The sequence below is a fragment of the Arsenicibacter sp. R0_47 genome (genome assembly GCF_057652235.1).
In genome coordinates, this window is the sequence record NZ_JBYFCJ010000001.1 from 1 (window position 1) to 57,671 (window position 57,671).

Here is a 57,671-nt window from a genome sequence, read left to right on the forward strand (position 1 = left end):
AAAAGCCCTGAACAGTTTGAGCAGGAGTATTATACTAAACTTGCAAGTTCAGTGTGCCGCTAAACCGGACCACCTCAGAGCTACGGATAAGTAACAAAGGCAATACAATTGGTAAGGTAGTCATCAAAGGTGGTGACATAAAAAAACTTACGCTGGAAGGAACGTTCAAGGAGTGCATTATTGAAGGTGTAAATGTTGCGGTATGCATAGACATCAAGGCCCAATACGAGCAGATGATTGTAAAAGGTAAAAGCGAAGACGCTGTTGCAGGAGACAAGAGTAAAGAGGTATATATTACTTCCTTGGCCGTAAATGCGTACAATCAAACCAATAAAGGTTCTTTGGTGATAAGCCAGGCAAATATTGGCACGTTAAAGTTCAGCGGAGTCCATAATGGTAACACAACCATTCGACATACAACGACAGCCACAGGCTGCTTTTCAGACTTTACGAATAGCGGCGAAATTAGATTGCATAACGTCCGAATTGAAAAGAACTTCTTGATTCGTGAAACAGTATTGGGCAAGACAGACCTCACTAGCGTATATATGGATCGCGCTAAAGCAGAGATTACTCTAAGTAATATCTCTGAAATTACCCTGATCAATACAAAATTCCCAGATGACATAAGTAGCTTTATGTCTGATACTTACGATTTAAGAGGCGTCCAGGAAGCATATAGGCAGTTAAAAATGGCTGCCAACAAGCAGTCTAATAAGATTGACGAGCTTAGGTATGAAGCCTTAGAGATGGATGCCTACAAAGCCGATAATAACCAAAAGAAAAGCATCTCTGAAAGATTCATTCTTTATACAAATGCATGGTCAAATCAGCATGGTCAAGACTGGCTTCTTGCCTTATTGTGGCTTGGATTAACAACAAGAGTCAGCTATCTGCTGATTAAATTATTGTTGGGATGGAGCATCAAATTCCATCTTCCACATGTCGATGACTTTATTACATACTTGGAGTTTACATTTAATCCATTACATGAATTCAAAGGCATATTTGGTGAAAATAATATAAGTCCGAATGTTCCTTGGGCGCGCCTGATAGACCTTATTTCTAAATCACTAGCCGCCTACTTGTTGTTTCAGTTAGTAAAGGCATTCAGAAAATATGTTAAGGAAGCATAAGTAATATTGTGAGTGGCTCCACAAAAAAACGGTGCTGATTGCTCTGCCCCGCAATTGTAACCAGCGAATGAAATACTTACGCTGCCCGGCTGGTAAAATAATCCATCACTTCATTCGGGTGAACTTCCAGCACGTTGGCCAGCACCAGTAGCACCAGGGTCCGGGAGGCTATCTTGCGCGAAATACCGGCAACGGAAGCAAACAGGTCCACCGTTATCCGGTCGTGCTCCCCCAGATGCTTCATCAGCATGCGCTCCTTGTCGCCGTAACTGAACCGGATATTACGGGCGTCCCGTTCACCTTTCAGAATTTCGCGTACTTCTTTACTGGCCTGCACTGATTTATCATCGACGCGTACATAGGCTTTTTTTTCTTCGGGTTTCTGAGGGTCAGGCACAATGTAGTGAGGCCGTGACGGGCTGCGCGGCACCCGGAACATCAGCACCTCCCGTTCGCCGGGAATACTGATGCGCTCCAGCGTATAGGCGATCGCCGGGAAGCAAAATTTTTCGAGAGCCCGTACCAGCAGGTACTCATCCTCATCAGCATATTTAAGGCCTTGCACTGACTTATCATCGCCTACGCCAATGAGCAGAATGCCACCTTCCGTATTGGCAAAGGCCACCATTTCACGAATAATCTTCTCGGGGTGGTTGGATTTGAGCTTAAACTCCAGCTGGCTGCCCTCCCCATGTCTAACCAAATCCTTGAGTGCCCGGTAGTCCATAGATGGCTTACAAAATAGTGTGAGCACTGATTAAAGATAAATAAGCTATAGCCTATTAACGCAATAGCCAAATAAAGGTTGTATGCCGTAATTGTCAAAGCATCAAAACCAGAAAAAGGAGCATTTGCTAACTTTTCCCTAACACAATTAGTTATTAGTTTGTCGGCTGCTGCTATTTCTGTTGCTGCCCGAATCAGTATCAACCCAAATCATTGTACTTTTATACAATAATAACACAAAAATGCTGCTAAACGTTGCTCTCGTTATTGGTACATTTCTGTTCATGGAAGGCGTAGCCTGGTTTACGCATAAGTACATTATGCACGGCTGGCTCTGGAGCTGGCACCGGGATCACCATAATCATCATAAAGGATTCTTTGAGTGGAACGACTTATTTGCTGTCGTTTTCAGTGCGGTTGCCATCACACTGATTGTTGTCGGTATCGAAGTACCCTCGCTGAATTACCTGACCTGGCTTGGTGCCGGTGTGACGCTTTACGGGGCATTTTATTTCATTTTCCACGATGTTATTGTCCACCAACGCGTTAAATTAAAGCACAAATTCCAAAGCCGGTATATGAAGCGGATTATCCGGGCACACTACATCCATCATAAAGTGCATACAAAAGAAGGCGCTCAGGCGTTCGGCTTTTTATATGCGCCTAAGCGGTATGATGTGCCGGTGAAAACCGCCAAGGCCGATCAATCCTTATCATGAATCGCGTAAAGCACCTTAACCGTCTTCGTTCAGAATCATTTGACATTTGTATAATCGGTGCGGGTGCAACCGGTGCGGGCTGTGCGCTCGATGCGGCTTCGCGCGGCCTGAAAACGGCCCTGATTGATCAGGGGGATTTTTGTTCTGTAACGTCGGGGACCTCCACCAAGTTGGTTCATGGCGGGGTGCGCTACCTGGAACAAGCCTTTAAAAAGCTGGACCCTAAACAGCTTTCGCTGGTCCGGAAGGCCCTTCATGAGCGTATGACGCTGCTGAAGATTGCCCCGCATCTGGCCCACCCCCTGGCACTGCTTACCCCCTGCAAAACCTGGTTCGATGGCATGTATTATTCCATCGGCCTGAAACTTTATGATTTACTGGCAGGAAACCGCCAGCTGAAGTCCAGCCGCTGGTTATCCAAACAGGAAGCAATTGCCCACTTTCCGGCATTTAATCCATCCAGACTGCATAGTGCAGTACTGTATTACGACGGTCAGTTTGATGATACACGACTGAATCTCGCGCTTGTGCAGACAGCCGCGCAACAGGGCGCTGCCGTCGCCAATTACCTGAAAGCGGTCCGTTTCCGGAAAGATGATGCCGGTAAACTAACGGCTGTTGAGGTGCTGGATACGCTGACCGGCGAAACCTTTACGATCCGTGCATCCGTTTTTGTCAATGCGACCGGTACAAGGGCGGATGAACTGCGCAAGGATGCCACTCCGTCAAAGGGACTGCGCATGCGTGCCAGTAAAGGTGCACACGTAGTCATGCCGATGTCGGCCGTTGGCAAGGCGCAGGCCGCCTTACTGGTGCCGTCGACATCTGACGGGCGGGTGCTGTTTGCCATCCCGTGGCGCGGACACTACCTTATCGGTACCACCGACACGGAAGCGGCTCCGGAAGACAACCCGCATCTGGTGCCGGAAGAAGCGGCTTACCTGACTGAGCACGTGAACCAGTACCTGATCAGCCCGCTCTCGACGAATCAGATTACCGGCGGCTTTGCCGGCCTTCGTCCGTTGCTGCAACCAGACCATGATAATGCCTCGACCGAAAGCCGGAGTGTTGTGCGTGATCATGAGGTTGAAGTAGACCAAACCTCCGGTCTGATCAGTATCATGGGCGGCAAGTGGACCACCTACCGGCTTATGGCCGAAGAAACCATAGATACCTGCTGCCGGCATCTGGAACGTCCGCTGACCGGTAAAACCGAAACGCTGGCGGTTACTGGCGGCGAAGGATTTACCCCGGAATTTCAGGCAGCTTTCCGCCGTGAATTTGCGGAGCTGCCCGCCGACACGATAGAACATCTCCTGTTTACTTACGGTACCAACGCGCCCGTGATCGCCCGGCTCGCCGGAACGCAGCCCGGCTATGCTCAACCGCTTGCCGAAGGGCATCCGTTTATCAAAGCAGAAGTAATGTATGCACTGGAGGAGGAAATGGCCCAAACGCCGGCGGATGTGCTGATGCGGCGGATCAGGCTAGGGCTTGTCGACTGGCAGGCGACACTGACGGCTATTCAACCGGTGAGCGAACTGATGGGAGCTTATCTGAACTGGACAACAGAAGACCGGCAAACGGCCGCAGAAGCCTTCAGAAACGACATTCTCGCACTTGCCGGACAGGCCGGTGTTCAACTGCGTACAAAAGAAAAGGCATAGCCGGTTAAGCTATGCCTTTTGCTGTGACTTTGGCTGGACTAGTACTCATCTTCATTGAAGAAGAAGTCGTCTTTTGTCGGATAATCAGGCCAAATTTCTTCAATGCTTTCGTAAGGTTGTCCGTCGTCTTCGAGTTCCTGCAGGTTTTCAACAACTTCGAGTGGGGCCCCTGAGCGGATTGAATAATCGATCAGTTCATCTTTTGTTGCCGGCCACGGCGCGTCTTCCAAGTACGATGCTAGTTCAAGAGTCCAGTACATAGTAATTGTTCGTTTAGTCTCTAAATTTATAAGGCTGCAAAAGTAAAAAAAATTACATATCCAAGTTCTTTTTTTAAAAAATCTTGCATGATGCAATCAAACTATTTTTAACGCCATTAACAAGGCTATACCTGAATTGTTTAGCCACTTTTTATGAGATGTTATTTTATTGTCCTTTTACTTTTATAGCAGACACAGATAACCGGCTGAAAATGGTTTTGTTATTGCAATTTCGGGTTGTCCAGATGGCGGGTTTTGTCCCGGATGTTTTTCTTTTCCAGATTTTTCGCAAAGGCGTCCGTTAAATCGACGCCGGTCTGGTTGGCCAGACAAATCAGCACCCACAGCACATCGGCCATTTCGTCGCCCAGATCGCGGTTTTTATCTGATTCCTTCTCTGACTGCTCGCCATAGCGACGGGCTATTATGCGCGCTAATTCACCAACTTCCTCCGTCAGGATAGCCATATTGGTAAGCTCATTAAAATAGCGGACGCCAACCGTTTTTATCCAGTGGTCAACAATCTCCTGTGATTCGCGAATTGTCATGCGTAAATGATGATCTTGCTGAAAAAAAACAGGCGGCTTTTCCGGAGAAAGAGCCGCCTGATGCTTTAAGAAAAACGGCTAATTAATAGCCCATATCGGTTAATTCCTTCTGAAATTCCACCAGAATGGTTTCTTTCATAGCAATTTTACGTTTCTGCGTATTTATTTTATTCAGAATCTGTTTGTCTTCCAGCTTATTCGGATCAAGATGTTCGGCATCCTGAAGGGCAAACTGCAGATCGCTTTTTTCACGGCGGACGAGGTATTCCATTTCGCGGATTTTGGTCCGGAGCTGTTCAGCCACACTTTTCAGCTGGAAAGCAGGATACTTCCGTGACAGAACACGGCCCAGGTAGCTTAGCTCGAAAATCTTATCACAAGACGACCGGAAACGCTCGTTCAGCTGACGATCCTGATTCTTTGGCGGAATCTTGATTTCTTTCCAGCTATTGAGCAGCACTTTCGCGCGTTCGGCAGCGGCAAAGATGTCGGTTGCTTTTGCGAGACGCTCCGCTTCTTCCACCATGCGCGTCTGTGCTTCGATACGCGGATCAACCCGTTTCTGAATAACAATGCCCTTAGCATCATTGTAGCGGGTATACACCATCGTTGTAGCTTTCTTAAACTGCTTGTACAGCTTACCGCTTTTCTTGATAGGTACTTCGCCAATCAGCTTCCAGGCATTCTGCAATTGCCGGACTTCCCGATAGGCAGCATCGATATCCTGATTCCGGTTTGCCCGGAAAGCCAGCCGGATCAGATGGTCATACTGATCCAGACGTTCCTGAATAATCTTGTTCTGCTCATTGAAGAATTCACGGCGACGCTGGAAGAAGTTATCGAGCAACTCCTGGAAACGGCCTTCCACCTCAGCATCCAGTTCTTTATCGACCGGGCCGGTTTTGATCCATTTCTGTTTAATGTCCTGCAACTTATCAGCCGTATCTTTCCAGTCGTCGCTGGCTGCTAATGGCTCGGTTTCGCCGAGCAGAGCCCGCTTGATCTCAAGATTCTTGAGCTGATTCGTCCGGATGAGTTCCGTCAGATACGTCTCCTGCGCATCGAGCCGCTCAAGCAGCGGCACAAAGTCACCGATGGCATCAAAGCCGATCAGTTTTTTCCGAAGTTGCACCAACTTAGTCAGGTAAGAGCCTTTGTTCTGAGCCTCATCAATCTCCTGCTCTAATTGGTTAACCTTGTTTTGAGCAATAATGAAGCGGTTCTTAAAATAGTCGAGCGCTTCCTGCTCAGTTCGTTTCACTTCGCCAATCTGGCGGTCTGGATAGTCGAGGTAGCCCTTTAAAAATACCTTTCCGTCTTTGACGTAACCGTATTCGTCTACCAATGAAGCGGTTTCCATTATTTAACCTCAGTTAAGGCTGAGCATTGGGTTTATTTATAGATATTTGCCACCACAAAATTACGTACAAATAATGAGCCAAGAAACCATTATATTTTCGATGGCGGGTGTCAGTAAAATTATTCCGCCCAACCGACAAATCCTAAAGAATATATACCTTTCCTTCTTTTACGGCGCAAAAATCGGCGTTTTGGGCCTGAATGGCTCCGGAAAGTCCACGTTGCTGCGCATTATCGCCGGTGTCGACAAAAATTACAACGGAGAGGTCGTTTTCTCTCCGGGATACTCTGTCGGTTTGCTGGAACAGGAGCCACAGCTGGATCCGGCCAAAACGGTAAAGGAAGTAGTTGAAGAAGGGGTACAGCAAATCGTTGACTTATTAAAAGAATTCGATCAGATCAACGAGGCATTCGGCGATCCTGACGCGGACTTTGACAAGCTGATTGCCCGTCAGTCGGAGGTACAGGAGAAACTGGACCACTACAACGCCTGGGAACTGGACACACGCCTGGAGCGCGCCATGGATGCCCTGCGGACGCCGCCGTCGGACGCCCTCATCGCGAACCTCTCGGGAGGTGAAAAACGCCGGGTAGCGCTGTGCCGCCTGCTGTTGCAGGAACCGGACGTACTGCTGCTCGATGAACCAACCAACCACCTCGATGCCGAATCGGTATTGTGGCTGGAAGAACACCTGCGCCAGTATAAAGGAACGGTTATCGCCGTTACCCACGACCGGTATTTCCTGGACAACGTAGCCGGCTGGATTCTGGAACTTGACCGGGGCGAAGGTATCCCGTGGAAAGGTAACTACTCGTCGTGGCTGGAGCAGAAGCAAAACCGGCTGGCCAAAGAAGAGAAATCGGAATCGAAGCGTCAGAAAACCTTACAGCGCGAGCTGGAATGGGTTCGCATGGCTCCGAAAGCGCGTCAGGCTAAATCGAAGGCCCGTCTGGGTGCCTACGAAAAACTGATGAGTGAAGAAACGCGTCAGAAGGAAGAAAAACTCGAAATCTTTATTCCGGCGGGGCCGCGTCTGGGCACTAAGGTCATCGAAGCCCACGGCGTGTCGAAAGCCTTCGGCGACCGGATCCTGTTCGAAAACCTTGACTTCGCACTGCCTCAGGGCGGAATCGTCGGGATTATCGGGCCAAACGGGGCTGGTAAAACAACGTTGTTCCGCCTCATTACCGGTCAGGAAAAACCGGATACCGGCACCTTCGACGTTGGTGAAACCGTACAGTGGGCCTACGTTGACCAGAGCCACGACAACCTTGATGGGGTTAAATCTGTTTATGAGACCATCTCAGGCGGTAATGACTGGATTATGCTCGGCGGCAAGCAGGCCAATGCCCGGGCTTATGTCAGCCGGTTTAACTTTGCCGGTGCCGATCAGGAAAAGAAAATCGGTACACTGTCGGGCGGGGAGCGCAACCGCGTACACCTGGCCATGACGCTGAAAGAAGGCGCTAACCTGCTGCTGCTTGATGAACCAACCAACGACCTTGACGTAAACACCCTGCGGGCCCTTGAAGAAGGTCTGGAAAACTTTGCGGGCTGTGCGGTAGTTATCTCTCACGACCGTTGGTTCCTCGACCGGATTGCTACACACATCCTGGCATTCGAAGGTGATTCGCAGGTATACTGGTTTGAAGGAAACTTCTCGGAATACGAAGAAAACCGCCGGAAACGACTCGGTTCAGATGCAACCCCGAAACGCATCAAATACAAAAAACTCGGTTAATCAGACAGTACCATGTTTATGAACGACGTCGACTTCCAGCTGTTGATTGCCAGTGTAAAGGATTACGGCATTTTTATGCTGGATCCGACAGGGCTCATTTCCAGCTGGAACGAAGGCGCGCGGCGGATCAATGGGTATGAAGAAGCAGAAATTCTGGGAAAACATTTTTCTGTTTTCTATACGCAGGAAGACCTTGATTCCGGAAAACCACCCTTTGAACTGGAACATGCGATCCGGACCGGAAAGTATGAAGAAGAAGGGTGGCGGGTTCGTAAAGATGGTACACATTTCTGGGCAAACGTGGTCATCACGGCGCTGTTTGACCAGCATAACCGGCATGTAGGCTTTGCCAAAGTCACCCGCGATCTGACGGAACGCAGGCTGGCCGAGCAAGCCCTCCGGGAAAGTGAGGAACGATATCGGCAGCAGTCAATCGAATTGAGTGCTGCCAATATCGAACTCAAAAAAACGAATCAGGAACTGGAATCGTTTGCCTACGTTGCCTCTCACGATCTGCAGGAACCTCTTCGTAAAATTCAGGCTTTTGGTGATTTACTAAAAACACAACAGGCCGCCTATCTCACCGAATCAGGTAAGGATTTGCTTGACCGGATGCAGACCTCTACAGGGCGGATGCAGGCACTGATCAGAGATTTACTGACGTATTCACAGGTGAATAACGCCCGTCAGCCCTTTGAGCCGGTCAGCCTCAGCGATATCATCAATGACGTTATCAACGATCTTGATGATATCATTCAGGAAAAACAGGCACAGGTGGTTTCAGACCCGTTGCCGGATATCACGGGCAGCCGCTTTCAGTTGCAGCAGCTTTTCCAGAATCTGTTGTCAAATGCCCTCAAGTTTCAGCCTGCCGGCAACCAGCCTGTCATCCGGATTACAGCCGTATCGTCGGAATCAGGCCTTACAATCCAGGTTATTGATAACGGCATTGGCTTCGATAGCCGGTTTAAAGACCAGATCTTTAAAATGTTCCAGCGGCTAAATGCCACAAACCAGTTTAAGGGTACCGGTATCGGACTGGCCATCTGCAAGCGGGTTGTTGAGAACCACGGCGGCACGATCACGGTCGACAGTATTTTAGACCAGGGCACCACATTTACCATCTTTCTGCCATCCTCCCGCGAATAGTTCTGCCAGATTACCCGTTAAAATCAGTCCGTCTGTCCTTGTAAGGCATTATCTTTGCCCCGATAACCTGACGATCTGACTAATGACGCATTTTGGGTATTTCAATGGCACTGTGCTCCCCGCCGATCAAATTGGTGTCGGGGTAACGGATCTGAGCCTGCTTCGCGGCTACGGCCTATTCGACTATTTTCTGACGTACAACGGCCGCCCGTTTCAGTGGGACTGGTACTGGGAACGCTTTGCCAACTCTGCCATGCGCATGCACCTGCCTTTGCCTGTTACGAAGGAAGAAGGCTATCAGATTGTCATGGACCTGATCGAACGCAGCGGTCAGCCGGATGTGGCGCTCCGGTTTGTGATGACCGGCGGCTATACACCCGATAGTATCACGATCCGCAAGCCGAACCTGCTCATTATGTCGGAGGACATTCACCCGACGGCTCCGCAGCAGTATGCAGATGGTGTCCGGGTGATTCTGGACGAGTATGTCCGCGAAATGGCCGAGGTGAAAAGCACTGATTACAAGCGGCTGATTCTGCTGGCCGACGAAATCCGGGCGGCTGGTGCGCAGGATGTGTTGTTCTGCAAGGATGGTGAGATCAGTGAGCTGAGCCGTAGCAACTTTTTTATTGTAAAAGGCGAAAAGCTCATTACACCCGACCGCCATATTCTGCGGGGAATTACCCGCCGGACGGTATTGCAGCTGGCCCGTACTGCTTTTCAGATTGAAGAGCGCCCCGTACTGCTATCGGAATTATATGATGCTGACGAGGCCTTTACCACCAGTTCGACCAAGAAGGTGCTGCCGATTGTTCAGGTGGGTGACCTGACAATAGCCGACGGCAAGCCCGGCCCGAAATCGGCCTGGCTGCTGAGCCAGTTCAACGAGCTGGTGGCCAAGTGGTAATTTGGCTTTTTAATTCGTTCTCTATACTTTTGCGCTATGTTTATCTCCAAAAAAATCCGTCATCATCGTCATCTTGCATGCTAATGCAGGCAGGACGGATTGTTTTTGTCGTTAACCGAAGATTTAACTACGAACACGATATAACACGACGCCCGATTCTGCCGAAGAGTCGGGCGTTTGCTTTTTCATGAAAACCGTTATCATTAAATACAATGCGGGTAATGTGCAGTCGGTGATGTATGCCCTCGACCGGATCGGGGCCAGCTACCTGCTCACCGACGATGAGGCAGACATCCGCTCGGCCGATAAAGTCATCTTTCCCGGTGTCGGGGAGGCCAGTACGGCCATGGCCTATCTGCGGGCACGGGGCCTCGACCAGCTCATTCCGTCGCTGAAACAACCGGTGCTTGGTACCTGTGTGGGCATGCAGCTGCTGTGTCGCTATTCGGAAGAAAACGACACGACCTGCATGGGGGTGTTCGACGTAGATGTACGCCGATTTCCGGGCAATCTGGGTCTGAAAGTGCCGCATGTCGGCTGGAACAACATCAACGATCTGAAAGGACCGCTTACCGAAGGCCTGCCCGAAAGCGCCTTTATGTATTTCGTCCACAGCTACTGCGCCGATGTCTGTGACGATACCGTGGCTACCTGCGATTATGGCCGGCCGTTCAGCGCTATGCTGCAGAAGGATAATTTTTACGCCGCCCAGTTTCACGCCGAAATCAGCGGCAACGTCGGCCAGCGCATTTTAGAGAACTTCCTGAAATTATAACCCTGTCCGGAACACCGTTCCGGCCTACCGATTATGTACATTATTCCGGCTATCGACCTGATCGAAGGCAAAGCCGTCCGGCTGACGCAGGGCGACTACAACCAGAAAAAAGAATACAATGCCCGCCCCCTCGAAGTGGCCCAACAGTTTGAAGACGCCGGTCTGACCCGCCTGCACCTGGTCGACCTCGACGGGGCAAAGGAAAAGCGGGTTATCAACTGGAAAGTGCTCGAAACCATCGCTACCAAAACAAAGCTCCATATCGATTTCGGCGGCGGCGTTCAGTCTGAGGACGACCTGCGGATTGTGTTCAACAGCGGCGCGAAACAGGTTACCGGTGGCAGCATCGCCGTTAAAAAGCCCGACCTGTTTGAACAGTGGCTGAAAGAATACGGTGCCGAAGCCATCATTCTGGGTGCCGATGCCCGTAACGAAAAAATTGCTGTCAGCGGCTGGGAAGAGGCCACCGAAGTCTGGGTGTACGACTTTGTGGAGCAGTGGATGGAAAAAGGCGCCCGCTACGTGATCAGTACCGATGTCGCCAAAGACGGGTTGTTGCAGGGACCGTCGTTCGATCTGTACAAAAACCTACAAGAACGGGGCAAAGCCCTGCAAATTATTGCGAGCGGTGGCGTCAGCAATATGGACGACATCGAAAAGCTGGCGGAAATGAACCTGTTCGGGGTTATCGTTGGCAAAGCCATTTACGAAGGCCGGGTTACGTTGAAACAACTGATGCAGTTCACTAACCCTTAATCTGGCAGGCGATGGACAATGCGTATACAATCAGTACCGATAAATCACGGCTGAACCGCCCGCTGATTCACCGGTTTCTGAGTCAGGATTCATATTGGGCGCAGAATATTCCGATGGATATTGTCGAACGGGCTATTCAGGGTGCCTTGTGCTTCGGCATCTATCATGGTGATGAGCAGGTTGGTTACGCCCGGGTGATTACCGACGAGGCTACGTTTGCGTACCTGTCTGACGTCTTCGTCGTTCCAGAACACCGCGGTAAAGGCCTCTCAAAATACCTGATGGAAACCATTTCCAGCTGGCCGACCCTACAGGGGCTGCGCCGGTGGGTACTGGCCACGCGCGATGCCCACACACTATATGCGCAGTTCGGCTTTACTGAATTAGATCACCCCGAATGGTTTATGCAACGTAAACTGATCGAGAAATATTAACCCCATGCTGACGAAACGAATCATTCCCTGTCTGGATATAAAGGACGGACGAACCGTTAAAGGTACCAATTTCGTAAACCTGCGTGACGCCGGTGACCCCGTCGAACTGGGAGCCATCTACGCGCAGCAAGGGGCCGATGAGCTGGTTTTTCTGGACATTACCGCTACCGTCGACGAGCGGAAGACGCTGATTGATCTGGTCCGGAAAGTGGCCCACGCGGTGAATATTCCGTTTACGGTCGGCGGCGGCATTTCGTCGGTAGCCGACGTATCGGCGCTGCTGAATGCCGGTGCCGATAAGGTATCGATCAACTCCTCGGCCGTCCGCAATCCTGATCTCATCAACGAACTGGCGCTCGAATTCGGCAGTCAGTGTATTGTTGTCGCTATTGATACCCGGTATATCCGTGTAGAGCTGGGAGCAGAGGGCTTAGGGCAAGGTGAAACTGCTCCCGGCTCCGCGCTCTCAGCTCTTAACGCTACGCCCTCAGCCCTCAGCCCTCAGCTCTTCGACCACATCGTGCACACGCACGGCGGACGGAAGCCCACCGCTTTGCGCACCATTGCGTGGGCCAAAGAAGTAGAAGACCGCGGAGCCGGTGAAATCCTGCTGACGTCGATGGATACCGACGGAACCAAGGCCGGTTTCGCCCTTGACCTGACGGCCCGCATCTCGGCAGCGGCCAATATTCCGGTTATTGCTTCGGGCGGTGCCGGCTCGATGGACCACTTTGTGGATGTCTTTACAACCGGCAAAGCCGATGCCGGACTGGCAGCCAGCATTTTCCACTTTAAGGAAATTGATATTCCGGAGCTGAAAGGGTATCTGGACCGGCAGGGTATCCCGATGCGGCTGACGCTGTAACGCCTTTTGTGCCGTCCGACCTGTCGGGCGGCACAAAGATTTCCCATTTTTATCCTACCAAACAGCGATTAATTTCTATATTGAGCCAGTTTTAGCATTAACCCTTTTCCGGTAAACATGGCTTCTTATATCGCTGCGATTGACCAGGGAACAACCAGTACCCGCTGCATTATTTTTGACCGGCAGGGTAACATTGTTTCGGTCGGCCAAAAAGAGCATAAACAAATTTATCCGCAGCCAGGCTGGGTTGAACACGACCCCGACGAAATCTGGCAGAATACCCTTGAAGTTGTTGCGCTTTCCCGCATTAACGCCCGCATTCAAACCAGTGACATTGCTGCCATCGGTATTACCAACCAGCGCGAAACAACCGTTGTCTGGAACCGGCGGACGGGCAAACCCTATTACAATGCCCTTGTCTGGCAGGATACCCGCACCGGCGATCTGGTGAATCAGTTTGCGCAGCATGAACTGGGTCAGGATCGTTTCCGCGAAAAAACCGGTCTTCCGCTGGCAACGTATTTCAGCAGCCTGAAACTGAAATGGTTGCTGGACAATGTGCCGGAACTACGCGAAGATGCCGAACGCGGTTATGCCCTTTTCGGCACCATGGACACCTTTGTGATGTGGCACCTCACCGGTGGCCGCTACAACGGCCAGCACATTACCGATGTGACCAATGCGAGCCGTACACAGCTGATGAACCTGAAAACCCTTGACTGGGATGAGGAACTGCTTGAAGCGTTTGACATTCCCCGTGCGATGCTGCCGAAAATCCGGCCCAGCAGTGAGGTCTATGGTACGGTGGCCTCAGAGGTAATGCCGGGCGTACCGGTGGCCGGTATTCTGGGCGATCAGCAGGCGGCGCTCGTCGGGCAGACCTGTTTTGAACCGGGACAGGCCAAGAATACGTACGGTACCGGCTGCTTTCTGCTCATGAACACCGGTACGACGCTCCGTAAATCCACCTGCGGTCTGCTGACCACGGTGGCCTATCAGTTTGGCAATCAGCCGGTCAACTATGCATTGGAAGGCAGCGTGGCCATTACCGGTGCACTGGTTCAGTGGCTCCGCGACAACCTCGGCATTATTGAAAAGAGTTCGGATATTGAATCGCTGGCGCTGACGGTGGAGGACAACGGCGGTGCCTACTTCGTACCGGCGTTCTCAGGCCTGTATGCTCCGTACTGGAAAGCCGATGCCCGCGGGGTTGTGGCCGGTCTAACGCGTTTTGTCAACAAAGGGCATATTGCCCGTGCCGTACTGGAAGCAACTGCTTATCAGACCCTGGACGTGGTGAAAGCGATGGAGAAAGATGCTGATATTGAGCTGAGTTCACTGCGTGTTGACGGCGGCATGACGATTAATGAGCTCTTGATGCAGTTCCAGGCCAATATGCTCAACACCCCCGTCGTACGCCCGAAAGTAACCGAAACAACGGCCCTTGGTGCTGCCTATGCGGCTGGTTTAGCGGTCGGTTACTGGAGCAATTTTGACGATTTACGCCAGAACTGGGGAATCGACCATACCTTCGAACCGCAACTGAGCGAAGACGACCGCAACCGGCTGTATCGTGGCTGGCAGAAAGCCGTTGAGCGCTCTTTTGGCTGGGAGTCATAGAATCCATTCAGTGGTGGCACGACTGAGAGTCGTGCCACCACTAATCAATAATCAGCCTAGCTTCGGCTCCAGCCATAGCGCCGTCAGACATCCCAAAAACAGGACCAGCCATACCCACGTTGGCACACGGACTTCGCGCCAGTGCGTATGATCACCCACAGCGGTCGTCAGCTGATTTGCCGTCTGCGCCAGCGCGTAGGCCTGTACCTGCTGCGTTTGCTGCCATGCGCCTTTGCCTTCCACGTACACATCAACCGAATCCTGCACCGAAGTCCAGCCTGCTTTGCTGAACACATACGTCGCCTCGCCCGACAGCGGGTTAATCGGCGAATACCGGACCCGTGCAGTGTCTCCGGCAACCCGCAGCGCAGCAGGTTTCACGGTCCAGTTATTGAGCTGAATCCGGTTTCCGAGGCCGCTGATCACCGGCCCGTCTACCAGAATACTGTTTTTATCGGCAGGCTGCAGCGGGGCCAGTATCGCGGTCCAGAGCTTGCTGTAGGCCAGGCTATCACCACTTAGCTTTAGCGGAAACGTTTCGGCCAGCAGGCTAACGGCCACATTGGTCTGCCCATACTGCACAGCTACCGGAACGCCCGTCACCGGCTGCTGGTGCAACGCATCGGCAAACGAAAACGGCAGCGCATTAAGCCCCGACGCCACCACGACATGATCTTCGTTGGAAATCCGGCGCAGTGCCCAGTTGCTGCCCGTCGCCTGATTAATGGCCCGGATATCGGTATCGGGGTTTGCCAGATTCAGGAACAGGACCGGCTTTCCCTGACTGACGGCTTTTTTAACCACGGCATTCTGCCCGTTATCGGCGTCGGTAATGATGATATCCGGTATGGCACCACTTTTTTTGTTGATGGCTATGCTGGTTTGCAAATCCTTAGACACTGTACTGGTCAGTAATACTGAATTCCCTTGCTGTCCCAGCCAGTCGGCGAGGGTTTTGGTTTCGAAATCAGGGCTTCCGAGCACAAACTGATACGTCAGTTTTTTAGCTGGCCGGGTAAAATAACGGAGCGTATCCAGCGCCTCACCGTTCAGCACCAGCACCGCTTCTGAGCGACCGGCCGCAAACGCCGGAAACCGGAGCCGGAAGGCATTCGTACCCGCCGTTACCGCTACGCTATCCAGTACCTGCGCCCCAAATACCAGTTTCAGCCAGCCTTTTTCAGCGGCCTGCAAACGGCCGGTTACCTGCTGTAACTCACCGCGCCGGACAATTTCTTTCCACTGAAGGGCCTGAATCGCATCCGGCTGAAAGTACGGTATCCACTGCACAAACGTAGCGCTCAGCTGGCTCAGCAAACTGGCCGGTACCTGCTGACCCACCAGCGTAACGGTTTCAAACTGGCCTTTAAAATCGTCGGCGTGAAAGCTTTCTGCTATTTTCAGACTGTCTTTCAACCGGTTAATGTAGTCGCGGGGGACGTTTCCGGCGGCAACAATGGCTTGCTTACTATCAACGGTCACCCGCCAGCGGGGTTGCCAGATATACCCTGCGACAATAAGCCAGAGCAGGACGTTCAGGGACAGCCGGAGCAGTTTCCGGCCGGTCGTCAGGGTGGTATTACGAAGGAGTAAACCAACCTGTATGCCCAATAGGATCAGCAGCAAACCGCCAATTATCCATGAGGTTGGTTCTGACCAGTTAAGGTTCATGACAAAGCGTTATTTGAGGGCCGGACTGGTAGCAGCACCGGCCCCCGACAGAGATTTCTTAGCGGAGTCGTTTCCGGAATGCCTGTTGTAGCCGGCGTTCACTGGTATACGACGTGGTGGTTTGTACGGAGGCGCCCGTAAGCTTATAGAGCTTTGTTTGCAGTTGAGCCTTTTCGGTATCCGACAGCCCTTTGCCGCTTGCCAGTTTCTGGAGCGATGTCAGGACCGACCAGTTCGACAGGCCACTGTTGACAACCTGTAGTGACAAGGCTGAACCCAATTGCTGCACCGTGCCCCGTTGCCCGGCCGACAGCGCCGGCAGGTCAAGGTAGCCCAGCACAGCCGAAACCAGCTGTTCAATCCGCTGCTGACTGAACGAGCGCTCCTGCGACGGTGTCGTATTCACGTTCTTAAGCTCGCCTGTCAGCCGCATTTCCTTTTCCTTGATCGGCGGCGGGTCATAGCCGCTTTTTTTAACGAACGTACGGGCTTTCTGTTGAGCTGCTTTCAGGTATTCAAGGGCTTTCTGCTCAAAGGGAATGGCTTTTTCCGGCTCATACATCCGCAGATGCAGTTCCGACTGCCACATTTGTTCCAGCGCCATTTTCAGCAGGCTCCGCGTCGATTGTTCGTAAAACGTATTGGCCTCGCCATCGTCGTGGGAGTGTACATACTGCTCCATGAGCGCAGCCAGCGGATCGCTGTTTTCAGTCGCGGCCCCGTGGCCATGATCGTGTCCGTGCTCATGTTCGTGTTCATGCTCTTCGTGTTCCTTGCCGTGCGTTTCGTGCTCGCCCTCGCCGGAGTCGTGTTTGTGCATAAAGCCATCCAGTACGTTGCCGCCTTCGGCATCATCCGGAATCCCGCCACCGGCACCGATATTGGTTTCAAACTCTTCGCCCAGATACTGGCCGTAGCGTAACCGCAGCAGCTTCTGGTCGTAGCCGATTTCATTCGACTGGCTGTTAAACGCTTTCTTATCCAGCTTTTTACGTTTCGCCAGCAGTTTTTCGGTATCAATAATAATCTGTCGTTGACTCCGGAAATACTCCGGCATGATGTTCACTGCCATCGTCGCCAGCTCCGACTCTTCAACCCTGGTCGTGTCTTTGTAGACCAGAAAATACGTATCAGACTTCGAGAAGTTCGGTTCGGGCTGTTTGTTGTCGAAGGCCGCCCAGTAATAGTATAGTTCGTCACCCGGTGCGAAGTTCAGGCCTTTGAGGTCGATCACTCTCGACAGGTGAGATTCCTTGAAATTGCTTTGCCCCAGCGGTATTTTAACTTCCCGGAACTTCACGTTTTCACCCGCTCCTCTGGCCACAGTGGCGACAATAAATGCCTGACTTACGCTGAAATCGTCGGCGATTTTTGCCGAAACGGTCAGTTTTTTCGGGTCTTTCAGGTAATGAAACCGATAGAGCTCTTTAGAGTCAGGCTGGATTTTCGGCGCCATATCCGGCTTTGCTTCCAGCCGGTAAAAATCAGACTGGTAGATCAGGGAATCTTTACTGCCCAGCTTCCAGTAGGCCTTGATCGCATAGAGGCCGGAGCTCATCAGCTTATCGGTGTGGACAAAACCGCCTTTCTCCCGCGTAAATGCCAGTTCATTGCCCCGGCTGTTGACCAACCGCACCGACACGTTCTGCTGATCCGACAGGCTCACTGTCCAGCGCAGGGTTGACCCGCTCACCGCTACGGCATTCAGGTCCGTGGTTTCGGTGACCGGCAGCCGTGTATAGGCCGGTGGCTGAATGGTCAGTTCCGCCGACTCAAATTCGGGTGCAATGATTTTATCACCGGTAACGGCGGCAATGTAGCGGGCGGCTTTGTGGTGCTCCGGCGAATCAGGCTGGAGCATCGGATAGGTGTAGGCAAACCCCAGCGCAACGGCCAGCACACTGATGTACAGACCGATATTGGTAAACGCTACAACCGGCACCCGCACGCCCTGAATCCGTTCATTAAGGCGGTCGATCTGTAATTGCTCTGCGATGTTTAAGGCAGGCTTATCGAACAGGTCCAGGCTATACTCGGTATCGCCCACGGCCTGATGCAGCAAGTGAATGGCCTGCATTTTTTTGGGCTCATACAACCGGTTAATCCATGCGCCTACCCCGAAACCGACCAATGCAATCACTGACATCACCAGGGTAGAGGCATCAGCCGCACGCGCAAAAATGCCGCAGGAAACGCCCAGCAACAGGCTGTTTACCCACGCATTGGCATGCAGCTGGTAAATAACAGACGATATGGTTCGTTTTAGTTCGTTCATGCGTTTTTCGTTAAAGCCACCCAACGTTCAAGACCAACCAGTACCACAAAACCGATCAGGAGCCAGGGTGAGGTACGCGCCTCATGATGGCCGTCGCCCGGCATCGCCGGTTTAAACAGGGCATTCAGCTCGGTCTTGCTCAGCGGCAACGCGGCCGGATTCAGGTTATAGTGCGCGATCAGTTGCTCCCCCAGCCATTCGGGCAACCGGCCCGTCTGAATAAGGTCATCCGGCTCCGGCATATAGATTACATTTGGTGTCGTGGCAGGTGCTATGGTGCCGGACACGATATATACCGTTTGTGGCGATAGGATGGCCGGCTTCTGATCGGTTAATACCCAGTCAACGGCCGTATTCGTGTTTTCGTTTTCATTTACCGAAACCTTAATGTCGTATATATCCGACAAAGCCTGCACGGCGGCAATCATCGTTTTTTGCCGTGCTTTGTCCCGATAAGCGACTGACACCGTCAGCGGCCGGTCAACAACAGGCGCCTGTTTAAATGGCTTGCCGGCTTCGAGCGCGGGTTGCGACACCAAGGTATTTGCCTGATTAACAAACAGTTTTTTGCCCTCAGCGGCCAGATAAGCGGCCGCCGTTTTCTGATCCGGGTTTACCGGCGCATGCAGGCTGAATGCGGTTGGCGTATAAATATGCGGAATGGCCGCCAGCTGCCGGTCGTTCACCACATAGACATGCAGTTCGGTTTGCTGCGGATCACCGGCATTCTGCATTACCCGGTTGATGGCTGCCTGCACCTGCAACGGGCTCGTTACCGTCACCGGCGGCAGGTCGCTCACCGACTCCACGGCATCGGTTTGGGGCGACATCCAGTATACCCGTTCGCCTTTTTTCTGCGCCTCTTCCAGTTCAAACCGGAAATTCTGCGTCAGAAAGGCGTCCGGCTGAATCAGGTGAATCCGCTGCCGGGTTTCGGTTCCGGTCATGTGTTTCCAGACCGGCTGACTCAGCAGAAAGGCGAGCAGCAGCAGCAGCAGACAGCGGATGATCAGCAACGGAATGTTATCGAGCTGGATGCCCCGGTTTTGTTGCTGATTTTTTTCGCTGAGCCACTGCATGGCCGCCCAGACCATTACCTTTCCCTTTTTCTGATGCCAGAAATGGATCAGAACCGGGATGGCAACCGCCAGCACGCTCCATAAAAAATAAGGTTTTAGTAACTCCATTTATGTAATCGGGTGAGGCTAATCACCCATATCCATGAGGCTTCGGTACGTAACTAGTATACAAAAACGGAACAGCATCACTGTGTGATCCGGTCCGCCTTACATCAGAAATGATTTCAGAACCATGGCAATGGGATCGCTGAGCCGGACCTTGATCAGGCGAACGTGCGGAATACGCAGCGCTTCTTCCAGCCGGGCCATGTACTGCGCCGACGCCTGCCGGACGGTTTCGCGGATCGCATCAGCATCCAGCTCCACCTCCCGACCCGATTCAAGGTCCTTGAACCGGTAAAAGCCCCGCAGGTCGAAATTCAGCTCCTGATCGCCCAGAATCTGAAAAATGACAATTTCCCTGCGCGGATTGGCGGCGTGTTTGATCAGCGTCAGCCACTCGTCGCCAACCTGCAGAAAATCGGACGCCATAATCAGCATCTCTTTCTGTTTCTGCATAAACTCCGGAAACCGGGGATCACTGTTCGACCAGTCGCCTTTCGCTTCGGCGATCTGGAGTGCAGCCAGAATTTTCTGAAACGATTGTTTTCCGGAGGGAGCCAGTGTCTGGAGCGAACCCGCCTGCAACCCGTACAGGCTCATTTGGTCGCCCTGCCGATAGCCCAGATAAGCCAGTGATGCCAGCAGGATTTTCGCATAATCCAGCCGCCGGACGGCTCCTTCGCCGTAGTTCATCGAACCCGACAGATCAATCAGGAAACGGACGTGCAGGTTGCTTTCCGTCGCCGACTCACGGACGAGGTGCTTACCGGTCCGTGCAAACAGTTTCCAGTCGATGCGTTTGGGATCATCGCCCGGCTCGTAATGCCGGTATTGTTCAAACTCCGTTCCGATGCCTGACCGTTTACTGCCGTGAATACCCAGCAACAGCTCATCGCTTACCAGCTTGCCGGCCAGTTGCAGGTTATTGAGTTTGATAAGGTCGGTTGCTAATTGCGCCATTGATTTTCTCCGCTATGCCTGCCCGCCGGACCAAGATTACCGGCCACGGGCCGGCAATTATTTTGCCTTCAACAGCTCTGCAATCACCTTATCGGTTGTAATGCCTTCGGCCTCTGCCCTGAAGTTGAGCGCCATCCGGTGACGCAGAATCGGAAAGGCCAGTGCCTGGATATCGTCCGGAATGACCGAGAAACGTCCGTTCAGCACGGCGCGGCCTTTGGTACACAGCACCAATGCCTGACCAGCCCGCGGCCCCGCGCCCCAGTCGCACCACTGTTTGACATACTCAGACGATGTACTGTCCGGCCGCGTCGACCGCACCAGCTTGTTGATGTAGCTGATCAGTTCGTCGCTGATGTGCACCTGACGGGTTAGCTTCTGGAGTTCAATAATGTCCTGATCGCTCAGAATAGCGTTCAGCTCCGGACGGCTCGTTCCGGTTGTGCTTTTCAGAACGTTCAGTTCTTCCTGTTCCGACGGATAGCTAAGTTTGATATACAGCAAAAAGCGGTCGAGCTGCGCTTCGGGCAGGGGATAGGTACCAGCCTGTTCAATCGGGTTTTGCGTGGCAATGATCAGAAACGGCTTCGGCAGGGGGTAATCGTTACCGGCATAGGTCACTTTGTACTCCTGCATGGCCTCTAGCAGGGCCGCCTGCGTTTTAGGCGGTGTCCGGTTGATCTCATCGGCCAGCACGACGTTGGCGAAAATGGGGCCACGGTTAAATTTAAAGAACTTTTTACCGGTCTCGTGGTCTTCTTCCAGAATTTCGGTTCCGACAATATCGCCCGGCATCAGGTCAGGCGTGAACTGCACCCGCTTAAAGCTCATGTCCAGCGCTTCCGACATGGTTTTGACCATCAGTGTTTTCGCCAGTCCCGGAACGCCTTCCAGCAGACAATGGCCACCGGCCAGCAGCGAAATCAGGATTTCGTCGATGGCTTCCTGCTGTCCGACAATGATTTTACCAATCTCCTTTTTCAGATCCGGGAGCTTGGCCACTAACGCTTTATAGTGTGTTAATGATTGTGTTTCCAAGTTGTAATAGTTGTCAATGTCCGTTTATCGAATGTGTCGGGTCAGGCGGTCAGGGCATACATGACGATGTTGACGCCAAACTTCGTATTGTCTTCGGCCAGAAAACGCTTGTTCCGGAAGTCGTAATCCCATTCGCAGCCGTAATCCTTGTTACTGTAGAGTACGCCGATGCGGCCGTTTACCATAACGGCCTTGAGGTAATCGTGTACCAGGTCGTCGCCCCAGCCGTTGAGCTCGAAGGAGGTCGTTGGCGGCCCTTCCTCAAATTTAAAAAACGAGGTGTAGAGCGAGTGGTTGTTCGGGATTTTCTGCAAGGCTTTCGGGCCGAACGTCCGGCCCATTTCCTGCTCAAACGATTTGGCAAACAGCCCGTCGATATCATGGTTGCAGTCATCGACAAACACAAAGCCGCCGTTATCCACATAGCGCCGGAACACATCGCGCTCCTGACTCGAAAATTCGACCAGTTTATGCCCGCTCAGGTAGCAGAACGGGCTTCTGAAAATATCGTTACTTCCCAGCTTGACCACTTTTTCCTTCTCATCAACCGGCACAGTCGTATACTCAACCAGCGAGTGAAGCAGATTAGAAGGCATCCGCTGGTCAGTATCCCAGTCGCCGGAAGCGTATTGTAATCGGGTAAAAAAAAATGGTTTCATCATAAAATATCCCCGTATGGGCGACCCCACGTGGTCGCCCAACATATAAAGCGGTCGCCCAACATAAACCCGAAAACGGTATTACACCGCGTCGGATAAGGAGGTAAAGGTGAAATCCCGGATTTTCATCGGCGGAATCAGGTGGCCGCTCACGCGCATGGGTTTGCCCATAGCCTCCAGATTATTCAGCATGATTACCGGGCTTTCATTAAAACGAAAATTCTTAACCGGGAATTTGATCTGACCGTTTTCGATGTAGAACGTCCCGTCTCGGGTCAGGCCGGTATAAAGCTGCGTTTGCGGGTCAACGGCCCGGATGTACCAGAACCGCGTTACCAGAATGCCTTTTTCCGTGCTTTTGATCAGGTCGGCCAGCGACTGCGAACCGCCCTGGATGATAATGCCCGACGGCGGCGGAATGGCATTTACGCCTTTTTTCTCCGCCCAATAACGCGAATAACTCAGGTTTTTAACCACGCCGTTTTCTACCCAAACCGTCTTTTCCTGCGGACGACCATCGGGGCCGCCGCCACCACCGCCCGGGCCACCGCCGCCAAAACGACCGCCACCACCCGCAAACGGCGAGCCTGGTATTTCGGCATTCATCGGGTCGGAAATGATATTGACGCGCTCATCAAAGAACTTTTCGCCGATACGGGTTCCGCCGCCTTTTTTGCTCATAAACGAGCGTCCTTCGTCGGCCGAGCGGGCGTCGAGGTTGAACAGCATGGGCTGAATCAGGTTGCCGGCCGCGGTCGGTTCCAGAATCACGGTGTATTTGCCGGGTTCCAGCGCGCGGGCATTGGTCGAGGCCAGGGCTTTCTGAATCGCGATGTTCGTGGCGTCTTTGGTACTCAGCTTCGCGGTATCCGTAAAGTCCCGCGCTACGTATCCCGAGCCGGTACCGTCGGCTGTACGGGCCGTAATGGAGAAATCAACGCTTGTCGAACGGTTATAGCCGAACAGGCCTTTGCTGTTACCAATGGCCGAAAATCCGGTTGTGTCTTCCAGATAGCCGGCAGAGGTCAGCCCTTTTTTCTCACAGGGATCGATGCTGTCAAAAGCCGCCTGCGCGCGGTAAAGCGGGTCGATTTTAGCCGTGCTTTCGGCGAAGGTCGGTGTATCGAGGTATTTCTGCGGACCGAGCATCGGCACATACTCCGGACTCTCCGGCGCTAACCGTGCCAGCTCTTCGGCCCGGCGTACTGCCTTTTCCAGCGAGGCGTTATCGAATTCGTTAATGGTAGTCGTGCCGGTGCGTTTACCCATGACGGCAGTCACGATGAGCGACTGATTTTCGGCCTCGCCACTGGTCGAAACCGTATTGCGGGCATACCGGATGTTGCCTGTCCGTTCGCCGGTGAGGTTTACACTCAGTTCATCGGCTTTCGAATAGCTCAACACCTTATCAATGATCTTTTTTGCTTCTTCTTTGGTTAAGATGGCCATGTTTATTTACTATCTTGATGATGAAGTGCTCTGTCAAATCTTCCGTGCGGTATTGATTACGTTGACACCGTTGAAACGGGCGGTTGAACTGCCGTGCGATACGGCGCTTGACTGCGAAGGCTGGCCTTTGCCGTCAAAGAACGAGCCGCCCATCCGGTAATCATTCTGGTCGCAGACCTGCACGCATGAGTTCCAGAACTCCTGGGTATTCGACTGATAAGCCACATCTTTCAGCATACCGGCAATCTGACCATCTTTAATTTCGTAGAACAGCTGACCGCCAAACTGGAAATTATAGCGCTGCTGGTCAATCGAGAACGAGCCGTCACCGATGATGTAAATCCCTTTTTTCACATCTTTGATCATCTCCTGCACCGACAGCGGCGTTTTGCCCGCCAGCAGGGATACATTGGCCATGCGCTGGAACTGCACCGAATCCCAGCTATCGGCGTAGCAGCAGCCTTGCGACTCTTTTTCGCCGATGATGTGTACCTGATCGCGGATCGCCTGATAGTTCACCAGCGTTCCGTCTTTGACCAGATCCCATTGTTTGGTTTTCACCCCTTCATCGTCCCAGCCGACAGCCCCCAATGAGCCCACCTGCGTTTTATCAGCGATGAAGTTTACCTTATTGCTGCCGTAATTAAAGTTTTTAGACTGCCATTTGTCCAGTGTTGCAAAGCTGGTACCAGCATAGTTGGCTTCGTAGCCCAGCACGCGGTCAAGCTCCAGCGGGTGACCCACCGACTCGTGGATGGTCAGCCACAGGTGCGAGGGGTCGAGCACCAGATCGTATTTACCGGCCTCAACCGATTTAGCCGTAATTTTCTGTTTTGCCTGCTTCGCTGCCGCCACAACATCTTCGAGCATGTCATAGCCCATTTTGTAGCGTGTCGTCACGCCGTCTACCTTGTCAGACGGGTTGGTTTGCAGGTATTCGTAACTCATGCCCACCGGTGCGCTCAACGAGTTGCGGGTCTGGAATTTACCGGACGCCGGATCAACGGCGGTAACGGTAAAGTTCGGCCAGATCCGGTGTACATCCTGATCGATGTATGAACCGTCGGTGGAGGCGAAGTACTTCTGCTCGTTCACCATGAACAGGACCGAATTCACAAAGTTGGCCCCGTTTTTCATGGCCGCGTCGTTGACCGACAGCAGCAGATCGACCTTCTCCTTGATGGGTACTTCGAAGGCGTTTTTCGTAATCGGTGCTTTCCAGCTTACCTCGCCAAAGCCCTTTTGCGGTGCCAGCTGAACAGGTTCTTTCACAAGCCGCGCATTGGCCTTGGCAATCGCAACAGCTTTATCGGCCGCTTTAGCAATGTCGGCTTCACTCTGCGTATCGCCAATGGCCGCAAAGCCCCAGCAACCGTTAACAATCACCCGGATACCGACACCATAGGATTCTGTATTGACAATGTTCTGAACCCTGTTTTCGCGGGTGATGACAAACTGGTTGAGGTAACGCCCGATCCGGACGTCGGCGTAACTCGCGCCTTTCGACTTCGCGGTATTCAGGGCGGCGTCGGCCAGCCGTTTTTTGAGGGCAACGTCCATACCGGACGACAAAAAGGCTTCGGGCGGTACAGCATGGCCCTGAACGGGAATTCCCGCGGCAGACAGATGGGGCAGCATCAGCCCTCCCATCCCCATACCTGTTAACTGAAGAAAATCACGACGATTCACTGTATATGCGTATGTTTAGGTTAAAAGCTAACAGATACAAAGGGCACAAACACCTCTGTTAACACCGGCTCAGGCGTCTGACAATGGGGCGTTCATACATAAGATCAGATCGTTCGCAGGCTTCCGGTGATATGGGGGATATGCTAATTTTCAGAATAATCGACTAATAAACAAATCGTTTCTGTGCTATTATTCTGGTGTATTGGCAAAAACTAACTCTTTGTTTGTTAAGTGCTACTCTGAGTTCTTAACCACGAAGAAAGCAGCATGGCGACCACGTGGCCAAATAGTAGGGCGACCACGTGGGGTCGCCCGTACATGTGCCATGCCGGATAATTAAACTGCGTCGGACAATGACGAGAAGGTGAATTCCCGGATTTTCATTGGCGGCAACAGGTAATTCTGGTTTGATTCGGTGCTGACCACCCGTTCCGGTTTGCCGAGTGCATCGAGGTTATTGAGCATGATGACCGGACTTTCGTTGAAGCGGAAGTTTTTGATCGGATGCTTGATTTTGCCGTTTTCAATGTAGAACGTTCCGTCGCGGGTCAGGCCGGTAAGGAGCAGCGTCTGCGGATCAACGTCGCGGATATACCACAGCTTGGTTACCAGAATACCGCGCTGCGTGCTTTTGATCATGTCTTCAAGCGACATGGTGCCGCCGTTCATGATCACGTTGTTCGGGCCTGGCAGGGGCTTTTTGCCTTGCTTCTGCGCCCAGTACCGCGAATACGACAGGTTTTTCACCACGCCTTTTTCGATCCAGTTGACCTTGCCCTGCGGCTGCCCATCGCCCGACCACGGCGAGGCCGGCAGTTCAGGGTGCGTCGGATCGGAGTAGATCGTAACGCGCTCATCCACAATCTTCTCGCCCAGCTTGGTTTTACCGCCCGGCTTACTCATAAATGACCGTCCTTCATCGGCCGAACGCGCATCCATGTCAAAGAAAACGCGTTCCAGCAACACCGCCACCGCCGTCGGTTCCAGAATAACGGTGTATTTCCCCGGTTCGAGCGCCTTAGCCCCCACCGAACCAATGCACTTCTGAATCGCAATGCGGGTCGAGGCCGCCGGATCAAACTTAGCGAAGTCGCTATAGCCGCGGATCACATAGCCAGAGCCCTTGCCGTCTTCAGTCCGGACGGTCAGGGAAAAATTAATATTTGTGCTCGGGTAGTAAGCAAACAACCCCTTCGAGTTCATCATGGCCGAGTAGCCTTTGTAGTCCTCTTCGAAGCCTGCCGCTGTCAGTTTTGCCTGGCTGATACCACGGCACATTTCGAGGCTTTTGCCCACCGCCTCAGCGCGTTTGGCCGGTGTAATGCTGGCCGTTGATTCAAAATAGCCGTTTGCTTTCAGATAGGTCTGCGGACCCAGTAAGCCCACGTATTCCGGGTTTTCGGGGGCCAGCCGCGCCAGTTCCTCCGACCGCCGCACTACCTTTTCCAGTGAAGCCTCGTCGAACTCGTCAATGGTGGCAATACCGACTTTCTTACCAAAGGCCGACTGTACCTGTAAGTTCTGGTTAATCAATGAGCCGCTGGTCGATACTTCGTTCCGGGCATACCGGATGTTTCCGCGTTCATCGCCCGACAGGTTTGCCTCGCACTCGTCGGCTTTTGAATAGCTTAATACCTTTTTCAGCAAGGCTTTCGCTTCTGCTTCTGTTAGTATGGTTGACATGATCGGTTCAGGATTAGATTTTACGGGCTGTGTTAATGACGTTGACACCATTGAAACGGGCCGTGGCACTACCGTGCGATACAGCACTAACCTGCATCGGCTGGCCTTTGCCGTCAAAGAACGAGCCACCAAGGCGGTAATCGCGCTGGTCGCAGACCTGTGCGCACGAATTCCAGAACTCCTGCGTGTTTGACTGGTAGGCCACGTCTTTCAGCATACCGGCAATTTTGCCGTCCTTAATCTCGTAGTATAGCTGACCGCCAAACTGGAAGTTGTAGCGCTGCTGATCAATTGAGAACGAGCCGTCACCGATGATGTAAATCCCTTTTTTCACATCCTTAATCATCTCCTCAACCGAGAGCGGTGTTTTGCCGGCCGCCAGCGACACATTGGCCATGCGCTGGAACTGCACTGAACTCCAGCTATCGGCATAGCAGCAGCCCTGCGATTCTTTTTCGCCGATGATGTGCACCTGATCGCGGATCGCCTGGTAGTTCACCAGCGTGCCGTCTTTGACCAGATCCCACTGTTTGGTTTGCACCCCTTCATCGTCCCAGCCCACGGCACCCAGTGAGCCATTCTGCGTCTTATCGGCAAACAGGTTCACCTGCTTGCTGCCGTAATTAAAGGTCTTCGATTGCCACTTGTCCAGAGTAGCGAAGCTGGTACCGGCAAAGTTGGCTTCGTAGCCCAGCACGCGGTCAAGCTCCAACGGGTGACCCACCGACTCGTGGATGGTCAGCCACAGGTGCGACGGATCGAGTACCAGATCGTACTTACCGGCTTCAACCGATTTGGCCGTCAGTTTTTCTTTGGCCTGCTTTGCCCCGGCAATGGCGTCTTCGAGCATGTCGTAGCCTTTATTGTAGCGCGTCGTCACGCCCGTAACCTTGTCCGACGGATTGGCCTGGAGGTATTCATAGCCCATGCCCATCGGTGCGCTCAGCGCCTGCCGCGTTTCAAATTTGCCCGATTTCGGATCAATGCACGTAACGCCGAATGTCGGCCAGATCCGGTGGATATCCTGATCGATGTACGAACCGTCGGTGGAGGCGAAATACTTCTGTTCGTTCACCATGAACAGGACCGAGTTCACGTAATTTGCTCCGTTTTTCATCGCTGCGTCGTTGACCGACAACAGCAGATCGACCTTCTCCTTGATGGGTACCTCAAAGGCGTTTTTGGTGATCGGTGCCTTCCAGCTTACCTCACCAAAGCCTTTTTGTGGTGCCAGCTGCACCGGCTGCGTCATCAGTTTGGCGTTGGCCTTTGCGATGGCCACCGCTTCTTCGGCGGCGCGGGCGGTCTGTGTTTCGTTTTTGGCGTCCACCACAGCGGCAAAACCCCAGCACCCGTTGACAATTACCCGCACGCCCACACCATAGGATTCCGTGTTGACGATGTTCTGAACTTTGTCTTCGCGGGTAACCACGTACTGGTTCAGGTAGCGGCCGATGCGGATATCGGCATACGTTGCGCCTTTTGCTTTGGCCGCATTCAGGGCAGCATCCGCCAGCCGCTTCTTCACAGCGACATCAAGGCCGGTTTCCAGCAGCGCTTCAGGCGCCACAGGCCGGCCGGAAACAGGAATACCCGGCAGCATAATGCCCCCGATCCCCATCCCCGACAATTGGATGAAATTACGACGGTTCATAAGTAGGGGCGACCCCATGTGGTCGCCCATTTTGTTGGTTTGAAAAATGATACAGGAATGGTCGCCTGTTTTGTTGGTTTAATGATTTGAATGAAGGGAAACGGATTCGAAAGAAGGGCGACCACGTGGGGTCGCCCGTACGGGCAATTGATCCCGGCCCGAATTATTTATCCGGTAGGGGCGACCCCACGTGGTCGCCCAAAATGTGTGCAAACGCCCCAAGCCATATTATCGCCCAAAACATTTGCAAACGCCCCAAGCCATATTATCGCCCAAAACATCTGCAAACGCCCCAAGCCATATTATCGCCCAAAACATCTGCAAACCCCCAAGCCATATTATCGCCCAAAACATCTGCACCCACCCCAAGCCATATTATTGCCCAAAACATGCGCAATCGCCCCGCAGATTACACCGCGTCCGAAAGCGACGTAAACGTAAAGTCGCGGATTTTCATCGGCGGAATCAGGTTGCCGTCGGCGCGGACAGGCTTGCCCATCGCCTCGACATTGTTCAGCATAATGACCGGACTCTCGTTGAAGCGGAAGTTTTTAACCGGATATTTAATCTGGCCGTTTTCGATGTAGAACGTCCCGTCGCGGGTCAGGCCGGTGTAGAGCAAGGTTTGCGGATCAACGGCGCGGATGTACCAGAACCGCGTCACCAGAATGCCCTTCTCTGTGCTCTTGATCAGGTCAGCGAGCGATTGGGTGCCGCCTTCCAGGATAAACCGTGAGGGAGGCGGGGTAGCGGCTACGCCTTTTTTCTCCGCCCAATAGCGCGAGTACCCCATGTTTTTAACGATCCCTTTTTCAATCCAGGTCGTTTTTTGCTGCGGACGGCCATCACCGGTATAGGGCGACCCCGGAATTTCAGGATTCCACGGATCGGAGTAGATGGTAATGCGCTCGTCGAACAGTTTTTCGCCCAGGCGCGTACCACCGCCTTTTTTGCTCAGGAAGCTGCGGCCTTCATCGGCATTACGGGCATCGAAGCTGCGCATCATGTTCTGCAGCAGCTCAGCCGACGCCGTTGGCTCCAGAATAACGGTATATTTCCCCGGTTCCAGGGCCCGTGCGTTGCTTGAAGCAAGTGCCTTTTGTACCGCGATGTTGGTGGCTTCGCGGGCGTTCAGCTTGGTCGTATCGTTGTAGTCGCGGGTAACGTAGCCGGAGCCGGTGCCATCGGCTGTGCGGACCGTTACGGAAAAGTCAACGCTGGTAGCGCGGTTATACCCGAACAGCCCCTTGCTGTTGCCAATGGCCGAGAACCCGGCTGAATCTTCCAGATAACCGGCCGCGGTCAGGTTTTTCTTCGCGCAGGCATCAATGCTGTCGAAGGCAACTTTCGCGCGGTACTCGGGATCGATTTTCGCGGTTGAATCGGAAAAGCCTTTGGTCTCCTGATAGTTCTGCGGGCCCAGGGCCGGTACGAATTCAGGGTTTTCCGGTGCCAGCCGCGCAATTTCTTCGGCCCGGCGAACGGTTTTCTCCAGCGACTTATCGTCGAATTCGTTGATGGTTGCGGTGCCTGAACGCTTGCCGAATACCGCCGTAACGGCCAATGACAGGTTATTTGACTCTCCGCTGGTTGATACGGTATTCCGTGCATACCGAATGTTGCCTGTCCGGTCACCATTCAGCCCCACGGTCATTTCATCGGCCTTCGAATAGGCCAGGACCTTATCTATAATCTTTTTTGCTTCTTCTCTGCTTAGAATTGCCATGTTCGTTTGATGAGTTTGGGTTTGATCCAGCCCCTGAATAGTTCAGAATGATCAAATCTTCCGTCCGGTGTTGATTACGTTAACGCCGTTGAAACGCGTTGTCGGGCAACCGTGCGAAACGGCACTAACCTGCGAAGGCTGGCCTTTGCCGTCGAAGAACGACCCAAACGTCCGGTAATCGTCCTTGTCGCAGAGCTGGGCACACGAGTTCCAGAACTCCTGCGTGTTCGACTGGTAAGCCACATCTTCGAGCATACCGGCGATCTCACCGTTTTTGATTTCGTAGAACAACTGACCGCCAAACTGGAAGTTATAGCGCTGCTGATCAATTGAATAGGAGCCACGACCAATGATATAGATACCTTTTTCAACACCTTTGATCATGTCGGTTACGCTGCGTTTTTCCGTACCCGGCTGTAGCGAGACGTTCGGCATCCGCTGGAACTGCACCGAATTCCAGTTGTCGGCGTAGCAGCAGCCGTGCGATTCTTTTTCGCCCAGGATGCTCACCTGATCACGGATCGCCTGATAGTTTACCAGCACGCCGTCTTTAATCAGATCCCATTTTTTACAAGGCACACCTTCATCATCATACCCAACCGTACCGAGCGTATAAGGCTGCGTTTTGTCGGCTACGATATTGACCAGTTTACTGCCGTAGTTGAAGCTTTTGGTTTTCCACTTATCGAGAGTCGCGAAGCTTGTACCGGCGTAATTGGCCTCGTAGCCCAGTACACGGTCAAGTTCCAGCGGGTGACCAACCGACTCGTGGATGGTCAGGCCAAGGTGGTTGGGGTCAAGTACCAGATCGTACTTACCGGCCTGCACACTTTTGGCATTCATTTTTTCCTTTGCCTGCTTAGCAGCCAGAATGGCGTCCTCGACCATGTCGTAGGAATTCCGGTAGCCGACCAGACCGTTCGGTGCCGGAATCTTTTCCGAAGCCAGGCCATCCAGATACTCGTAGCCCATGCCCATCGGTGAGCTCAGGGCGTCGCGGGTTTTGAATTTACCGGCCTGCCGGTCAACGGCCGTCACGGTAAACGTCGGCCAGATCCGGTGGATATCCTGATCGATATAGGACCCGTCGGTGGAGGCAAAATATTTCTGCTCGTTAACAAAGAAGAGGTTCGAGGTCACGAAGCCCGCCCCGTTTTTCATGGCCTCACCGTTGACGTTCATCAACAGGTTAATTTTTTCCTGAATCGGGATTTCGAAGGCGTTCTTTTTAATCGGTGTTTTCCAGCTTACCTCGCCAACGCCCTTTTGCGGGGCCAGCTGAACCGGTTCTTTCTGGATTTTAGCGTTAGCCTTGGCAATGGCTACGGCCGTTTCGGCGGCTTTGGCGATGCCTTCTGTGGTCACATCGCTCGTTGACGCAAATCCCCAGGTCCCGTTGGCAATTACCCGGATACCGACACCATACGATTCGGCATTTACGATATTCTGCACGCGTGTTTCGCGGGTAAACAGGTATTGCTGCAAATAGCGGCCAATCCGGACGTCGGTATAGGTAGCGCCTTTGCTTTTTGCGGCGTTCAGGGCGATGTCGGCCATCTTCTTTTTAAAAGCCACATCCGCACCCGGTTCCAGCAGTTTTTCCAGCGAAACAGCATTGCCCAGCACAGGAACCGATGACGCCATCAGGGCGCCAAAACCCATACCCGACAAGTGCATAAAGTCTCTTCTCTTCATTGACTGTTGACGATTTGGTAAACTCAGTTAGTTTATTCAGTAGAAAATTTGGCAAAAAACGTCTTGAAATTGGCTCTTTTTGCACATATTCTCAATGAAATCGTCAAAAATGTTTAGAATAACAACAAATAGCAAAACATTTGTGATGAACGGAGAACTCCCGTTAACGTTACTATTGCGCTGATAATGTATCCATAAAGTCTATTTTCCCTTTCAGTTCAGCTGCTTTCAGCTGGTTGTACCGATCAATAATCATGAGCTGTGCCATGGGCTCGCGCAGATTCAGCTGGTGGGCCCGCGCAAATTCGTCAAGCGTCGGCTGATAGTCGGCCAGGAGCGGTTCAATGTCGCGGTAATAATTGAACAGGTTACGGAATACCTTGCCGTCGTACACAAAATAATCGAAGTGATCGCGGTCGCCGGCAAAATCCTGCTGGTTTGCGACATTGCCCGGCCGATTCGGACGGATGTACAAAAGGCCGTGCTTTTTCTGCAAACGCCGGAATACCGGATAATGACCCGTCAGGTGGTTTTCCAGAAAAACCAGCCGGTCCGGATGGCGTGATTTATGGCCCAGCGCCTTTGCCGGTACCGGAAACGCGCCAAACACCCGTGCCGATTTCGTTGACGTTGCCCAGGTAAAGGTCTGTACCTGCGCCGGTGAAAAGGCGCGGATGCGGTCGTCATTCATCCGTACCTGCACAACATCTCCGTCCCAGTTAAAACTGATCAGGCCAGCCAGCGTCTGATTCGATGCCAGCGTAATTTTTCCCTCGTACCATCCTTTGTCCTGCGCTCCGGTGATTGTTGCCAGTAAACACAGGCCTAATAAGATTCCATAAGTAAAGACATTTTTCATACGCTTCAGGTTGTTGATTTTTGTGTTTTACCGGTATTTTATTGCCACTAACCCATTGGTCAAAATAGTATGATCAGGGTTAGAACCGATAGTCAACAACCAAGATACTCTAAAGTCAATCACTTGGTTTGCAGTGCATTAACAGCTAACTTTTCAGTACAATTTTTATTTTGTAGGCATTCAATGAGTTTGTATAACTTTTACGGTAATGCCTTTTATTTTCTGGTACAAAATCTATATCAAACGGGCAAAATGCCAGGTCTGGACGGGTACTTATTTTTTTTATCGTTTTTGCAGATTCTTTGGATAATACAAAACGCCACAGGATATCCTGTGGCGTTTTGCGCATTGAACGATATAAATTAAATGGCTATAGACGTTTGATCCCTACGGGATCTTGTCTGTGGTCTCGTTTTGTGACGAGATGTGGGCTTACCGGACTTTTACGCGGCTGCCGGTTGAATGGGCCGTGAATTCAGGGGCGTAAAAGCATTGTACGGTGGCTACACCCGCCGAGAAATCACCGGTGATCGATACCCGCAGTTCGTACTCGAATACGTGTGTACCTTTGTTGAGGTACGAGATAAAGAAATCGGTGCTGGCATCGCGCGGCGCTTCGTAATAGCCTAGTCCGTTCTGAAATTTGTAGCCCGATAAGGCCGATACCGGCTCAAAACCGGCCGCACGGCTGTCTTTCAGGTGAACATACTCCATATCGCGGTCGGTAGCCAGTACCACCCGGACCTTAATCAGGTCGCCGGGCTTCAGGCTGGTGTTCGGATCGACCGGTGAAATAACCGGACCGGCCGGCGAATCGCGCTGGATGTACAGTGTTTTCTGCACACTCAGGCCGGTGCTGCCGGCTACTACCTTGTCGAGCGGCTCGAAGTGCTGCCAGTACATGGCGCCGAATGCCGGGCCGTTGCCTTTTTTCTGCACCTCAATCCGACCCATTGCCGGTTGAATCTCGCCCGGGCCGAACGTGGCTTTCTGGTAACCGGTCAGTGCTTCTGTTTTATCCACCCGACTGGCCAGTGCAATGCCGCCGACGTTTACAACGACCGTGTTCGACGGATTTGTCCAGTCGTTGGTACGCAGCAGCAGGGCATAAACCGCCTCAGTCGTGGCCTTTGTTGATGGCCAGGCCTGGGTCTGTTTCTGGCGCAGTAACCATTTGCACAGGTTGTCGAGCTGCTTTTTATCCGCGCCCATATCGTCGAAGGCTTCGATCAGCAGTGCCTGCGTTTCGATAGGAGCCTGATACCAGCGGAGGCCGGATGTATTTTCGGCCCAGTACATGCCCATCTCCGGATCATTTGTCGCCCGCTCACGCAGCGACGCCATGATTGTTGCGGCCGTTTTTTTATCGCCCAGACGGTTGAGCGTAATCATCGACATGGCCTGACCTTGCAGGCTTTCGTTCAGCCATTTCTCGACCACTTTCGGTTTGAAATACGTCAACAGCTCGGCCGGAATCGGGCGTTGCAGGTAAAAACTGCGGGCATAGAGGTACTGCAGCGCCGAATAGCCAATCCAGGCATTTTTTGCCTTCTCCCGGCTGACCCAGTCCTTCATCTGGGTATCGACATACTTAATGGCATTGTCCATCATGTTGTCTACCTCCGGCTGAAGGTCGCCCGGGAAACGGACACCCAGTTTGGCCAGATGACCGAAACCTGCCACAATGTGCATGGTGATAGTCGGATTGGCTTCCATACCACCAAACCAGCGGAAGCCTCCTTCGGCCGTTTGCAGCGCACTGAGTTTTTCAAGCGCCTGTTGCTGTTCGTTGGCCAGGCGGTTAACGTCGAAGAACTGGGCCAGACGTGCCTGCCGGTCTTTCTGGCTTTTGGCATCCCGCAACCAGGGCGTATTTTCCAGTAACAGCGCTTTCAGTTCGGCATTGGCTTCGAGCGGATTGTTGACCGGATCCGTTTTCCAGCGCTCAATGGCCTGCCGGAATACCGGTTTCTGGTCCAGAATATACGCCGCCAGACTGTTGGCATACAACCGGCTGAACAACTGCTCCGAGCATTCATACGGGTACTCCATCAGGTACGGAATGCTTTGCAGCGCCGACCAGACCGGATTTGCCGAGACCTCGACTGTCAGACGTTCGTGCCGCACGGGCATTTCAGGATTCAGTTTGGCCAGGGCATCCAGCGTAAAGGTCCGTTTCTCATTACCATCCACCCAGAACGGCAGCGCATCGGTCACCAGCATCCGGTTCGGCAGTACCGGAATTGTCTGCTCTTCGCCGTCGCTGAATGAGCCCGACTGCGCCGTCAGGCGGTACGTAACGGCCTCAATGCCCGAAGGCACCACCAGTACCCAACCCAGTGCCGTACTTTGCTGCGGCGCGGTGGTGAAGGTCTGCGTGGTTTGTTTCAGTAGCTTATCAGTAATGATGTCGCCGGTCAGGGCATTGATCAGATCAAGGCGCGCCGTCCCCGACAGACCTTTTTCGGTCAGGTTATTAATCCGCGCGGCCAGCCGCAAGGTATCGCCTTCGCGCAGGAAACGGGGCGAGTTGGCGATGATCATCAGCTCCTTCTGCGTGACTACTTCTTTCTCCAGCGTCCCGACCAACATGTCTTTTGTATGCGCAAACGCCAGTAACCGCCAGCGCGTCAGGGCTTCCGGCATCGTAAACTTCAGCAGAATCCGGCCTTCCTTGTCGGTCTGAAGCTGTGGGAAGAAAAACGCCGTTTCGGAGAAATTGCGGCGGATCGACGGCGTAGCTGGCTTAGCAGCACCGGTTCCTTCACTCGTCTCTTCCAGAGAAGATTTTCCCCGAATCCGGATAGGGGTCCCATCACTTACATCAGCACTCATAGCAGCTTCCGCAGCCGGGGCAGCGGCCATCCGTACAGCGGCACCGGTCATTTCTGATTTTCGCTGTGCACCGTAACTAACTACCACGACTTCATTAAGTGCCTTACCATCAGGCTTTAATGTTATTGTTTGCGGTGCCTTACTTACAGTAGTCCTCACTGGAATGAAACCAATCATCCGGACCATCAACGCAGGCTTTTTATCTTTTGACGTAAGGCTGAACCGGCCATCTGCTCCGGTAACGGTCCCGTGGTTTGTTCCTTCCAACGTAATGGTAACACCTGGCACCGGCTGCCCGTCACTGTCAAGCGCCAGGCCGCTAATCGTGTTCTTTTTACGGTTAATGGTTAACTGTATGTCGCCGTCAGCAATGGCCATTCTATTATTGGATGGACGATATTGGAACGGACGGGAGAAATTACCGGTAAATGCAAAGTTGCCCCAGGTCAGGAACGGGTAGTAATGCTGCGCGGTCGGAGGCAGGCTCTGGTTTCTCCAGAAGGGTACCCAGGCCATGTGTGTACCGAACGACTGCGAGTGCCAGCCCTGGCTGAAGTCATCGGTACTGGCATAAAAAGACGTCGGCCAGTTCAAGGGCGCAAAGGCATCCAGTGACGCATCGTAGAGAGTAGCCACCATTTCGGCAGCAATGCGGTCTTTCTGCGTGCCACTCACCCGCAGTGTCCACTCTTCCGGCTGTCCCGGTTTCAGCTTATCGCGGAAGGTCAGCGTTTCGATTTTCAGCTCTTTGTTATCGGCCGGTATCCGGATATTCTGCGTCTGGGTATATAACCGGCCGAAACGGACGGTAGCAAAATGTACAACAAAACCGCGGCGGTATTTGGCAGTCTGATGGCGCGGCAGCACCGGCAGCTCAATCCGCTTCGGACTGTCGCCGATCTGTATCCATTCTTCCCGCGCTGTTTTACCCTGCTCTTCAACCGTCATCAGCACCCAGCCGTTAGCGGGCTGACTGCCTATCCAGAACACGGCGTTTTGCCCAACCGGCACTTCGGCTTTCTCAACCCGCACAAAATTTTCGGTCCGGACCGACAAATCCGGTTTTTCCGGATTCAGTACCGAGAAATAAGCCGTCTTCGTGGCTTTCGCGCCCGTTTTAGCATCGGTAGCCAGCAGTTCGGCCATGTATTCGCCTGAGGCGTAGCCTTTGGCCAGCGTAACTGACCCCGGATTGCTGATGCGGGCGACTTCCTGCTTCGGCCAGTTTACGATGTCGTCTTCGTCGTCATAGATGTCGTGCGGAAACTGTTGCTCGTATTCGGCACGGCTCAGCAGCTGGTAGTCCGGTTTTTCCCAAAGCCGCTTACGCAGTGCGCGCGCCGGCGGGGTTAGCCGGTAAATGACGAGCTCACTTTGTACCTGCACCGGCTTGTTAGCCGTGTTGGTAATCTTTACCTCAACCGGCTGTCCCGACCGGTTATCGATCTGGGCCGGTATCGGCAGCGTCAGTTCCAGACCCGAATAGCTGACCCGTACCGTTTGCGAGGTGCTGCGGGTTTCGCCGTTCCGGTCGGTCACGTCGAAGGTCACGTCAAATTCAAACACCGGATTGCTTTTCACGTCGACCGACAAGTCGGGGGCGGCCGTGAAGGTAATGCTGGTTTCACCTTTGGCATTCGTAGTCGCAACGCCGCTGGCAATCTCGGCCGCATTAGCGTTTACCGGCCGTGGCCGCCACCAGCCCCATTCCCACCACGGCTGATACAGCTTACGGGTCACCCGATACCGCACCGATGCTCCGTCGAGAACGGCTCCGGCAAAGGTTTTGGCATTGGCACTGACCGAAACAGGTTGCCCCAGCCGGAATGTACCTTCCACCGGCGGCGAGGTCACCTCAAAGGTCGGGCGTTTGTATTCTTCGACCCGGATCTGGGTTGAGCCAATTTCAGCCTCAATGGTCATCAAACCGGTCAGCTTACCGGCTGTAGCGATAAAACTGCCCTGGAAAGTCCCGAAGTCATTCGTTTTGAGCGTCGTTTTAGACACCTGCTCGCCGTTAGCATCCAGTAGCACCACCTCAACAGCCTCATTCGGTACTACTTTGTAGTTGTTATTAGCCCCATTGAAAAACAGGCCCTTAAAATAGATTGTTTGCCCGGGCCGGTAAATAGCCCGATCGGTAAACAGGCGGATTTCTTTGAGTTCGATATCGCCCTGATTTTCAGTAGGTTGGTGGTTATTGCTATAAAACTGTTCGGTATTGAGGGTATCATTGCCCTGAATCAGCCGGAAATAGTATTGGCCCACCGGCAGCGTTTTGCGAATGGCAATCCGGCCGCCGGCCTGATTCAGGCTGGCCGTATTGGCCTTATCAACCGCCCACATACCCTGCTGTACTTGATGATACAACACCGCCGTCACATCCTTTTGCGGTTCACCCGTTTGCCGGTTCACCACGTATAGCTGGTAGTCCTGTCGGTCATATTCGTTATCGGTCAGATAACTCAGATTAGAGACCACAAGGTCAGCAAACCGGATTTCGTCGGTTTCGGCCGAGAACTTGTCCGAAGAGCTTGCCACCATCCTGTAATGCCCGACCGGCAGCGCTCCCAGCGGAATTTCGATGGTATGCCGCTGCAAATCGCCGTCGTCGGTCAGATTGGCCTGCCCCACAGCAACCGCTTTGGTTTTGGCCAGTGTGGCAATACGTTTTGCCAGGTCGGCTTCCGTCGAAGACTGCTGATTGTAGACCGGCGACAGAACCGGTACACGGTAAATCCGGTAATAAAGCTTATTTACATTCTGATAGCCAATCAGCGCACGGAACGGCTTCAGGGGTTCTACAACGCCCTCGATCGTTATATCCAGCTGCTTGCTGCTCAGACGGGCCAGCAGGTTGCGGGCATTCTGACCGGGTACCGTTTCCGGATACTGCCGGATCAGCTCCCGGCAGATCTCAGCGGCCTGTTTTTTATCCCACTTGTCTGATTTGTCGCCCGGGGCAGTACTATTCTCAACGCCGCGCCGGAGCGGGCGTACCGGCGGATTGGCGTCGGCCAGCAGTTCGGCCAATGCAAACAGGTAGTCGCCTTCGGCGGGTTTACCGGCATGCCGCTTGCCTTCTGCCTGCAATACCTGCTTGTAGCGCTCTTCTTTATCCGGCAGCACGCTGTACTGCTGGACAAATTTCAGCCGCAAGACATCAACATCCGACAGCGCCGACGGATCGGTATCGTTCAGATGGAAGCGGATTAGTTTCTGATACGTTTCCAGCGCCAGAAAACGCCCCGACAGCGAATCCTGGCTTTGCAGGTTCAGCCGCGCAAACGTCTGCGGATTGCTCAGGTAGTTTGCCTGATCCAGTTCAAACCGGAACACCGGCCGCTGGATATCAGCTTCGGTATTCTGAAAAAAGGAGATCGCCCGGTGCGCCATTACATCAAACAGCGTCGGCCGGAGCGGGGTAGAGGCCTTGTAGGGTTCCGCTTTTTCGTACGATAAAATCACTGCGCTGTAGGAGGTTACCGGCGTTTGCTGCAACAAGCTTGCGTTCCGGATCGACGCCAGATAGGCCTGTGTGGTCGCCGCCACCAGTTGTTTGGCATCCCAGGTATCTACCGCCAGCTCAACAGACTTGCCCGGCGCCACTGCCGTGCGGTTCATCAGTTTCCAGCGGTTCTGCTGATAGTACTGCCAATAAATTTCGCCCAGCACTGACGACAGTACCGACCGTGCCGGTTCAGGTACCTCCTTTACATCGGTCTGTAACGAACTGATGAGGGAGAGATACGCTTTATTGCTGTCCAGAAACGAGTTGTATATGCCCCGCTGCATGGCGGCTTTGATCAGCTCCGGATAATTGGCATCGGCTTTTGCCTGTGCATAAATCCGGTTCGCAACGTCAAATGCCGAGCGGTATAAGCCCTTGACTGCCAGCGAGTCGGCCTGCTTCCAGCCGGCCTGATAAGGCGTTGTCATGTTCTTTTTTTGAGCCTGTGCGGACATGCCGATCAACACAAGCCAACAGATGGTGAGTAGTTTATGCATAGTCTTAAGACGCGGTTTGCGTGCCGATGGTTGTAACAGAGATGCTTTTTCCGGTTTGATTCCTCAGCCCTGTCGTATCAACCTGGTAAGATTTGACTAAATTGACTACAAAACAGACAATTTTCCGCCGGAAACGTTTAATAGGTTATTTTACGTAAGCATTAATTTTATGAAATACATCCTGGTAGCCTCTGCATTGCTGGCTGGGTGGTTTACAGCTAATGCCCAGACCGCCCGGGAAGATCTGTTATCGGTCAGCAGCCAGAACCCTCACTACTTCACCTACAAAGGAAAACCCACGCTGATCATCGGCTCCGGTGAACACTACGGCGCGGTCATCAACGCCGATTTCGACTATAAGACCTACCTCCGGACCCTCAGCCAGGACGGCCTGAACGTTACCCGGTTATTTCCCGGCGCCTATTTTGAAGTGCCCGGGGCGTTTGGTATTGAAAAAAATACACTGGCTCCGAAACCGGAAAAACTCATGTTGCCCTGGGCCCGCTCCGATCAGCCGGGCTATGTGCTGGGTGGCATGAACGGGGCCGACCGCAAATTTGACCTGAGTAAGTGGAACGATGCCTATTTCGAGCGCCTGACCGATTTTATGCGGGAGGCTGAAAAAAATAACGTCATCGTAGAAATCACGCTTTTCTCGTCGTACTACGGTGCAGGATGGGCACACGCTCCGTTCAACCGGCAAAACAACATCAACGGTACCGAAAGTATAGAAGCGTTTAACGCCAACACACCGTTCAACGGCAACATCCTTACATTTCAGGAGCAGTATGTCCGCAAGCTGGTGCGTGAACTGAACCGTTTTCCGAACCTGTATTTCGAAATTCAGAACGAGCCGTGGGCCGATCAGAAAGATACGGTGCTGGTCCTGAACGAATATTTCCCGAAAAGTGAAGTAAAGGACAATGCCTGGAAAGCCACCCTCGAAGTCGTAGCCGAACGGGCTAACGACTGGCAGCGGCGCGTGGCCGGATGGGTTAAGGACGAGGAATCGACACTGCCGAATCAGCATATTATTTCGCAGAATATCAGCAACTTCCATTATCCGGTTTCGGATCCGGATCCGACCGTTTCGCTGTTTACCTTTCACTATGCGTTTCCGCAGGCGGTGACGGAAAACTATCACCTGGGCAAACCCGTCGGCTTCAACGAAACCGGTTTTGCCGGCAGCCGCGATAATACCTATCGCCGGCAGGCATGGCGGTTTATACTGGCAGGCGGTGCGCTGTTCAACCACCTCGACTATTCGTTTTCGGTGGGGGCCGAAACCGGTACCGATACGACCTATAAAGCACCCGGCGGCGGCAGTGTGGGCCTGCGCAAACAACTTGGCCTGCTGAAACAATACATGGAACAGCTCGATCTGGTCCGGCTGCGGCCGACGCCTGCATGTGTGGTGGCCTCGCCGGGCGCACAGGCATGGGGTATGCACAACGGCCGCTCGCAGTGGGTGATTTACACCGAACCCCTTGCTGTCCGGAAATCCGAGCTGATCCTGGAATTACCGCGTGGCAGTTACCGCGCCGACTGGACCGATGTCGAAACCGGCGAGCTGGTGAAAAGTGAGACGTTTTCCGTAGCGGGACGCCAAAAGAAACTACAGAATGACGTCATGCGTGACCTGGTTATCAAGATCATCCGCCAATAACGAAGAAAGCCACTCCTCATGCCGGGAGTGGCTTTAAAAAATCATTTTCTTAACCTAAACTAAAACCCTACTACATAAGAGCTCTATTGTCTTGCCTGCACCCGCAGGCCTATAGCTTAGAGCATCGAGATTTTGCGGGCAGGTTGCTGCGTCGCTGTTTTCAGCTCAACCTGTTTTTTAATGCTGCCGTCTTTCGATGCTACTTCCAGTTCGTATTTGCCGTCGGTCAGTTCGCTCATGTCGAACTGTACGGAAACCTTCATATCTTTTTTGCTGATTTGCTTCGAGTATACTATCTGCTGCGTGTTATCACGCACAGTCATAGTCAGTACTTCCGGCGTTGTTTTCTCAACCGCCATCCGTACTTTGTTTTGTGTTGTTACGTAAACGCTGGCGTCAAATGACAGGGTTTTGGCAGGAATTGTTGCTCCGCCTTCGCCCATCAGGCTGGCAGCGCTTAACATGATGCCTGTTACGATACCTTTTGATTTTGCAGCTAATCCGATTTGTGAGATGAAAGTTAACATGGTCGTTCGTCGTTTATTGTTGTTGTTTACTTGTTTCTTACGTTGTTCAGTATTTGTTGTTATTCACTGTTGCTAATAGATATGCCAACAACGTGCCAACAATATGGCACACCATGCCATATACTGATAATCAATACGTTAAGAAACAACGACGTAAAACTACCTGTACGAAGCCGGACATTTTCTGTTCGGAAACGAACAAACCGTACACATATCCGCACTAACTCCGGACAGTCAGCCGCAGGCCGGTTGCCAGAAATACGGCATTCGGGATCGCAGGAAATAGCGCAGGAAGGATCGCCGCCAGCCAGTCGGGTTCGGCCGGTAAGTGGACCATAACCGTTTTCCGGCGGATACCGGCAAAGGGCATCAGCAGCATAGCCGCCGGTGTAACGGGCTGAAGGATGCGGCGTATTTGTTCGCCAAAACCCGGCATCGGCTTCGGACATAAGCTTTGTATACACGACGAAACTGCATTTCCGCTCCCGGCCAGCGTTTGGCCGACGCAGATGACTAACGGGCAGGGCTCCTCATCGGCAAGGAGCAAAAGCAGGTTCTCGAGACCCGTAACATTGTCCTGCCGGATGGTGTATTCACTTATCCGGCAACCCTCAGCGAGCTTTGGCGCTACAAACCCGGTCAGCACAGCGGCGGCGGTTGTATTATCTATGTAAATAAGGGCAATCTGTAAAGGCGATTCCATGCTTCTTGTTTACTGAGTCACAGGTTATAAATGACTAGTTTAGTCGCCAAATCTAAAACTTTCCGGGGCACGGGGAGTTATTACTTTATTAATCTATTTGATCTATCGTTATGAAGAACATACTCATTATTGCCGCTCTTGTGCTGGCATTTACGGCTTGCGCGCCAAAGGTGGCAGTCGATAAGGCAAACGTCAATTTCAGTAAGTACCGCACCTTTGCCTGGATGGATTCGGATGTAAAAGCCGGTCAGAATCCGCTTTACTATAACGATCTGGCCAGTCAGAACGTTGAAAATGCGGTTAATAAGGTATTGAATGATAAAGGCCTGGCTAAGGCTAACCGCCGGCCTGATTTATTGATCGGCTATCACTTCTTTGTGGAGGAGAAGACCCGCACTGTAGCCAATAATACCGGCGCGCTGTACGGACCTTACTATGGCTGGGGGCGTTGGGGCTGGTCCGGCTGGGGTCCGTCGTGGTGGGGCTGGGGTGGTCCGCAATACACCCAGGAGCAATATCAGGCCGGTACCTTGGTCGTTGATATGGTCGATGCCCGAACCAAACAACTGGTTTGGCGGGGTTCTATTCAGGATGCCGTCAGCAATCCGGCACGGATCGGTGAACAGCTGACCCGCCAGGTCAAAGACATTGTCGAGAAATTTCCTGACCGCAGCAACAGTTAATGAAAAAGGGAGCGTCTGCTCCCTTTTTTTAGGCTAGTTGGCCGTTACAAAGCCGTACATCAAATCGGCGACAAACTGGTTACCGGTGTCGTTGAGGTGCACGCGGTCAGTGGTCAGGATACCTTGTTCCTTATTGCCTGGGTTGTTTTTCAGGTTATAGTCCAGAAACGCTTTCCGCAGATCGCAAAGGGGCAGATCGCGGCGTTTGGCCAGATCACGGATCAGCTGGCTGTACTGGTTCAGGTCGCCGTCCTGCTCGTTGGAGAAATCCGTTTTTTCGCCGATCACGGCCGGTGTACACAAAATTACTTTTGCATTTGCCGCCTGTAGTTTGGTAATCAGGGCTTCGTAGAACCCGACAAACTTATTCGCATCCGTGCCGGTTCCCGATGTGCGTTTGTGCCAGACATCGTTTACACCAATGTAGACAAAGACCACATCCGGCTGTTTCGCCAGTACGTCGCTTTCCATCCGCAGGTACAGGTCATATATTTTATTGCCGCCGATACCGGCGCCGATCAGCTCATAATCAGACCCTTTGCCTTTCTGAGTCAGCATGTCTGTCAGGCGGGTAATATACCCACCGGGCTTAACGGCTGCCTGCGTGATGGAGTCCCCGAAGAAAACGACCCGTTTCGGGCGATTAATAAAGGCAGCTGACATCATAACCAGCGCGACAAGCAAAGTGGCCAAACGCATTGGGCCGGTAAAACGATTCGTCGTCATTCGTGAAAAATAGGTATACGAGTTAGTTTTCTTCACAAAAGTAACCGGGTTAGTAAATACTACCGATTAGGGAAAGGTATTTGGCTCTTTCAGGGTTTGGGTGTAAATTAGGAACGTATTGAATAACAACCGTTTTAGACCTGAAATCCAATCATCAACTACCTTACGGCATGAACACAAATTCTCCTGTTTCCCGTCGTGACTGGCTGCGTTCGAGCGGCCTGCTGGCGGCCAGCCTTCCCCTGCTTACCAACCTGACGCCTGCGATGGCCAATGCCCTGCCTTCGACCGAAGCCCCAAGTATGCCAATGGTCGATGAGTTTGCTCCGTTGCAGACCGGCGCTATGCCCAAGCTGAAAGCGAGGCTGTTTGCCAACGAGAACCCGCTCGGTATCTCCCAAAAAGCCCGCGAGGCCCTGATTAAAGCCATTGATATCGGCAACCGCTATGCCTGGGAAGAATTTGATGAAATGAAAAAGCTGATCGCCGACCAAGAAGGTGTGAAGCCCGAAAACATCATGCTGACCCCCGGTTCGTCGGAAGTACTGCTGATCACAGCCATGCACTTTGCGGCTAACAGCGGTACTGTGGTAACCAGCCGCCCGACCTACGATGACCTGCTTGATAAAACGGAGACGTTTAAAGGCAAAATCGTCAGTGTGCCGCTGACCAAAACGTATCAGTATGATCTGGCCGCGATGAAAGCCAAAATCAATGCCGATACGAAACTGGCCTATATCTGCAATCCGAATAACCCGACCGGTACCATCGTACCACCGGCCGAACTGGCGGCGTTCGCGCAGGAGGTTTCGCCGACCGTTCCGGTATTTATTGACGAAGCCTACATTGATTTCCTTGAACCGGGCGACCGCCCGCAGCTCGGCAAGCTGGTGGCCGAAGGTAAAAATGTGATTCTGGCCCGGACATTCTCTAAAATTCACGGGTTTGCCGGTATTCGTCTGGGCTATGTAATTGCTCAGCCGGATATGCTGAAAACACTTGAAAAATACACAACCGGTGAGTTTGGCATCAGCATTGCCACCCTGATGGCCGGTATTGCCAGCTTTAAAGACCTTGACTGGCAGAACCACTGCCGGACCGAAAACGCCAAAGCGCGTGAGTACACGACAAAGGAACTGACCGCGATGGGCTATGAAGTAGTTCCGTCGTACACCAACTTTATGCTGTTCCCGATCCGCATGAAACCAAAGACATTTGAAAACCAGATGTTTGCCAACGGCGTTGGTATTCAGACCAGAACCTTCGGCGGCCAGTCGTGGTGCCGGGTCAGTATCGGGACAATGGACGAAATGAAAACGTTTGTTGATGCCTTTAAGAAAGTAACCTCATAGCCTTATGTATTCCGGCAGGGATCCGCGGGGAGACCTGCCGGAATCTTTACCTAAGGTCTCTCGATAATTCTGCACCTTTATCATTCTGGCGCTCAAGGCTCCATCGCCTGGTATAGGCGGTTTCAAGCCATGTATATCCGGATCGACGTAATACTCTGCACGGCAGTCCCATTTCATACTGAAATGCCATCTCCAGTTCGTCAACGGTCATATCCGGAACAATGTCAAAACTACTGGGCACGGTTAACCGGCTGAGCGCAGAAAGCGGCCGGTCAATGAATAATTTATTTCCGGATTCTACTTCAAGCCGCAGATAGGGAAATAAATCGTTAAACACCTGTTGCAGGTCGCGCCATTTCATGTCTGGATATACTCGTATTGGCTGCATACACTCCTCGTTTTTCCCTCCCTTTGACTTATCAGGGATACGCCTGATCGTTGATTCAAACTTCGTTTTTTTCCGAACCCCGAAATATGAGTTTTATCAGTCCTTTCTCTGATTTTATGGGTCTGGAGTCGTAATTTTGGCTTTCTCAGAACGTATTTCTGCTGTTTATGACGCTTGTCATACCGTCTGAACCTCAAACCCTGTAAGTTGCCATGCTCCAGAACGAACCAAATTCATCCGGCTTTTCCAGCGAAATGGACATACTAAATCAGGCCGAAGCGGTATTTCAATTTGCCACTGAGGGAATGTTGATTACCGATAACAAAGGTCAAATTGTTAAAATCAATCCGAGCGCTGAGCAATTATTCGGGTACGGGCCCGGCGAGTTACTGGGTCAGGAGGTTGAAGTTTTAATACCAAACACGCATCAGGGACTGCACCGGAATCACCGTACTGAATTTTTCGCCCACGCTTCACCCCGCCGCATGGGTAAGGGCCGTGATTTGTTCGGGCAGCGGAAAGACGGCTCGGCGTTTCCGATTGAAATCAGCCTGAGTCCTTTTCAGAATTCACAGGGCAGCTTTGTCATTGCGTTTATCATCGACATTACCGTCCGGAAACAGGCCGAAACGCATCTGCGCGAATACAACAACCGGCTCGAACAGGAAGTCGAAGACCGTACACTGATCCTGAAAGAAGCGATTCAGAAGCTCGAACATACCAAGGAGGAACTGCACCATGCGCTTCAGCGGGAAATGGATCTGAACCGCATGAAGTCCAACTTTATTTCGCTGGCGTCGCATGAATTCCGGACGCCGCTCGCTACAGTGCTTTCGTCGCTTTCGCTGGTCCAGAAATACGCAGACATGCAGGAAACCGTCAAGCGCGATAAACACATTACCCGCATTCAATCGTCGGTCAAACACCTCAACGATATTCTGAACGATTTTCTGTCGGTCAGTAAGCTGGAAGAAGGAAAGGTGGTTTGCCAGCCGGTATGGACCAGCCTGTCGGCGGTGATTCAGCAGGTAATTCCGCAAATGCAGGAAATTGCCAGGCCGGGGCAGACCTTTGACGTTACGTACAGCATCCGGCGGCCGGTCAGCACCGACCAGGTATACATTGATTCGGCGCTGGTCCGGAATATTCTGTTCAACCTGTTGTCGAATGCCATTAAGTATTCACCGCCGCAGTCAGCCATAACCCTGCGGGCCGACATTAACGCACAGGCTCTGCGGATTGCGATCCGGGATCAGGGTATCGGCATTCCTCCCGAAGACCAGGGGCATTTGTTTGAGCGGTTCTTCCGCGCCAGCAACGCGGGCAATATTGCCGGTACCGGCCTTGGCCTGCACATTGTCGGCAGTTATGTCCGGCTGATGAACGGAGGCGTTTCGTTTAACAGCCAGGTCAATGAGGGCACTGAGTTTATTGTCGATATTCCCCAGCCGGTTTCCGTACCGAATGCCGTGGCTGAACAGATTGCCTGAACAGACAAAAAAGGGTAGCAGCCAATCGCTGTCTACCCTTTTCATCTCCTGTTTATCTATAGTTTCCTATACAGTCTGGCTGAATAGTGTCGTTTCCGGCAGGTTTTCCCACAACCGGGCATCGAAGGCCATGCAAACATTCCGGACAAACGACCGGCCTTTCGGCGTCACCCGCAGGCGATACGGTTCTACCTCAATCAGGCCGTCAGCTTCCAGTTCCTCAATCCGGTGCAGGCCTTCGTAAAGCCCTTCCGACTGCATCTCTTTGTCCATCCAGCTGGTTTCAAAACGGCACATCAGGTTCAGAATATGTTTCCGGATTACCAGATCGTCTTCTGTCAGCAAATGGCCTTTAAAGAACGGGAACTGCCCGTCGCGCAGGCGCTCGTAATAGGCTTCGACCGATTTGGCATTCTGTACGTAAGCCCCCCAGCTATCGCTGATTGATGAGGCCCCGAGCCCGATCAGCAGTTTTGTCGGTGTGTCGGTATAGCCCATGAAATTCCGGTGCAGCTTACCGCTTTTTTCCGCCTCAGACAGACTGTCTGTTGCCAGTGCAAAGTGGTCCATACCGATTTCCTGATACCCTGACAATTCCAGCCAGTTGCGGCAAGTCTCGTAGATCGCCAGTTTTTTCGACGCGTCCGGCAGATCCTGTTCCGAAAAACGGCGCTGCCCCGGTTTTACCCACGGCACGTGTGCATAACTGTACAGGGCCAGCCGGTCTGGTTTCAGGTTGGTGATATGCATAATGGTCTGGGTCATGGAGCAGACGCGCTGCTGCGGCAACCCATACACCATGTCGATATTAACGGATGTATAGCCGATTTCCCGCGCTTTCAGCATCAAGTGTTCGACCTGTTCATAGGTCTGGTGGCGGTTGATCAATTCAAGAACAAGCGGATTGGTATCCTGCACTCCCACACTGACCCGGCGAAAGCCAAGTTCATAAAGCGTTTGCAGGTGTTCGTCGGTCGTATTGCCGGGGTGCGCTTCAAAACTAAAGCAGGCCTTTTCGTGGATTTCGGATCCGGCCAGCAGCCCTTCAATTAACCGGCGCAGGTTTTCTGCACTGAAAAATGTCGGTGTTCCGCCGCCCAGATGCAGCTCCCGTATTTTAGGCGTTTCGCTGAAATGCGACCGGTACATGGCCCATTCCGTCAGCACGGCATAGATATACGGCTCTTCGACGCGGTGATTTACCGTAATCCGTGTGTTACAGCCGCAATACGTACACAGGCTTTCGCAAAAAGGAAGGTGAACATACAGGCTGATGCCATCCGTGCTGTTCGTCGCCGCAAACGTATCCGATACGGTTTGCAGCCATTCCGATGCCGTCGGGGCGGTTTTATTCCAGTAGGGGACCGTCGGGTAGCTGGTATAGCGGGGTCCGGGAACGTTGTATTTTTGCAGTAGGGCGGTATCCATAACTATTGATGCTCAATGAAGATTATCAAAAGTAACGTACCCGCCATAGGAGAACTATGACTACAATCAGGCAGCGGGCTGGCAAATGTCAGCGACAAGATCACCTCAACACCCGCCAGCCAGCCGTTGTCTATTGTTTTTTGAGCCGCTCCCGAAGCTGGAACAGTTCGTCGCGCAGACGGGCGGCCTCCATGAAATCGAGTTCTTTGGCGGCCTTTTCCATTTTTGTCTGGGTCTCCTTAATCAGCAGTTCCAGATCATTTTTACCCATGTACTGCACAACCGGATCGGCCGCAATCCGGATTTCTTCCGGTTCAACGTAATAGTGTTTATTCAACGGTTTCACATCGGCCACTTTCGTTTGGCCCATAATCGCCTCCCGCGACTTCAGTACGGTAGTCGGTGTGATACCATGTTCCTCGTTGTAGGCCATCTGAATCGCACGGCGGCGATTGGTTTCGTCAATGGCTTTCTGCATGGATTTGGTAATCGTATCGGCATACATCAGTACCCGGCCGTTGGCATTCCGTGCGGCCCGGCCAATGGTCTGAATCAGCGACCGGATGTCGCGCAGAAAGCCCTCCTTATCGGCGTCCATAATGGCGACCAGCGACACTTCCGGTAAGTCGAGGCCTTCGCGCAGCAGGTTTACGCCGACCAGTACGTCGAAATTGCCCAGCCGCAAATCACGGAGGATTTCGACCCGCTCAAGCGTTTTGACTTCTGAGTGAATATACCGCGTTTTGATGCCTACCCGATCCAGGTATTTGCTGAGTTCTTCGGCCATCCGTTTGGTCAGGGTCGTCACCAATACGCGCTCCGACCGTTTTATCCGCGCATCAATTTCTTCGAGCAGGTCGTCGATCTGGTTCAGGCTCGGCCGCACCTGAATTTCGGGGTCTAACAGGCCAGTCGGCCGGATTAACTGCTCAACAACCACGCCTTCGCTGCGGCGCAGCTCGTAATCCGCCGGTGTTGCCGAGACAAAAATGGTTTGTCCGGCCAGCTCTTCAAACTCCTGAAACGTCAGCGGCCGGTTATCCAGCGCCGACGGCAACCGGAAGCCGTAATCGACCAGCGACTCCTTGCGGGAGCGGTCACCGCCCCACATGGCCCGAATCTGCGGCATCGTTACGTGGCTTTCGTCAACAACGAGCAGGTAGTCGTCCGGAAAATAATCGAGCAGGCAGAACGGGCGTTGTCCGGGTTTGCGCTGATCGAAGTACCGTGAATAGTTCTCGATACCCGAGCAGTAGCCCAGCTCCCGCATCATTTCCAGATCAAACTCCGTCCGTTCCTTGATGCGTTCGGCTTCCATTTCGCGGAAGTCCTTTTCGAAATAGCGGATTTGGGCTACCAGATCGTCCTGAATCTCGTAAATGGCGCGGTTCAGGGTCTCGCGGCCGGTTACGAACAGGTTGGCGGGAAAAATAGCGACCATCCGTTCTTCGGAGATTTTCTTGCCCGTCGCCGGATCAATCCGCTGGATGGTTTCAATCTCATCGCCGAAGAAAATAATACGGTACGCAAAATCGGCGTAGGCTACGTAGACATCGACCGTATCGCCTTTAACCCGGAAGTTTCCGCGCTGAAATTCGGCTTCAGTCCGGCTATACAGGATTTCGACAAGCCGGTGCAGGAAGTGGTTACGGCTCATGATTTCGCCGACACCGATGCGCACCACATTGCTTTTGAACTCCTCCGGATTACCCATACCATAGATGCAGGACACCGATGCAATCACGATCACATCGCGGCGGCCGCTCATGAGGGCCGACGTGGCGGCGAGCCGCAGTTTGTCAATCTCCTCATTGATGGCTAAGTCCTTTTCGATGTAGGTATTCGTGGTGGCGATGTAGGCCTCCGGCTGGTAATAATCGTAGTAGCTGATGAAGTATTCGACCGCGTTATCGGGAAAAAACTGCTTAAACTCGCCGTAAAGCTGGGCGGCCAGTGTTTTGTTATGACTCAGAATAAGCGTGGGCCGGTTAGTCTGAGCGATAACATTGGCCACGGAAAACGTTTTACCGGATCCTGTAACGCCCAGTAAGACCTGTGCCGGTTCCCGTTCATTTATGCCTTTTACCAACTCCGCAATCGCCTTGGGCTGATCGCCGGTTGGTTCAAATTCTGATGTGAGTCTGAAGTTCATTAGTCGCGTTTGTAATCTGGCTAATTTACAGAAAAACGCCCTGAACGGCAAACGTGTTTCAGAAAATACAACAGTGCGTAAACGGGTTCGTTTAAGCCAAAAAAAAGCGGGGCTGATTGCTCAGCCCCGCCGGGTATATGATGACGCTGTCGTCAATTACTTGCCTGTCGAGAGCAGGTTGAAGAACTGATCCAGTTTCGGCGTCAGGATGATTTCTGTACGACGGTTTGTCTTACGGCCATCCGCTGTTGTGTTGTCAGACTTAGGAACGAACTCGCCACGGCCACCGGCAGTCAGACGCTCAGGCGCTACACCGAATTTGCCTTGCAGCATACGCACTACGGATGTTGCACGCAGTACGCTCAGATCCCAGTTGTCTTTCAGGTTGTCTGATGAGAACGGAACCGGATCCGTGTGGCCTTCTACCAGGATGTCCAGCTCTTTGTGGTCATTTACAACCGAGGCTACCTTGCCCAGAACTTCTTCAGCAGGCTTGTTGATTTCCCACTTGCCTGAAGGGAAAAGAAGCTTGTCAGAAATTGATACGTAAACAACCCCTTTCTTCACTTCAACCTGTACGTCCTGATCGTTGATGTCGGCCAGTGAACGCTTCAGGTTCATTACCAGTGCCAGGTTCAGCGAGTCTTTGCGCTGCATTGACTGGTTCAGGTTGTTCACATATTTTGTCTGCTCGTTCAGCGTCTCAAGAGATTTCTTGATGCTTTCAGCGCCTTGTTTGCTGACGATCGACAGATCGGCCATGCGGTCAAGCAGGTTGTTGTTGTTTTTCTTCAGGTCGTCGATTTGCGACTGTAACTCCTGAATCCGTGTGTTGCGGCTTTGAATTTCGCCGTCTTTCGTACGTAACTGAGCGTTCAGATCGGCTGATTTTTTGTCGCAGTCAGCCAGATCGGCAACCGCCTTGCTGCGGGCTGATTCCAGCTCGTTGTAGCGGTTCTGCAGATCAGTCAGTTTTTTCTTGCCCACACATGATGAGAGCATTGACAAAGCAACCAGTACAAAAAGGGTCTGTCTCATAAGTTTAGTAAGTATTCGTAGCAGGTGAAGGTTAAAACTGTCACACAATGAATTAGAGCGCAATTTACGACAGTTTTGTTACTTGTTCCAACTTCTACCAAAAAAGACATATCATAAACAGTTTCTACTTTGTTGTTTCCCTTTTTTCATTTGACTAATACAAACGTATTGGTAAAATTCATAACGGGGCACAAAAACACAGAAACTAACCACTTATCAGCCAAGCGATACCATGGCTTTAATCACACCGGATGCCGGATCAAGCCAGCTGGCAAAGGTATCCTTTACCTCACTAAATGCGACCCGGTGGGTGATGTAGGTGGTTGGATCAATCAAGCCTTTTTTCATGCATTGGATCACGTGTTCGAAATCAACCCGGGTGGCGTTCCGGCTACTCATCAGCGTGGCTTCCCGCTTGTGAAATTCGGGATGACTGAAACTGATATCGCCTTTCTGTAACCCGACCAGTACGTACCGGCCGCCGTGGGCCAGATACTGAAAACCGGTGTTGATTGCGCGCAAACTGCCGGTAGCATCGATCACTACCGTAGGCATATCGCCGCCGGTAATGTCGCTCAACCGTGCCACGACATCTTCCGTTAACCCGTTAATGGTATGGGCTACCGACAGCTTTTCTTTGCAGAACCGCAGCCGGTCCGGATTGATGTCTACTGCTATTACGACGGCACCCGCAATTCGGGCTATTTCCATAATGCCTAAACCAATCGGACCTGCTCCGACAACCAGCACAAACTCGCCGGGCTGGATCGCCGCGCGCCGGACACCGTGGGCGCCGATGGCCAGGGGCTCAACCAGCGCAAGCGCTTCGTAGCTCAGGCCTTCGCCGTGAATCAGTGAACTGGCCGGCACGCTCAGGTACTCAGCCATACCACCGTCGCTGTGCACTCCGCACACATTAATCGTAACGCAGCAATTTGGTTTACCGGCGCGGCAGGCAACGCATACCCCGCAGTTGAAATACGGAATAAAGGTTACGGCCTCGCCAACCGCAAAATCCGGAGCACCGTCGGCACTGACGAGCTCACCCGCCAGTTCATGGCCTAAAATACGCGGGTACGAAAAAAACGGCTGCGTGCCTTCGAAGGCGTGCAGATCGGTACCACAAATACCAATACGTCTGATCCGGATAATGGCCTGACCGGCCGCCTGTTCGGGTTTTACGCCTTCCTGATAGGCAAAAGAGCCCGGCTCTGTGCAAACTAACGTGTTCATTGGTGAACGTTCCTGACAAAATTCAGCACAAAGAACGGACTTTTCAGACTGCAAGCCGACCGGTCAATTATCCTGTTGGTATATTATTTTATCCGCGGTGTCGGATTTATCTGACAAATTCCGGTTAAGGCCGTACCAGAATCTTGCCGTGGCGCCCCGGCCGGTCGGCGTGCTGAACGGCTTCCCGGATCTGATCAAGGCCGTACGCAGCTTCAACGGGCAGTTTGATGGTGCCCGACGCCAGCAGGGAAATCACCTGCTGTGCTACCTCCTTACGGACATTACTGTCGGCGTGCTTCATCCAGTCGGACAGCCAGAAACCTTTAACGGTTAGGCCCTTGAAAATCATGAGGCCGACATTGATGGTCGGGTCTTCGCTGCTCATCAGGCCGTAAATAAGCATGGTCCCGTTTTTAGCCAGGCACTTCAGCGCTTCGGCCGCTACCTGACCACCCACGGCATCAAGTACGCATTGCACACCTTTGCCGCCGGTAATCTGCCTGACACGGTGGGCCATGTCTTCGGTTTCTGTATTAATGATTTCCGTCAGCCCGAGCGCCTTCAGTTCCTCGTTGAGGTCGTCGCGACGGACCGTACCAATCACCTTGATACCTTTAAGCTGGCACAGCTGGATAACCATTTTGCTGAAAGCCGAGCCCGCCGCCGTAATCATCAGCCATTGATCGGGTCCGGATTGTACGCCCGAATCCTGTACCATGGCGTAGGCAGTGAAGGGGTTCACAAACAGCTGGGCGGCCACGTCGTCGGTCATCATATCAGGGATCGGGATGATGGCCTGCGCGTTGGCAATGGCGTATTCAGCCCACGTACCGACACTGGTGAAACTCACCCGCATGCCGATGCGCAGGTCAACGCCTTCGCCGGGCTTGTCGATAACCCCTACTGCCTCAAAACCGGCTCCCGAGTCCGGCAGTTTAGGCCGGATACCGTAGCGGTTCTGGATAAAGGATATATCTGACGGATTAATGGGGCTGGCAATGACCTTAACCCGGATTTCGCCCGGCCCCGGCTCGGGTGTCGGAACATCCATGGCTTCCAGTACATCGGCCGGTAGTCCTGTCTGCTGAAAAATGGCAGCTTTCATATCGCTTGTCGATTAAATGTATTTCTGAAAATCCTGTTTATATGAATCAAAAATATGATTTAATTCGCACAAACTATTCCTAAACGAAGCCTTACTATGCAAGTCTCACCTTTTTTGGGCGAGTTAATCGGCACGATGGTGCTTTTACTTCTGGGCGATGGCGTTGTGGCCAACGTGGTTCTGAAACAAACAAAAGGGCATAATGCCGGCTGGATTGTCATTACAGCCGGCTGGGCATTTGCCGTAACGATGGGGGTGTTTGTGGCCAAAGTGTTCGGTAGTATTGATGCTCACCTGAACCCTGCCGTAACGGTTGCCTTTGCCGTAGCGACGGATAATTACGCCAATGTTGTTCCTTATATAACCGCACAGCTGATCGGGGCATTTCTGGGGGCAGTACTGGTCTGGCTGTTCTATCAGCCTCATTTTGCCGCTACGGAAGATCCGGGCGATAAGCTGGCTGTATTTGCAACCGGCCCTGCCATCCGGCATACAGGCTCTAATCTGACAAGTGAAATCCTCGGTACACTGGTGCTGATTCTGGGGCTGGCCGGCATCACGGCAAAATCATTGGGTGAGGTAGCGGTTGGTGTCGGGCCGTACCTGGTCGGGGTACTGGTCTGGAGTATCGGAATGTCGCTCGGCGGCACGACGGGCTATGCCATCAGTCCCGCCCGTGACCTGGGGCCGCGTATTGCCCATGCGATCTTGCCGATTCCGGGCAAAGGCTCATCGGATTGGAGCTATGCCTGGATACCGGTCGTCGGCCCGATTATCGGCGGGACTATCGGCGGACTGCTGATTAAGTTCTTCGCGCTTTAATTAAAGAGTGAACGAGCGAAAGACTGAAAGAGCGATGCGGTTTTTGTTGCTGATTGTTCTGATAGTTGCTGGTAGTTATTCTGATGGTTGCTGGTGGTACGGGCCATCAGTACCAGTAATCTGGAATGACGAGTAACTCAGAACCACCAGCAACAAACCAGAACCATCAGCAACTCAGAACAACCAGAAACAACTCAGAACGACCAGTAACCATCAGAACAAACCCCCGCTGATGGAATGGTATTACAATTTAATAAACGACAGGTTCTTTTTGCTGAAGAACGTGCCTTTCCAGGTGCCGAGTCCTTCGATTTTGTAGGCGGGCGGAACGGCCAGAATCGTGGCCGCAATGCTGTGCAGTTTCCGGCCCGGCGCCATTTTCCGGTACAGGGCATCAACAACCGGTTTGTGTACCTCCTGGTAGTCGGGAATCATTTCCTGATACCTGACCAGAACGCCGGCTGATTTGATTTTACTCGTGCCGCCCAGCACCAGCTTATCAATCGCATCGGCCTGGCTCTTTGCTTCGTCTTTGTCGCCGTTCTGCTTTTTAAAAAGGCGCAGGTACTCGTCGGCGCTCTTGCCGTCGGGGGAGAAGAAGTTAAGCCGGACTAGGTATTCGCCCGGGTCAATGTCGTGCGACGAGATGTTTTCGACCGTCGCATCAACAATATAATAATCCAGCGAGTAGTCGATTTTCACCATATCGTTCTGGCTGGTTGCCGCGTCCGGATTGTATTTGATCAGGTTGTGTACCGTAATTTTCACTTCATCGTTTTGCAGGACCGCATTTACCGGAATGGTTTTGGTTTTGCCCGTGACGTTCGCCGCAGGTTTGTCGGTGCCGGCTGTTGTCGCTGACGCACCTGCCAGACTACCTGCCGATGCAGCGGTTGCCTTTGAAAAATCAACGCCGTTGTCCGACTGAATCAGAAGGCTGGCTGTTATCTGTTCGGGTAATCCTTCGATCAGTACCGGAGGGTGCAGTGTTTTGCCAACCGTTATTTCTTTGATTTTTCCCTTACCACGCTGGCCTCTATTGTTCTGGTAATCAAACTCATCTCCGACTTTAAGCGTCCCTTTCAAGCCGGAGATGGTGGTGAAGAACTCTTTGGGGGCATCGCCCAGAAAGGCGGTTTCGGTTTTGAAGGAAAATGTACGTTTGGGGGGGAGTGGCGTGGCTAAATCGTAGGATACCAGTGTCTGGCCCGCTGCGATGGGGGCACCGGCAACATAGAGTGCTTCATCGGATTTTGTCGTCTGGCCGCTACTATATTTATCGTATACTTCGGCCTTTATATAATTGCTGATCATGCCGGATTTCAGCAGCACAAACTCGCTCCGGTTCTGTACTTCGCCGCTCAGCACTTTAAACTGAACCTGATAAATATCAAACCCATCCTGCCGGCCTGCTTTAACCGCCTTTGTCAGCTGGATTTTTGTATTCTGGGCTAATACACTCAACGAAAAGGCTGTACCTAACAGCAGAAACAACAAACGTTTCATAAACGACTGACTATTTTACGTTCGGTAAAGACGTAATAATACAGCTATTTATGGGTTTATACTTACCTTTTGCTAAATGTCTTTTCAGCGGGTGCGGAGCCATCCCGTTACGCTCAGGCGCTCGCGGTTGGCCGGCAGCACTTCATGTTCGAGCCGGTCGCTTTCAAAGCAGACCAACCGGCCGCCAACCGGCATAACGGTATCCACCCGCTCGGTGCCGTCTTCGCCGGGGAGGTAAATAGCCAATTGCCCGCCATCGGCTTCCTGCCAGTCCGTATTGAGGTAACAAATTACCGACAGTTTGCGCCGTGAGTCAGTTTTGAAGCGGTCGAGGTGGCGTTTGTAAAAGGTACCCGGCGGATAGAGCGCATAATGCACTTCAGCATCCTGAAGGCCCAGATAGCACGTGCGGTTTACGTAGTGAATAAACTCGTTGATGCGGTCCAGATACACTTTTTCGGCAGGGGCCGCATTGGCTTCGTCGAGCCAGAGAATCTCATCGCCACGGATTTGCTTTTCAATGGTAACCTGCTGATTACCGATGGCCGCGGCTTTAAACTGTCCCCCGGCACGGCGGTCTCGGAGTTGCTGCGCCAGGGCGGTCACCTCAACGGCCGATAAAAAGCCGTCTGCGACACCATAGCCTTTGGTCAGAATACCGTCTATGAGTGGTTCAAAAATGGCGTTTTCTTCCATGGTTACTGCTTTAATTCACTGATCTCATCCAGCTGAACCGTCCGGAAATGCCGGTAAACCTGCAGCACAATAGCCAGTGCAATAGCGGCTTCTGCGGCAGCAACGACCATA

Annotated in this window: 46 protein-coding genes (1 of these 46 running past the window's edge); 16 read left to right on the forward strand and 30 right to left on the reverse strand. The window is 52.5% G+C overall.

Going from position 1 to position 57,671, the window contains the following annotated elements; all coding sequences use genetic code 11:
- Positions 1-53: 53 nt before the first annotated feature.
- The gene (locus tag AC23NW_RS00005) at positions 54-1,136 is read left to right on the forward strand and encodes a hypothetical protein (protein WP_487446874.1); all 1,083 of its coding nucleotides are present in this window, start codon (positions 54-56) and stop codon (positions 1,134-1,136) included.
- 76 nt (positions 1,137-1,212) lie between these two features.
- Here the strand turns inward: AC23NW_RS00005 and AC23NW_RS00010 are convergent, their stop codons facing one another.
- Positions 1,213-1,863 carry an AlbA family DNA-binding domain-containing protein gene (locus AC23NW_RS00010; RefSeq protein WP_487446875.1) on the reverse strand — a complete coding sequence of 217 codons (651 nt, stop codon included), beginning with the start codon at positions 1,861-1,863 and terminating at the stop codon, positions 1,213-1,215.
- A gap of 241 nt (positions 1,864-2,104) precedes the next feature.
- On the opposite strand from AC23NW_RS00010, the gene AC23NW_RS00015 reads away from it, so the two are divergent.
- Entirely contained in the window at positions 2,105-2,581 is a 477-nt protein-coding gene (locus AC23NW_RS00015; RefSeq protein WP_487446876.1) for a sterol desaturase family protein, read from the forward strand.
- Complete coding sequence (locus AC23NW_RS00020; protein WP_487446877.1) at positions 2,578-4,248, forward strand: glycerol-3-phosphate dehydrogenase/oxidase; 1,671 nt, start codon at positions 2,578-2,580, stop codon at positions 4,246-4,248. Before AC23NW_RS00015 ends, AC23NW_RS00020 begins: the two co-directional genes overlap by 4 nt.
- A 38-nt stretch (positions 4,249-4,286) precedes the next feature.
- Here the strand turns inward: AC23NW_RS00020 and AC23NW_RS00025 are convergent, their stop codons facing one another.
- The 3 genes from AC23NW_RS00025 to AC23NW_RS00035 form a co-directional block, all read right to left on the reverse strand.
- Positions 4,287-4,508 carry a DUF2795 domain-containing protein gene (locus AC23NW_RS00025; protein WP_009284883.1) on the reverse strand — a complete coding sequence of 74 codons (222 nt, stop codon included), beginning with the start codon at positions 4,506-4,508 and terminating at the stop codon, positions 4,287-4,289.
- A gap of 221 nt (positions 4,509-4,729) precedes the next feature.
- Positions 4,730-5,056 (reverse strand): nucleotide pyrophosphohydrolase, encoded by a 327-nt coding sequence (locus AC23NW_RS00030; RefSeq protein ID WP_487446879.1) that lies wholly within the window; start codon positions 5,054-5,056, stop codon positions 4,730-4,732.
- An 82-nt stretch (positions 5,057-5,138) separates the two neighbouring features.
- Positions 5,139-6,416: a DUF349 domain-containing protein gene (locus AC23NW_RS00035; RefSeq protein ID WP_293838355.1), complete on the reverse strand. Its 1,278-nt coding sequence runs from the start codon at positions 6,414-6,416 to the stop codon at positions 5,139-5,141.
- 73 nt (positions 6,417-6,489) lie between these two features.
- On the opposite strand from AC23NW_RS00035, the gene ettA reads away from it, so the two are divergent.
- The 8 genes from ettA (at position 6,490) to glpK (ending at position 14,663) form a co-directional block, all read left to right on the forward strand.
- The gene (ettA, locus tag AC23NW_RS00040; RefSeq protein WP_487446881.1) at positions 6,490-8,157 is read left to right on the forward strand and encodes an energy-dependent translational throttle protein EttA; all 1,668 of its coding nucleotides are present in this window, start codon (positions 6,490-6,492) and stop codon (positions 8,155-8,157) included.
- Between the two features lie 18 nt (positions 8,158-8,175).
- Entirely contained in the window at positions 8,176-9,306 is a 1,131-nt protein-coding gene (locus AC23NW_RS00045; RefSeq protein WP_487446882.1) for a sensor histidine kinase, read from the forward strand.
- An 82-nt stretch (positions 9,307-9,388) separates the two neighbouring features.
- On the forward strand, positions 9,389-10,213 hold the full coding sequence (locus AC23NW_RS00050; protein ID WP_487446883.1) for an aminotransferase class IV: 825 nt from the start codon (positions 9,389-9,391) through the stop codon (positions 10,211-10,213).
- 187 nt (positions 10,214-10,400) lie between these two features.
- Positions 10,401-10,988: an imidazole glycerol phosphate synthase subunit HisH gene (gene hisH, locus AC23NW_RS00055; protein WP_487446884.1), complete on the forward strand. Its 588-nt coding sequence runs from the start codon at positions 10,401-10,403 to the stop codon at positions 10,986-10,988.
- 33 nt (positions 10,989-11,021) lie between these two features.
- Positions 11,022-11,744, forward strand: a complete 723-nt coding sequence (gene hisA / locus AC23NW_RS00060; protein WP_487446886.1) for a 1-(5-phosphoribosyl)-5-[(5-phosphoribosylamino)methylideneamino]imidazole-4-carboxamide isomerase — start codon at positions 11,022-11,024, stop codon at positions 11,742-11,744.
- Positions 11,745-11,755: 11 nt separating this feature from the next.
- Complete coding sequence (locus AC23NW_RS00065; RefSeq protein WP_487446887.1) at positions 11,756-12,178, forward strand: GNAT family N-acetyltransferase; 423 nt, start codon at positions 11,756-11,758, stop codon at positions 12,176-12,178.
- A 4-nt stretch (positions 12,179-12,182) separates the two neighbouring features.
- On the forward strand, positions 12,183-13,043 hold the full coding sequence (hisF, locus tag AC23NW_RS00070) for an imidazole glycerol phosphate synthase subunit HisF (protein ID WP_487446889.1): 861 nt from the start codon (positions 12,183-12,185) through the stop codon (positions 13,041-13,043).
- A gap of 117 nt (positions 13,044-13,160) precedes the next feature.
- On the forward strand, positions 13,161-14,663 hold the full coding sequence (glpK, locus tag AC23NW_RS00075; RefSeq protein ID WP_487446891.1) for a glycerol kinase GlpK: 1,503 nt from the start codon (positions 13,161-13,163) through the stop codon (positions 14,661-14,663).
- A gap of 51 nt (positions 14,664-14,714) precedes the next feature.
- On the opposite strand, the gene AC23NW_RS00080 is transcribed toward glpK, so the two are convergent.
- The 14 genes from AC23NW_RS00080 to AC23NW_RS00145 all read right to left on the reverse strand — a co-directional run bounded on the left by AC23NW_RS00080 (position 14,715) and on the right by AC23NW_RS00145 (position 40,045).
- Positions 14,715-16,334: a hypothetical protein gene (locus AC23NW_RS00080; RefSeq protein ID WP_487446892.1), complete on the reverse strand. Its 1,620-nt coding sequence runs from the start codon at positions 16,332-16,334 to the stop codon at positions 14,715-14,717.
- Between the two features lie 58 nt (positions 16,335-16,392).
- Positions 16,393-18,609: a hypothetical protein gene (locus AC23NW_RS00085; protein WP_487446893.1), complete on the reverse strand. Its 2,217-nt coding sequence runs from the start codon at positions 18,607-18,609 to the stop codon at positions 16,393-16,395.
- Positions 18,606-19,796 (reverse strand): BatA domain-containing protein, encoded by a 1,191-nt coding sequence (locus tag AC23NW_RS00090; RefSeq protein WP_487446895.1) that lies wholly within the window; start codon positions 19,794-19,796, stop codon positions 18,606-18,608. Before AC23NW_RS00090 ends, AC23NW_RS00085 begins: the two co-directional genes overlap by 4 nt.
- A 99-nt stretch (positions 19,797-19,895) precedes the next feature.
- On the reverse strand, positions 19,896-20,750 hold the full coding sequence (locus AC23NW_RS00095; RefSeq protein ID WP_293834268.1) for a DUF58 domain-containing protein: 855 nt from the start codon (positions 20,748-20,750) through the stop codon (positions 19,896-19,898).
- Between the two features lie 57 nt (positions 20,751-20,807).
- Positions 20,808-21,788: an AAA family ATPase gene (locus tag AC23NW_RS00100; protein WP_487446896.1), complete on the reverse strand. Its 981-nt coding sequence runs from the start codon at positions 21,786-21,788 to the stop codon at positions 20,808-20,810.
- 41 nt (positions 21,789-21,829) lie between these two features.
- A complete protein-coding gene (locus AC23NW_RS00105) occupies positions 21,830-22,447 on the reverse strand; it encodes a DUF4159 domain-containing protein (RefSeq protein WP_071505192.1) in 618 nt (205 codons plus the stop codon).
- A gap of 81 nt (positions 22,448-22,528) precedes the next feature.
- The gene (locus AC23NW_RS00110) at positions 22,529-23,896 is read right to left on the reverse strand and encodes a TldD/PmbA family protein (RefSeq protein ID WP_487446898.1); all 1,368 of its coding nucleotides are present in this window, start codon (positions 23,894-23,896) and stop codon (positions 22,529-22,531) included.
- Between the two features lie 33 nt (positions 23,897-23,929).
- Positions 23,930-25,585 carry a TldD/PmbA family protein gene (locus tag AC23NW_RS00115; RefSeq protein WP_487446900.1) on the reverse strand — a complete coding sequence of 552 codons (1,656 nt, stop codon included), beginning with the start codon at positions 25,583-25,585 and terminating at the stop codon, positions 23,930-23,932.
- A 336-nt stretch (positions 25,586-25,921) separates the two neighbouring features.
- Entirely contained in the window at positions 25,922-27,268 is a 1,347-nt protein-coding gene (locus AC23NW_RS00120) for a TldD/PmbA family protein (RefSeq protein ID WP_293834264.1), read from the reverse strand.
- 13 nt (positions 27,269-27,281) lie between these two features.
- The gene (locus AC23NW_RS00125; protein WP_293834263.1) at positions 27,282-28,922 is read right to left on the reverse strand and encodes a TldD/PmbA family protein; all 1,641 of its coding nucleotides are present in this window, start codon (positions 28,920-28,922) and stop codon (positions 27,282-27,284) included.
- 409 nt (positions 28,923-29,331) lie between these two features.
- Positions 29,332-30,648, reverse strand: coding sequence for a TldD/PmbA family protein (locus AC23NW_RS00130; RefSeq protein WP_487446902.1), 1,317 nt, complete (start codon positions 30,646-30,648; stop codon positions 29,332-29,334).
- Positions 30,649-30,699: 51 nt separating this feature from the next.
- The gene (locus AC23NW_RS00135) at positions 30,700-32,343 is read right to left on the reverse strand and encodes a TldD/PmbA family protein (RefSeq protein ID WP_293834261.1); all 1,644 of its coding nucleotides are present in this window, start codon (positions 32,341-32,343) and stop codon (positions 30,700-30,702) included.
- A gap of 172 nt (positions 32,344-32,515) precedes the next feature.
- Positions 32,516-33,202 carry a hypothetical protein gene (locus AC23NW_RS00140; protein WP_487446905.1) on the reverse strand — a complete coding sequence of 229 codons (687 nt, stop codon included), beginning with the start codon at positions 33,200-33,202 and terminating at the stop codon, positions 32,516-32,518.
- 432 nt (positions 33,203-33,634) lie between these two features.
- Positions 33,635-40,045, reverse strand: a complete 6,411-nt coding sequence (locus AC23NW_RS00145) for an alpha-2-macroglobulin family protein (protein WP_487446907.1) — start codon at positions 40,043-40,045, stop codon at positions 33,635-33,637.
- A 169-nt stretch (positions 40,046-40,214) separates the two neighbouring features.
- Here AC23NW_RS00145 and AC23NW_RS00150 point away from each other — a divergent pair, with 169 nt between their 5' ends.
- The gene (locus AC23NW_RS00150; RefSeq protein ID WP_487446909.1) at positions 40,215-41,711 is read left to right on the forward strand and encodes a hypothetical protein; all 1,497 of its coding nucleotides are present in this window, start codon (positions 40,215-40,217) and stop codon (positions 41,709-41,711) included.
- A gap of 116 nt (positions 41,712-41,827) precedes the next feature.
- Here AC23NW_RS00150 and AC23NW_RS00155 read toward each other — a convergent pair whose 3' ends face one another.
- Together AC23NW_RS00155 and AC23NW_RS00160 are read right to left on the reverse strand one after the other, a co-directional pair.
- Positions 41,828-42,238, reverse strand: a complete 411-nt coding sequence (locus AC23NW_RS00155) for a DUF3244 domain-containing protein (RefSeq protein WP_293834257.1) — start codon at positions 42,236-42,238, stop codon at positions 41,828-41,830.
- Positions 42,239-42,458: 220 nt separating this feature from the next.
- Positions 42,459-42,941: a molybdopterin-binding protein gene (locus tag AC23NW_RS00160; protein ID WP_487446910.1), complete on the reverse strand. Its 483-nt coding sequence runs from the start codon at positions 42,939-42,941 to the stop codon at positions 42,459-42,461.
- 110 nt (positions 42,942-43,051) lie between these two features.
- Between AC23NW_RS00160 and AC23NW_RS00165 the strand changes: the two genes are divergently transcribed.
- Positions 43,052-43,624: a DUF4136 domain-containing protein gene (locus AC23NW_RS00165; RefSeq protein WP_487446912.1), complete on the forward strand. Its 573-nt coding sequence runs from the start codon at positions 43,052-43,054 to the stop codon at positions 43,622-43,624.
- Between the two features lie 33 nt (positions 43,625-43,657).
- Here the strand turns inward: AC23NW_RS00165 and AC23NW_RS00170 are convergent, their stop codons facing one another.
- A complete protein-coding gene (locus AC23NW_RS00170; protein WP_487447717.1) occupies positions 43,658-44,323 on the reverse strand; it encodes an SGNH/GDSL hydrolase family protein in 666 nt (221 codons plus the stop codon).
- Positions 44,324-44,520: 197 nt separating this feature from the next.
- On the opposite strand from AC23NW_RS00170, the gene AC23NW_RS00175 reads away from it, so the two are divergent.
- The gene (locus tag AC23NW_RS00175; RefSeq protein ID WP_487446914.1) at positions 44,521-45,702 is read left to right on the forward strand and encodes a pyridoxal phosphate-dependent aminotransferase; all 1,182 of its coding nucleotides are present in this window, start codon (positions 44,521-44,523) and stop codon (positions 45,700-45,702) included.
- Positions 45,703-45,748: 46 nt separating this feature from the next.
- Here the strand turns inward: AC23NW_RS00175 and AC23NW_RS00180 are convergent, their stop codons facing one another.
- Positions 45,749-46,090 (reverse strand): hypothetical protein, encoded by a 342-nt coding sequence (locus AC23NW_RS00180; RefSeq protein ID WP_487446915.1) that lies wholly within the window; start codon positions 46,088-46,090, stop codon positions 45,749-45,751.
- A 212-nt stretch (positions 46,091-46,302) separates the two neighbouring features.
- Here AC23NW_RS00180 and AC23NW_RS00185 point away from each other — a divergent pair, with 212 nt between their 5' ends.
- A complete protein-coding gene (locus AC23NW_RS00185) occupies positions 46,303-47,580 on the forward strand; it encodes a PAS domain-containing sensor histidine kinase (protein ID WP_487446917.1) in 1,278 nt (425 codons plus the stop codon).
- 66 nt (positions 47,581-47,646) lie between these two features.
- Here the strand turns inward: AC23NW_RS00185 and hemN are convergent, their stop codons facing one another.
- The 5 genes from hemN to AC23NW_RS00210 all read right to left on the reverse strand — a co-directional run bounded on the left by hemN (position 47,647) and on the right by AC23NW_RS00210 (position 54,536).
- A complete protein-coding gene (gene hemN / locus AC23NW_RS00190) occupies positions 47,647-49,008 on the reverse strand; it encodes an oxygen-independent coproporphyrinogen III oxidase (protein WP_487446919.1) in 1,362 nt (453 codons plus the stop codon).
- Between the two features lie 130 nt (positions 49,009-49,138).
- Entirely contained in the window at positions 49,139-51,160 is a 2,022-nt protein-coding gene (gene uvrB / locus AC23NW_RS00195; protein WP_293834250.1) for an excinuclease ABC subunit UvrB, read from the reverse strand.
- 156 nt (positions 51,161-51,316) lie between these two features.
- Complete coding sequence (locus AC23NW_RS00200) at positions 51,317-52,198, reverse strand: OmpA family protein (protein WP_487446920.1); 882 nt, start codon at positions 52,196-52,198, stop codon at positions 51,317-51,319.
- A 216-nt stretch (positions 52,199-52,414) separates the two neighbouring features.
- On the reverse strand, positions 52,415-53,431 hold the full coding sequence (locus tag AC23NW_RS00205; protein WP_487446921.1) for a zinc-binding alcohol dehydrogenase family protein: 1,017 nt from the start codon (positions 53,429-53,431) through the stop codon (positions 52,415-52,417).
- Between the two features lie 124 nt (positions 53,432-53,555).
- Positions 53,556-54,536: a zinc-dependent alcohol dehydrogenase family protein gene (locus AC23NW_RS00210; protein WP_487446922.1), complete on the reverse strand. Its 981-nt coding sequence runs from the start codon at positions 54,534-54,536 to the stop codon at positions 53,556-53,558.
- 96 nt (positions 54,537-54,632) lie between these two features.
- Between AC23NW_RS00210 and AC23NW_RS00215 the strand changes: the two genes are divergently transcribed.
- Positions 54,633-55,358 carry an MIP/aquaporin family protein gene (locus AC23NW_RS00215; protein ID WP_487446923.1) on the forward strand — a complete coding sequence of 242 codons (726 nt, stop codon included), beginning with the start codon at positions 54,633-54,635 and terminating at the stop codon, positions 55,356-55,358.
- Between the two features lie 243 nt (positions 55,359-55,601).
- On the opposite strand, the gene AC23NW_RS00220 is transcribed toward AC23NW_RS00215, so the two are convergent.
- The 3 genes from AC23NW_RS00220 to nuoK all read right to left on the reverse strand — a co-directional run.
- On the reverse strand, positions 55,602-56,864 hold the full coding sequence (locus AC23NW_RS00220) for a hypothetical protein (protein WP_487446924.1): 1,263 nt from the start codon (positions 56,862-56,864) through the stop codon (positions 55,602-55,604).
- Between the two features lie 84 nt (positions 56,865-56,948).
- Complete coding sequence (locus AC23NW_RS00225) at positions 56,949-57,560, reverse strand: 2OG-Fe(II) oxygenase (RefSeq protein ID WP_487446925.1); 612 nt, start codon at positions 57,558-57,560, stop codon at positions 56,949-56,951.
- Positions 57,561-57,562: 2 nt separating this feature from the next.
- A protein-coding gene (nuoK, locus tag AC23NW_RS00230; protein ID WP_487446927.1) for an NADH-quinone oxidoreductase subunit NuoK crosses the window boundary here: on the reverse strand, positions 57,563-57,671 show its final stretch. The gene runs 203 nt beyond the window's last position; the window shows 109 of its 312 coding nt (coding positions 204-312); the start codon falls outside the window, past its right edge; it ends in the stop codon at positions 57,563-57,565.

Bases quoted from the DNA above. Each gene is read 5' to 3' on its own strand.
- AC23NW_RS00010 (WP_487446875.1), bottom strand. From the start codon at position 1,863: ATGGACTACCGGGCACTCAAGGATTTGGTTAGACATGGGGAGGGCAGC.
- AC23NW_RS00015 (WP_487446876.1), top strand. From the start codon at position 2,105: ATGCTGCTAAACGTTGCTCTCGTTATTGGTACATTTCTGTTCATGGAA.
- AC23NW_RS00020 (WP_487446877.1), top strand. From the start codon at position 2,578: ATGAATCGCGTAAAGCACCTTAACCGTCTTCGTTCAGAATCATTTGAC.
- AC23NW_RS00025 (WP_009284883.1), bottom strand. From the start codon at position 4,508: ATGTACTGGACTCTTGAACTAGCATCGTACTTGGAAGACGCGCCGTGG.
- AC23NW_RS00030 (WP_487446879.1), bottom strand. From the start codon at position 5,056: ATGACAATTCGCGAATCACAGGAGATTGTTGACCACTGGATAAAAACG.
- AC23NW_RS00035 (WP_293838355.1), bottom strand. From the start codon at position 6,416: ATGGAAACCGCTTCATTGGTAGACGAATACGGTTACGTCAAAGACGGA.
- ettA (WP_487446881.1), top strand. From the start codon at position 6,490: ATGAGCCAAGAAACCATTATATTTTCGATGGCGGGTGTCAGTAAAATT.
- AC23NW_RS00045 (WP_487446882.1), top strand. From the start codon at position 8,176: ATGAACGACGTCGACTTCCAGCTGTTGATTGCCAGTGTAAAGGATTAC.
- AC23NW_RS00050 (WP_487446883.1), top strand. From the start codon at position 9,389: ATGACGCATTTTGGGTATTTCAATGGCACTGTGCTCCCCGCCGATCAA.
- hisH (WP_487446884.1), top strand. From the start codon at position 10,401: ATGAAAACCGTTATCATTAAATACAATGCGGGTAATGTGCAGTCGGTG.
- hisA (WP_487446886.1), top strand. From the start codon at position 11,022: ATGTACATTATTCCGGCTATCGACCTGATCGAAGGCAAAGCCGTCCGG.
- AC23NW_RS00065 (WP_487446887.1), top strand. From the start codon at position 11,756: ATGGACAATGCGTATACAATCAGTACCGATAAATCACGGCTGAACCGC.
- hisF (WP_487446889.1), top strand. From the start codon at position 12,183: ATGCTGACGAAACGAATCATTCCCTGTCTGGATATAAAGGACGGACGA.
- glpK (WP_487446891.1), top strand. From the start codon at position 13,161: ATGGCTTCTTATATCGCTGCGATTGACCAGGGAACAACCAGTACCCGC.
- AC23NW_RS00080 (WP_487446892.1), bottom strand. From the start codon at position 16,334: ATGAACCTTAACTGGTCAGAACCAACCTCATGGATAATTGGCGGTTTG.
- AC23NW_RS00085 (WP_487446893.1), bottom strand. From the start codon at position 18,609: ATGAACGAACTAAAACGAACCATATCGTCTGTTATTTACCAGCTGCAT.
- AC23NW_RS00090 (WP_487446895.1), bottom strand. From the start codon at position 19,796: ATGGAGTTACTAAAACCTTATTTTTTATGGAGCGTGCTGGCGGTTGCC.
- AC23NW_RS00095 (WP_293834268.1), bottom strand. From the start codon at position 20,750: ATGGCGCAATTAGCAACCGACCTTATCAAACTCAATAACCTGCAACTG.
- AC23NW_RS00105 (WP_071505192.1), bottom strand. From the start codon at position 22,447: ATGAAACCATTTTTTTTTACCCGATTACAATACGCTTCCGGCGACTGG.
- AC23NW_RS00110 (WP_487446898.1), bottom strand. From the start codon at position 23,896: ATGGCCATCTTAACCAAAGAAGAAGCAAAAAAGATCATTGATAAGGTG.
- AC23NW_RS00120 (WP_293834264.1), bottom strand. From the start codon at position 27,268: ATGTCAACCATACTAACAGAAGCAGAAGCGAAAGCCTTGCTGAAAAAG.
- AC23NW_RS00125 (WP_293834263.1), bottom strand. From the start codon at position 28,922: ATGAACCGTCGTAATTTCATCCAATTGTCGGGGATGGGGATCGGGGGC.
- AC23NW_RS00130 (WP_487446902.1), bottom strand. From the start codon at position 30,648: ATGGCAATTCTAAGCAGAGAAGAAGCAAAAAAGATTATAGATAAGGTC.
- AC23NW_RS00135 (WP_293834261.1), bottom strand. From the start codon at position 32,343: ATGAAGAGAAGAGACTTTATGCACTTGTCGGGTATGGGTTTTGGCGCC.
- AC23NW_RS00140 (WP_487446905.1), bottom strand. From the start codon at position 33,202: ATGAAAAATGTCTTTACTTATGGAATCTTATTAGGCCTGTGTTTACTG.
- AC23NW_RS00145 (WP_487446907.1), bottom strand. From the start codon at position 40,045: ATGCATAAACTACTCACCATCTGTTGGCTTGTGTTGATCGGCATGTCC.
- AC23NW_RS00150 (WP_487446909.1), top strand. From the start codon at position 40,215: ATGAAATACATCCTGGTAGCCTCTGCATTGCTGGCTGGGTGGTTTACA.
- AC23NW_RS00155 (WP_293834257.1), bottom strand. From the start codon at position 42,238: ATGTTAACTTTCATCTCACAAATCGGATTAGCTGCAAAATCAAAAGGT.
- AC23NW_RS00160 (WP_487446910.1), bottom strand. From the start codon at position 42,941: ATGGAATCGCCTTTACAGATTGCCCTTATTTACATAGATAATACAACC.
- AC23NW_RS00165 (WP_487446912.1), top strand. From the start codon at position 43,052: ATGAAGAACATACTCATTATTGCCGCTCTTGTGCTGGCATTTACGGCT.
- AC23NW_RS00170 (WP_487447717.1), bottom strand. From the start codon at position 44,323: ATGCGTTTGGCCACTTTGCTTGTCGCGCTGGTTATGATGTCAGCTGCC.
- AC23NW_RS00175 (WP_487446914.1), top strand. From the start codon at position 44,521: ATGAACACAAATTCTCCTGTTTCCCGTCGTGACTGGCTGCGTTCGAGC.
- AC23NW_RS00180 (WP_487446915.1), bottom strand. From the start codon at position 46,090: ATGCAGCCAATACGAGTATATCCAGACATGAAATGGCGCGACCTGCAA.
- AC23NW_RS00185 (WP_487446917.1), top strand. From the start codon at position 46,303: ATGCTCCAGAACGAACCAAATTCATCCGGCTTTTCCAGCGAAATGGAC.
- hemN (WP_487446919.1), bottom strand. From the start codon at position 49,008: ATGGATACCGCCCTACTGCAAAAATACAACGTTCCCGGACCCCGCTAT.
- uvrB (WP_293834250.1), bottom strand. From the start codon at position 51,160: ATGAACTTCAGACTCACATCAGAATTTGAACCAACCGGCGATCAGCCC.
- AC23NW_RS00200 (WP_487446920.1), bottom strand. From the start codon at position 52,198: ATGAGACAGACCCTTTTTGTACTGGTTGCTTTGTCAATGCTCTCATCA.
- AC23NW_RS00205 (WP_487446921.1), bottom strand. From the start codon at position 53,431: ATGAACACGTTAGTTTGCACAGAGCCGGGCTCTTTTGCCTATCAGGAA.
- AC23NW_RS00210 (WP_487446922.1), bottom strand. From the start codon at position 54,536: ATGAAAGCTGCCATTTTTCAGCAGACAGGACTACCGGCCGATGTACTG.
- AC23NW_RS00215 (WP_487446923.1), top strand. From the start codon at position 54,633: ATGCAAGTCTCACCTTTTTTGGGCGAGTTAATCGGCACGATGGTGCTT.
- AC23NW_RS00220 (WP_487446924.1), bottom strand. From the start codon at position 56,864: ATGAAACGTTTGTTGTTTCTGCTGTTAGGTACAGCCTTTTCGTTGAGT.
- AC23NW_RS00225 (WP_487446925.1), bottom strand. From the start codon at position 57,560: ATGGAAGAAAACGCCATTTTTGAACCACTCATAGACGGTATTCTGACC.